Origin of the sequence: Okeania sp. SIO2C2, from assembly GCF_010692625.1 — a bacterium.
Taxonomy (GTDB): Bacteria; Cyanobacteriota; Cyanobacteriia; order Cyanobacteriales; family Microcoleaceae; genus Okeania; species Okeania hirsuta.
The window spans coordinates 1-57,671 of sequence record NZ_JAAHGM010000035.1 but is presented as its reverse complement, the minus strand read 5'-3'; the positions used below and the strand labels follow the sequence as shown (position 1 = coordinate 57,671).

Below are 57,671 nucleotides of genomic sequence, written 5' to 3'. Positions count from 1 at the left end.
GGGCTATTTTTTATCCGTTCAAGTAGCAAAGGATTTACAAAATTATATGGGTCGTCTCAGTAAAGGAGAGATGGACCTGCTAAGTGGGGAGTAGGGGAGTAGGGAGTAGGGACAAAGAATTGATGAATAAGAGTAGGATAATTGATTTTATTAGGACTTACCCACCTCAACATATTTCTGTCCGAAGCGACCGATAGGGTTTGCGGAGCATTCCGGAACGGAAAACAATCTCAAGTCCTAGTTTTTCGTACCTCATGGGTAAGTCCTGTTTATTTTTGATTTTTGGAGATGTCTAATGTCGTAATAGTCCAGGTAATACCGTTTCAAGGAAGTTAGAGCATCTCTAGACATCTGCAGAAAAGAGGGAACAGGGAACAGGGAACAGGGAACAGGGAAGAATAATTGATAATTTATGGATAAGAATTGATTTTATTTTTAATTTTTGGAGATGTCTTCTGGATAAGAGCGTGATAAAAAAACTTTCTCTTTCTTCTTCTTTCTTCCCTCCTGACTCCTGACTCCTGACTCCTAACTCCTAAGTAATTAAAATTAATATCATACACTAATTCAGTAACGCCAGATAATGAATATATTTTCCAAAAATTCTGTACTTGTGCCCATAGATTTTTCCGATGAATCTGTTGAGGCGATCGATGTAGCTCTAGAATTTGTTCGAGATCCTTCTTATTTATGGATTCTTCATGTATTACCTTGTCTTAATCCTGCTGAACCAGGAGTAAGGTGGCATACTGTAGATGACCAGAGTCGCAAACAGCACACCGAAAAGGTATTTCACGAACGGATTCAAGGTGCTAAATATGAAGGTATTAATTTTCGTGTGGCCATCGGAACTCCTAGCTCAGAAATTTTGGACTATGCTCAGGAAAAAAAAGCAGAGTTGATTGTCATTCCCTCCCAAGGAAATAGTGGTCTTGGTCGATTTTTACTAGGATCGGTTGCTGAACGAATTGTCAGGTATTCTCATTGTCCTGTTTTAGTTCTACGAAATTGATATACTCTCTGGTAGTCAGACAAGGAGATTCTTCTGAAAGCAGGATTCTTGGTTTGCGCTCCGCAAGGGTACGCCAAGATTTAGTCCACTTATAGCAAGGAATGAGTTAGTTAGGACATAGACTAACAATGAACCTTAGACAGGGAAATATTTTTCTCACTATTGCCTGTTACCTGCCATAACATAAAATTGGCTGCTTAAGAGCAAGGCTTTAGACATAATTTTTCGGTAAATTAAAAACCAGATTTTACCTTCAATGAGAAAAATCTGCTTTCTTTAAATTTTAATTTATTATTTATTAACTTTAATTAAGAGGACTAACCTAAATGATTAGTCAGGAGATTACAATAATTATATAGAGTTATCTTTATCAAATAGGGGAGTAGGAAATATGTTAAGAACTCCTACATTTCATGTCAATCAATACCAAACACTATTCCAACATCTCAAGCAAATTATTCTCTATTGGCTGAAATCTTTTTGGAAATTTAGTCTATTTTATGGTAAATATACTGCCTCTCCACCTTGGCAAAAAACTATGAATATTAGCTGATGAAAATTCACTATAGTTTTCAAGGTCAGTTTATTGGCTAGATAGCTAGGTGTTTAGAGCGGTTAAATACCTCGATCACTTTCGATTTTTGGAGTAAACATCAACTCTCCCTTCTAGGAGCTTTCTAGGAGGAGGCTTTATACTCAAATTATCAATCAGCCAGATTATCAATAACCTTAATCATTTTCAGAGCTTTATATTAGGTTCCAAGCTTTCTGTTAAGATTCTATTGGTTAGTATTACAGTTTCTGGGTAAAACAACTAAATACTTTTGATATATGAGATTGGGTATTTTAGGGATACTTATATTTAGATGAACAGGAGCAATTGGTTTGGAGTATTGCTCCTGGAATTAACTATTAATCTTGAAATGCTTTGAGGTTAAAAGCTCTGATGTTTTATTATTTGAGTAACCGTTCTACTAAACTTACCCAAACTTACCCAAAAGCATATGAGCAGCTGTGGAGTTAGCTCCCTGTTTCCATGAGAACCACTGACCGCAGTCTGTAACCTTATTCTTTCCATAGACTTAAAATCGGCGATAACTCCACCTACTCATTTTTTACCCTCATCACCATTAGCAATGAAGCTAAATTTTATTTTTAATAGAAACCTAAAGCTGCTCTAGTGTGACGTCCAACAATTCCATCTGGCCTTAAGCCATGATCGCGTTGGAATGCTTTAACTGCATATTTAGTCTTAGGCCCAAAATAGCCAGTTGCACGATGATGATGAAAATAGCCCATCATTCCTAATTGGTGTTGCAACTTGGATACTTTATGTCCACGACTACCATAGCTCAAATAATATCCACGATGACGGCGATGTCCCTTATAAGAAGCATGACGATACTTGGGACGATAATAACCTTTGCCATAATGGCGAGCGTGACCATAACCACTGCAAGGGTTCTTATAGTGACATGCAGCAGCAGAATTAGCAGTCGCGCTAATAGCACCTAGAATAGTAGCAGCTGATAGAAGACTCATCATACCTAATGTAGAGAACTTTTTCCAGTTCACTCCTTCAAAGGTAGGCTCAACTATAGAACTTTCTTCGGCAGTAGCTAGATGGGAATATGCTAGTGTTTCCATAACTCCTCTGATGAGTAATGTTTTACAACTTTTTTTTATAAGTGTCTTACCCACTTGCCTTATAGCGTTTTGGGTTTCTTTTGCAGTGCGACACTCAAAAAAAGGAAATTTAATTTTGGTAGAGCCTTAATTTAGGCTGTTAACAACCAAGGAAATCTGATGATTTCCCTGGTTGCATTACTAAGCTACCATGTTAGGTAGATTATTTATGCAGAATATTCAAAAAAATTTAAAAGTCCACAATTTTCAGATAATTGTGGACCCTTAGGCGATTAAAAACTTAGTAGCAACCACCACCGTAGCCACCATAGCCACCACCGTAACTACTACCGTAGCCACCATAACCACCAGAACGACCATAGCGACTGTAGCCACCATAGCTACCATAGGAACGGCTGTAGGAACGACTCACAACTTTCTTATAATAATGGCCAGAGCTACGACCATAGCTACCATAACCACCAGAACTACCGTAGGCACCATAGCCACCATAACGACCATAGCTACCACCACCGTAATAAGCGGAGGCAGAATCAGCAGTTACATTCATTCCTACAGCTAAAGTAGCAGCAGATAATAAACCCATTGCTCCAACACTAGATAGCTTTTTGAAATCTACACAAGCAGTAAACTCTTTGTTAGTAGAGTCTTCTTCGTTGAAAGCTAAATGGGAAAATGCTAATATTTCCATGAATTCCTCTGTTTGTTTAGTTAAATTAAATGAAATCCCGCATAACAGTTACATCTTGATAAGCCTCTGAAGCTAGGCCATACATAGGACGTAAAAGTTATTTTTGGGGTTTGCTAGATACACTAACCTGGGTATGCCAAAACCCTTGCAAGAAGATTTACGTTGGCATATCTAGAATATCACAAAAAATACATTATTCAAGTCAAATTATCAAAAAACTTAGCTGGCCTCTACACATAACAGAATAAATGGACTTATATGCTAGACCAAATTTGGCCTCAGACTTGACTTAAAATGGTTCTATCATGACTAAACAACTAAAAGCAAGTTTTTTTATAATTAATATAGAAATCTCATATTTTGAAAAACAGTATTAAGTTTGATTTCTTGAAACCTAGATCCAATTATTGGAAGCTCTTACCCTATATCTATGAACATTGGCCTACCATTGTAAAAGCATTAGCTTGTACATTGGCTTTTACAATTTTCTGGCCGATTTTAGCATGGCTATTGGGTGAAATGGCAGGTCATATTGGTAGGGGAGATGTAGGGGCGATCGCTCAACTAGCAGGTCTTGCAGCTATTATTTTCCTGATCAAAGGAACTGTACAGTATGGTCAAGATACTTTCATGGCAAAAGCTGCTTTTACTATTGCCCTAGACTTGCGGAAGGAAGTTTATTCTCACTTACAAAGACTCAATATTAGTTACTTTGAAAAGTCAAAAACAGGAGACCTTTCTTATCGACTTACAGAGGATATTGACCGTACTGGAGAGGTTGTCAATAAATTTTTTCACCAATTTGTTCCTTGTATTTTACAGTTGATAGTTGTGTTGGGTTACATGATTTATCTCAACTGGCAATTAACTGTTGTAACTCTAGTAGTTGCACCGTTAATGGCGTTATTAATAGGTTGGTTCGGAGAATTATTACTTTCTTTTTCCCATCAAAGTCAAAATCGGACTTCTAATTTATCAGCTTTAATAACAGAGGTATTTAGTGGTATTAGAATAGTACAAGCATTTGCTGCTGAGGAATATCAAATTGCTATATTTTCTGTGGAAGCTGAACAAAATCGACAAGCAAAATATATGGCAGAAAAAGTTAAAGCACTCCAGTTTGTAGTAGTGGGTTTTTTAGAGGCAATGAGTGTGGCTTTTTTGTTTTTTTTGGGGGCGTGGCAAATATCTGAAGGAAACTTGTCTGGAGAAGGTTTTATTAGTTATTTAACAGGTGTGGCGTTGTTAATCGATCCGATTTCTTTAACAACGAGTAATTATAGTGAGTTTAAACAAGGAGAAGCATCCTGTGACCGGATTTTTGAACTTTTAAATATTCAACCTCAAGTTACAGAAAAATTAGATGCTATTGCTCTTCCTCCGGTACTGGGAAAGGTAGAATATCAAAATGTATGTTTTTCTTATCAGTCAGAAAAAAAGGTTTTAAAGAATCTAAATTTGTTAGTAAATTCAGGAGAAATAATTGCTTTGGTAGGAGCTTCTGGAGCAGGTAAAACTACACTGGCAAATTTGTTACCTAGATTTTATGATGTTCAGTCAGGGGAAATATTAATTGATGATATAAATATCAAGGATGTTACTCTTACAAGTCTTAGAAGACAAATTGGAATTGTGCCTCAAGAAGTAATTTTATTTTCAGGAACTATCTCACAAAATATTGCTTTTGGTCAGTTAGATTATAATATTGATGCAGTAAAAAAGGCGGCTAAAGTTGCTAATGCTCATCAGTTTATTACTAAGCTTTCAAAAGGTTATCAAACTTGGGTAGGAGAAAGGGGTGTTAATTTATCTGGAGGGCAAAGACAAAGAATAGCGATCGCTCGTGCAATACTAGAAAATCCGAAGATATTAATATTAGATGAAGCTACTTCTTCTCTTGACTCTGAATCTGAATTTTTAGTACAAGAAGCGTTAGAAAGATTGATGCAAGGAAGAACGGTATTTATTATTGCTCATAGACTAGCTACTGTACGTCGTGCTAATCGGATTTTGGTTATGGAAAATGGTGAAATCTTAGAATCAGGAACTCACACAGAATTATTAGAAAAAGGTACGCTTTACGCTCGTTTTTATCAGCAACAGTTTAGTTAATATCTTGTAAGTATTTAGTCGTCAGTCAGTTTCCTTAATCGTAACTTTGCTATTAGTCAAAGTACATCTAGAAACCTTAGATATTTTGGTAGTCCTGTAAATGTAGCGATCTAGGGTAGAGGTGGCGAATAGTGAACAGGGAATAGGGAATAGAAAGTACCTAAATTATTCTTTTCAAAAAGATAGTCTTCCCTTGAATACTTGACTTTTTTGAGGATATTACTATTTATACACCACTACCGATATTCTCAGTAAATGTTTTTTCTTATTCACAAAAAAAAGTTGTATATTTGCTTAAACTTTCCGTTGCCTAACTAACCTAACTCAAACCATTTTTTTTTACCGAAAAATTCAGGTATAAAGCCTCTCCATTCATGGAGAAAAAAACGGTCGTTAGCGTAGCTTCCCGAAGGGTGGGATGGCGTTAGCGTTAGCGTTTGCGCAGCATGACCATAGGAAAGCTCCTCTGTAAGAGGTAGCGGCTCTGTCAAGAGCGGATCTCCTCGCCATATCCATGAGACCAAGAGAAGAAAAAAATCCTTTGATCCAATCCTCTTATATCATGTCCGGTTGAACAGTTATAAATAAATAACGACGGAGGAGGACCGAGTCAGTCCTCAGGAGTCAGGAGGGAAGAAAGAAGAAAGAAGAAGAAGGAAGAAGAAGAACTGGAGTTGAAGGAGAAAGTTTTTTATCACTAATTAGCCGGACATGATATTCTTTATAAGAAGAAATAATTCTAAATTCTAAATTATTAATTCTAAATTCTTGAACACTTCCATCAGTTTGCAGAGAGAATAAAAAGCAAGCATTTTTACAAACAGTTTTGATTGACAAATAAAAACTTTTCCTAACAAAGATTCGCCTTTCCAAAAATTCTATACTTCAGCAAGGGGATAAAAAAATACTCCCTTATTTTAATAAATGTAAACCAATAAACTTCTTTGGTGGCAGTTTTAATCTACTTGCGTTAAATTTAGGTTATAGGGTAGGAGTAAGTATTAGGTCGATGCCTTTTACTTTCAAGTTTAAAGTTAAAAAGCGTTTCGGTCCGGAATGCTCCGCAAACAGATACCTAATTGCGTAAATTTTTAGGATGATAGCTGATAGCTGATAGCTAGTTAAAGCTAATAATACTTAATACTTAGCAATATACTAAGTAATCTGAGTATGTCAATTTATGCAGGAAAAATATATGGGTTTATACCCTTCAATTAATAGGGAAAAATCAAGGAAATAGAGAAATCATAATTACTGTACCAAGGGATAAAAAATCTGGGGAAGCTCTACCAAAAAATATCAGATTAAAATTAGAAGTATCTCAGAAGGAGAAAAATACTATGATGGAAATTATACCTCTAGCAAATCAGAACATCATTGGTCTTAGTATTGATGGCAAAATTGAAATAAGTGACATTGAAAAAATCAAAAATTTAGTTGAGGAAAGATTAAAATCTCAACCTAAATTACGAGTTTATGTTGAAGTTAAAAGTTTTCAAGGAATATCTGTGGAAGCTTTATGGGAAGATTTAAAATTTGCTCTGGGACATCTGAAATATTTTGATAAAAAAGCAGTTGTATGTGACGCAGCTTGGGTAAATAAATTGACTATTGCTGGTAATAAAATTTTTAGCAATATGACTCATATAGAGGTAAAATGTTTTTCTTGGTCAGAAAAAGAACAGGCTTTAGAATGGATAATAACTGACACTCCACAGACTAAAGTCGCGTAGATTATGTTTCCCTTCGTGACATGAAAAACGTCAAAGTTGGGAAGCAAAAATTGTTAAGATAGGGGGATAAATTCACCTGTCTTAATTTTTCATCAGTTTACTGAAAAATTATGCCAAATTTCTTATGCTAAATCTTGTCAAAGTCAGGGTAAGCATTCAGCACTCAGCTATCAGCTATTAATTTATTACTTTTTGAGCAGGAATTAGTATTGATAGATTTAAGGATAATTAAAAGTATTGTAAAAAAACTGACCTTGACGAGGGAAAGTGTATATTCATTATTTATGAAACATCTAAAAGCTGAGTGCTAATAGCTGAATGGTTACAAGTTAGGAATAGAGTGATTGTCAAACAAAAAAATTAGACTAAAATCTGAGTCAGGTATTTAGTAATTTAAATCCTTCTTGAGAGACAGAATATTAAGGGTTAAAAATTTCCCTAGCTTATAGCGCTTTTCACTTTAATTAAATAAATAACTTCTGCTCTCTAATTTCTACCTCTCTCCTTTAAGGAAGAGTATCTTTGGTCTATCTAAATGAAAACTTCTAGAATTCATAATTCTATTTATTCACAGCGAATATAAAAATTAAGGAAACTCTGATAGAGCGACTATATAATTTTAATTAATCTAATTGTAAAAAGACTTACGCAAAATGAATATTTTTACACTATACATTTCCGGAAACTAAATTTTTGCCTAGTAAATTTAAACATTTGAGATTAATTTTCGGAGAGGTCTAGTAGATATAGTACAATCTTGGCAATACTAACGATATATTTTAATAATTACCTCTTCAGTAATAGAAGGATTAGCTAAAAGAAATTTTTTCTTTTTTTCCATGAATCAAGAAGATTTATAGCTTAATTTTTAGGCAAATAAAAAAACTAAAACTTAAAATAAAATACTTGAATGAGGAGAATAAATATCTAAAATTAAAATTAGCTGATTGTGAATCAAAAACTACCTCAAAAAAACGTCACCTGTTGAATTTATTATTTTGAATATGTCTCTTAAAACTGCTGAATCACTAAATTATTCATTTCTCTTAGTTGTGTATATGGTTTGTGCCGATCAGCAAATTCATAACAAGGAATTAAAATATCTTACTGTATTAGAACAACAATGGGAAATTAAACAAGATACTCTTGAAGAAAAGGAGAACATTATTACAAAAAACGAAAATTGTCTATCTTTAAATTATGTAGCTGATAGAGTTCCATCCAGTGAGCAAATGAAGGTAATGGAGCAAATGCTAATAATGGCAGGTATTGATGGTTTTTTTGCTCCTTCAGAATTAGAAATGGTCAAAAAAGTGGCTAAAATTTGGTATTGGAATCTTGATGATAATGGGTTAGAAAAATTAAAGAAACGAGCAGAAAAATCTGTTTCTGAATTCTTTGAATATCAAAATAATAACAATAATAATAGACAGAAAGTGTCTAGAGGTTCTAATTTATCTAAAGAAGTATCATCTGTCGTCCCTGGTTTGTTTAAGGGAAGGGTCGATAGAGAGACTGAATCAAATTTTGTCACAAAAGGAATAGTTAAAAAATGGGAAAATGAACTATTGACAAAACTACTTATTATGATTGGAATTGTATTAAACTAATAGATACTCCCGGACTTTGGACTGGCTATAAAGAACATGATGAGATAACAGAAACAGCTATTGAAAAATCAGATTTATTGGTTTTTTGTATCACAACTGAATTGTTTGATGAATTAACAATAGCTAAATTTAAGGAGTATGCCTATGAAAAACATTATCAATGGAAAATAATTTTAGTTGTGAACAAAATGTCGAGAGAGGTGGGAACATATTCTGAAAAAAAAGAGAACTATAGTCAAAGCCTAAATAAAGCACTTTCTCCCCACAGTCTTAGTGAGTTTCCTGTTTGTTTTATTGATGCTAAAGATTATTGTAAAGGTATTGAAAAAAATAATGAAAATAGGAAAAATAGTAGTAACTTTGATACTTTTAAAAAAGTCGTCAATAATTTTATTGAACGTCGGGGGTCTTTAGCTCATTACGATACACCTGTACGGATTACAATTGAATCTTTAAACCAAGCTAAAACTAATTTGGAGGAACAAAAAAATACTATAGAAACTTTAGCAGAAGCTCTAAAAGAAGAATATAATCGTGCAGAAAAAGAAGTAGAAAAAGAACAAGCAAAACTTGAAAGTGTCAAAGATAAAATAATTCAAGAACAGTCTGCAAAAATTATGGAACAAGGTGAAATGTTACTTGAAGTTTTAACAAATAAGCCTAGTTTGTTAGAGTTCTCAAGAGAACAAAGTAATCTAAAAGTAAGGCAGTATTATGCAGAAACTCAGGCTAAAATTAAGGATGCTTCTCTTAAATCATTTTCTTCATTAAATGATAATCTTAATGAATTGGAAAAGAATCAGTTGTCGCAAGATATTCAAAAATATATACAAGCAAATCAGAATAAAATACCATCTGAGTTAAAGTCTATTCTCAACGGACTGAGACCTTTTGTTATGATAGAAGGTGCAGAAAGTTTAGGTTCTCAAATTCAAAAATGGGTTACTAATGAAAATACAAGAGAGAAACAAGCAAATGCTGCTAGTAAATTAGAAGAAGCTCAAAAAAATTATGATAATTGTCAAAAAATATATCAAGAATATCAAGAAAGACTAATTACTGATGATGCTAATATTGCTTCTCTCGATCTGACAAAAGTTCAATTGGAACAAGAAGTTGAAAAAGCTCAAGAAGAAGTTAAAAAAGCTCAAGAAGAAGTGACAGCTTCTAAATCTTTATTCCTATCAAAAGAGCAAGTTGAAGGGAGTAAGTTACATCAACTCATTGAAAATCTTGATGAGCGAAGTCAGCGTATTGAGGCAGCTCAAATAATTGGAAACTTTGCAGAATTTTTTGGTGGATTATTAATAGGATTTTTTATATTCAATGGATTGGTAAAAAACGTCGAATAAATGAATCAAGAAAATAAAAAAATTGAAAATAAGAGAAGGATTATCGAATTATTTAACAGTATCCAAAAAGATTTAGAATTAGCTATAAATAAACAATTTCAACAGATTAAAGATCAAATTTTTGTTCAGAAAAAAAATCAAGTTAAGGAAAAACGGAAGAAACAAGAAGAACAGCTTAATAAGTGGAATAATAAACTCAACGAGCTTAATAAAATCGAACAAAATTTAACTCAAATTATTAAAGACATAGAAAAAGTAATGGAAACCGACTTAAACGTGACTTAATAGAAAATTACCCGATAATATCTGGTGGGAATGTTCAATTAAATTAGAGAAATATACATCAAGATGGTTGTAAGCATTTCCTCCGGAATGCTGCACAAACAGCGGTCAGCTATTAGCTATCAGCTATTGATTATAGGAGAAGATAAAAGCAATTGATAAATTTGGATAGAGTTAAAACTTACTGTCAAATTACGCAACTTTTAAGCTTATAAGGAATTATTAATTATTTGCTGTTTGCGTAGCATCCCGCAGGGAAGTGCTCACTGCTAAGAGCTGAATGCTTACAGATTGTTCTACTTCACTCAGGGTCATTTCATTCTAGATTTTAGCAATTAATTTATGTCAGCATTCAGCACTAATTTCTAATATAAAAGCAATAAATTAATAGCTGATAGCTGATAGCTGACAGCTGAATGCTTACACATCAAGATGTTGCTCCAATCGCCCACAATACTATAGGCAAAGTTAAAAAAGATAAGAGCGTTGATACTACTACAATCTTAGAAGTTCTTGTCGCATCCCCACCAAATTCATTAACTATTAAAAAAGAAGTTAAAGCACTTGGCATCGCACTTTGTAAGACTAATACTTGTAAATCAAGCATTTCTAAATTCAGAATTTTACCAACTAAATAAGCAACAGATGCTCCTCCTAACAAACGGATTAAACTAGCACTTAAGTCATAAGTACCTGGTTGAAAACGATTCTTAGATATTTGTATTCCCATCAATAATAAAGCAACTGGAATTGCAGCTTCTCTCAAAAGATGTAAACCATCATCAAGTTTTAGAGGTAATTCAATATTAAATGAGTTAAGAATTACACCTAAAATCATGCCCCAAATTATCGGTACTTTAAAAGTAAAAATAATACCAGACCGAAACCCTCCCCCTTTAAGGATAGCAGGCATTGTACTCATCACAATTATATTCCATGATATTAAATAAATTACTGCTCTTTCTAACCCCGCTTCTCCTAATGCAAATAAAGTTACAGGTAACCCCATATTTCCAGAATTAGGTAAAGCTGTAGTCGCCAATAAACTTTTTTGTAGAGACTCCGAAAAACCTAATCTTCTTCCTATTCCCCAAGATATTAAACAGAGTAAAAGATAGGTTAATCCAAAGGCTATAAATATTCCTATTGCTGACTCAATACTAAGAGTAGTCCGATACATTATATCGGTTAATAATGCCGGAAATAAAACATACAAAGCCAGTTTGGAAAGTGTCGGTTCATCAATGGAAAAATTTTTGCCAAATATAAAACCAATTAAAACTATACACCCTACTGGAAAAACAGCAGATACAACCGAAAAGAAAAGCTCAATCATAGTATAATACTAATTTATAACAATCAGGAATGAGATGAGAGAAAAAACTGTATGGGTTTGGTCTCTAAAATCCCTTCTTTGCTCTGGTTTGGAGACCAAACCTCGTTAGATAAAATATTACAATTCAAAAACTCTAAATAAACTCTGAAACTCTTACTAATTTACTATTGCCTCTAAACCTATTTCCAAGCATTGGCAAGATTTTTGAAACGAATAAAAGAGGATTTATATATTGATTTACTATAGGAATAAATCACAAATTAAGATGTAACTTACTTTTGTGAATTTCGTATAAATAAATCATTTTACAAAGTTATTTTCCAGATATTTCTTCGTTCTGAATTTCTCTCGCTACTTTTTGCGCTTCACTAAAAACTCTCATTAAGTTTCCACCCCAAATTTTTTGAATATCCTCTTCAGTATATCCCCGTGCTACTAATTCTTTTGTAATATTTGGCATTTCTGAAACATCATTCATTCCTCTAACTCCACCACCGCCATCTAAATCTGAACCAATGCCAACATGATTGATACCCATAACTTTTACCATATAATCTATATGGTCTACTACATCAGCAACAGTGGGTTTATTTTTAGGATATTTCTGATTAATTTGGTGATATTTTTCTTGGAATGCTTCTATTTCTGCTTGGTTTAGTTTTCCCTTTCTAAAGGCAGTTATTTCTTTTTTAATTGTTTTCATTGCTTTTTTTCTTTCTGCTGTCTGGGGTAGTTTTTTTACATAGGTATCAAAAATACAAACTTGTACTACCCCACCATTATCTTTAACAGCTTTTAACATTTCATCACTCATATTTCGAGGATGATTTTCTAGTGACCTAGCACTAGAATGAGATGCGATGACTGGTGCTTTTGTTAACTTAATTACATCCCAAAATGTATCATCATGGACGTGAGAAATATCGACCATGATACCCAAACTATTCATTTCTTTGACAACTTTTTCTCCCAGGTCACTTAACCCATTCCATTCTTGTTTTTTATCAGTAGAAGAATCTGCTAGTTCGTTGTTTCTGGAATGAGTGATTGTTATATATCTAATACCTTGGTCGTAGAAAAATTTAACATTACTAATATCTTTACCAATTGGATAGCCATTTTCCATTCCTATAAATATTGCCATTTTTCCCATTTTATCCAACCGTTCAGCATCCTCTGGATTTAAGGCAATTTCAACTTTTTCCGAATTTTCTTCTGCCATCTTTTTTGTTATTTCAATCATTTTGATTGCTTCAGCTTTTGCCTGATCGTGTCCTTGCTGGTTTCGCTCTTTTTGAAAAGTAAATATTGACATAAATACAGCATCTAACCCACCTTCTTCCATCCGCACAATATCCCATTGACCACTGTCTAATTCTCCTGGTTGATGTCTGATATTGGGTTGAAAATCAGGATATCTAAATTGACGATAAGGCCAATCAATATGACCATCAATTGTTAAAACTTTTTCATGTATTTCTTCAGGAGTTAATGCTTTTTGTTGCTGCTCTTGAGTTACTTCAGGAGATGGTGGTAATTTTTTGTTAGAGACTCTACATCCATTGACTGTTAAAGAAAGTAAAACTATTGACAATGATAAGACTTGATTTTTTGATAAATTCATCTAGATTACACCTCAAAATTAGCATCACAAAAAGGTAGACTTCAATAATTAATAATTAATAATTACAGTGGATTCCATCTTGGTGAGGTACACCGATAACGGTCAATATACCTGCACTGTAGGTATTTTATCGCTAATATCTGTACTTCAGATTAATGGAAAATCAAAATATAGCACAGTTGTTGGTAATTAGTATTAGAGACTGGGGAAAAATCCTAAAATATAAAGTAGTTTTCATGCTCAAGCAAAATGATTGATAAATAGTATAAGAAGAAAGAATTAAAAGAATTCCGTTGGGGTCAAATCCCTAACCGAATGTAAGTCACTTTAATTTGTGGGAAATTTTAACTCTTGCTCCCCATAAAACTGCTTAAGAAAGAGGCACTTTTACTCTAAAAATTTAGTCAAATTTTTTTCCTTTTCCCCCTTCCTTATAGTTAAATAAAAAAGTAAGCATTTCCTGCGGAATTCTGCGCAAACAACTTTTAGTTATTAGACATTAGCTTATTGCCAGATAAATATGAATCAATATTGCGAGACTGAGGGATAATTAAAAATATTAGTAAAAGCAGATTAGTTTAACCTACTCTATTTACCGAAAAAATTATACCTTTTTTAAGGAAAAAGAAAAATTTTCAAGAATTATATGGCTAACACCTATTAATTTTTCATTTTTATTACTCATTGCTAATAGCGGTCAGCTTTTAGCTGTTTCATAAATAATGAATATACACTTTCTAGGTCAAAGTCAGTTTTTTCCAATACTTTTAATTTTCCTTAAATATATTAATACTAATTCCTGCTGATCAGGCAATAAATTAATAGCTAATAGCTGATAGCTCACCTCTAACGTAAGAATTCAAGTGGGAGATTGAGAAAATTATCAAAATATTTACTATCTAGAGTTAGAGAGAAGTTTCAAAGTATTTATCGACTATTCTGAATCTAAGCTCCCTATTCTTAAACAGAGTTGTTAATTAGGGCTTGCTGATTAAATATAAAAGCATTGACAGATAAAGGTTTTAGCCTTAATAGGGGCGAAAAAAAGTGCAAATTTTTAAGCTTGAGCGACCAAAAAGCTAGGATTTTGGGCAGAATAATTGGAGAAAAATCAAGGGATAAAATATCAGACTACCTACTCTAAATTCCCTGTGACTCCTGAAGACTGACTCAGTCCTCCTATCTCTACCAAAAGACTTTTTGAGCAAACTCTAATTATAAAGATTCTGTTACTGTAATTTTCTCAAGTTTTATCTTTTCAGCTTTATAATAATAGCTAGATTAATATATTTTCTTGAACTGCCAGAGTCAAGGTAGTACTTTAAAAGCTTTATATTAATAAATTGAGATACTTATCTGGAAGACAAAAAGGAAAAGTAGACAACGAAGAAAATTTAATGGTTTATTCCTCAACTTTAAATTTTCACAGCAATAGTAACTCCAACAACTCTCAAACAACAAAAAATATGAATTTTGGTAAATGGTTAGGCTTTTTTAGTTTGCTTATTTCCCTATATATCCTTTGGGAAATTAGACAACTTGTACTATTAATATTTGCTGCAATAGTTTTAGCAACTGCCTTGAATAGATTAGTACAGAAATTTTATAGATGGGGAATTAAAAGAAACTTAGCTGTAATTGCTACTTTAAGTTTAGCCACATTAATTATGCTTCTATTTTTGTTGCTAGTTGTACCGCCTTTTATTACCCAGTTTGAAAAATTAGTTGCCTTGATACCTGATGTATTTACAGAAGTTCGCTCTCAACTTGTGCAGTTATATCGACAAAGACCCGATTTATTTCCAGCACCACCCACTGCTACTGATATGCTAGTACAAACACAAACATTCGGTACTCAGTTATTTAGCAACTTTTTTAAGATTTTTTCTAATACTTTTATAGTATTCTTGCAGGTACTTTTCGTATTTGTATTAACAATAATGTTTTTAGTTAATACTCAAGCTTATCGAAGAGTAGGATTACTTTTATTTCCTTCTTTTTATCGGCGACGTGCAGATGAAATTCTATCAAAGTGCGAGGTAGCTTTAGGCAATTGGTTTGGTGGAATAGTAATTAACTCTCTTTTTGTGGCGACCTGCAGTGGTATTGGTTTATTAATATTACAAATTGATTTAGTTCTGACTCATGCTTTACTGGCAGGTTTACTCAATTTTATTCCTAATATTGGTCCGACTATGAGTGTAGTTTTTCCCATAATGATTGCTCTTTTAGATGCTCCTTGGAAAATAGCTGCGGTAGGAATTTTATATATTATTATTCAGAATCTTGAAAGTTACTGGTTAAGTCCAACTGTTATGGCAAAACAAGTCTCACTTTTACCTGCTGTTACTCTAGCATCTCAAATTTTCTTCACTACATTTTTTGGAATTTTAGGTCTAATTTTAGCTTTACCTTTAACAGTAGTAGCTAAAACTTGGATAGAGGAAACATTATTTAAAGATATTTTAGACCCTTGGCAAAATTCTTTATCCGCTGAGACAATTTCCACAGTTGATAATTAATATTTTTCTACTACATTTATTGCTCTTAAATAATTCAAGATATCGACTTTTTTAATCTTACCGAAAAATCGTGGTCTAAAGCTTCCCCTTTTAAGGGGATAAAAAAAGAAAATTCCGTATTTTCTTGCCTCCTTATTGCAGAGGTACTGATAACTGATAACTGATAACTGAAATAACTTATCCTAAGCATTTAGCTATTAGCAGTTAGCTCTGATATTTTTAACGAATGAAGCAAGCATTCGCTTAAGCTCTACTACATTTTCAACCAGAGAATTTAAGCACAAGAACGACGAGTTTTAGTTGTTAATTAAAGGTAATGAAGCTGATAGCTGACCGCTGTTTGTGCAGCATTCCGCAGGAAATGCTTACTACTCATCTTCTGGTTTTAGAGATCGTACAGTTTCTTGAATTGACCCTATAACAAATCCCATAATTGCACCTACTGTTGCATAAGTACGAGGTGCTTTTGCACTGCTATAACCTTTATCTACTTTCGTAAAATTACAACATTGATAACGACTTTTACTCATCTCGGCAGCAGCTAATCCAATTACTGAACCTATCAAAGCCATCATCAAGCCAGAAAATATTACTAGCTTTAAATTAATTGTTTTTTCTTCCATTACTAATTAACCTCCATAATTTTAATTTAAATTGTTGATATATTATATAGTGTTTTTATTTGATATATAATATCATGTCCGGATAATTAGCGATCGAAAACTTTCTCCTTTTCCTACTGTTTCTTCTTCTTTCTTCCCTCGTGACTGCCTGACTCGTGACTCCTGACTCCTCCCTCGTTTATTTATAAGTATTCAACCGGACATGATATAGATATAGATTGAGGTTTTTGCTTTTTTTCTAAGAAAAAACTTGCTGAATTTAGTACATTAATATCCTTATTTTTGCTACTTTTAATGCTATTTTCCCTCCTTTACTATTCCCTCCATACCTTTTTCATAGTACTTGGTTTCAACATCCCAGATAAAGACGGCATATCATAGTATTTTTATTTGATACTAAATCCGGCGATCGACAGAAGCAATATTTATGAAGGTAAGGAAAAAGGATTAGAGAGGAAGGGCGAAAAACGTGATGCATGATAACCAGATTTGGTATGAGATGTAAATCTATATTGAAGTTTTTTATCAGAAAAAAATTGCTGAATTTAGTACCTTATATCCTTGTGTTTTCTACTATTTAATGCTGTTTTCCCCCCTTGACCAAAAAATAAGGTCTTAAGTCCCCCCTTTTTAGAACATAAAAAAAAGAATTCCGTATTTTCTTGCCTCCCTATTACAGGAGGTACTGATAACTGAAGTGACTATTCCCTACTCCCTTTTTCATCACACTTGTTCTACACATTCCATATAAAAACGCTATACTTTTTTTCTAGCATAATTTCGACTATTTTCAAATATTAAAAGTCAAAAAATTCATCAAAATTCAATCAATGTTACAGGCATTAAGGCGAGCTAAAAAGTATACTGCTAGTTTAGCTCCATAAGGAGAGTCCCACCAAGCAACAGGAAAACAACCTTTAGGTGCTTCTAGGCTAAAGTTTAGTTTTTCATAAGGTACTGATTTATTATTTGATAACAATCCAAGTTTTTCACAGGTCATATTCAAAACTTTCATATCTATTTGAGAAATATCATAAGTTCCTCCCATATTTTCATAAATTTTCTTTTGTATACTAAAGCCAAAATGACCTTTACTATAATTAGTCCAAAGCTCGTCGATTAAATTTATTACACTACATGGAAATTTGATAACATCGTCAGGAGTCAGTTTTTCTTTATCAGTTTGACCAGATATTTCTAACATGACTTTTGCAGTTTCTTGGTCTGCTTCTTTCCATTTTCCTGCGGATAGTAAATCTCTCAATTTGCCATAGCGGTAAATATCAGAAATTAACATTAGTGCTTGGTCTAATTTTTCTTCTAGTCGAGCCACTCTTTCTGATAATTCTAACTCCCTTGAATTTTGTTGTGATGAGAAAGATTCATCAGAGGAAATAGTAGATGTATTTATCTCTTTATATTCTATTTCGTTAGACATAATTACTCCAAAAATTTTGCTCTAAACTATTTTTTTAGTATGTAGTAGTTCCTGGTTAGGGAAAAGTGGTAATAGTTTCTGACTTTATGATTTACAGTGTTGAGTTTCTGACAAATTCTGTACAGATTTTTATAGTTGATTCTGCTCTAGAATTGATTTACTAATTACTTCACTAATAACTAAATTGCCTTCAGGACTTAAATGAATATGGTCTCGATATAAACTATCTGGTTCTGAGATAGATTTAAAGATAGGTCGTAAATCTAGATATAAAATATTCTCTGCCTGAGTAAATTTTTCTAAACGTTTACGAGTTTTAATTTCATAATCGCGGGGTCCAGGTTCACCTACTTCCCGTAGTAAAGGAGTCATTGCTAGAATGAATTTCGCATTGTTTTGATTAGCCAATTCATAAATTTTTTTAATTGCTACTAAATTAAAACCAACCCGGTCGCCTTCTTCTTTAATTTCAGGAACTTTTGGAGCCTTAAAAAAATAACGATTTATCAATTCTGCAATAGCTGAAGGAGGTTTTTTATCTGGATAATTCCGGTCTACTCCTACCACTGATGAACTAGGTGCTTTGGCAAATAAATCATCGGTATTAATTAGTAATATTACTATTTGAGAATTAAACAAACCGAACTTTTCTAAATAAGCCAATTCATTTCTCGGACCCCAAGAATTAGCTGAAGCATTAAGAACTTCAACAATTTTATCTTTACCTAATTTTTCACTTAAAGAATTCTCTATAATTGCGGAAACTGTGTTATTTTGGTCAGTCCACCAATTACCATTAGCTACAGAATCTCCTACGAGAAATATTCTCAATGTATTATTTTCTTTTGACTCTTCTATTGGTTTTGACCGCATAGAATACTGATTGATTTTGATGCGATTTCCAAAGCGACTAACATTTTGATTTGGTGTTAAGAGATAACCAATTTGATTATCTGCAATATAAGTTAGAGGATTACCAAAACCCACTATAACTCGGAGTCCTATTTCCAAGATCCCCAATAACCCAAGTATAAGTGCTGAAATTATAAGTAGAATTTTCACTAATCTAAATTAAATTAATTAATCAATTTGATTTTCAATGATTTAGTCTGTAGTCTTGAGGCTAATAAATATTTTTTTTAAAGAGCTAATTTATCAAGTGAGTTTAAACCTATTTCTAGTAAGGTTTGTAGAAAATTATGCCTTTGGAGGCATATTATAGTGCAAAATCCTTACACTGTAAAGCATTTATCCTCTTAATATTTACCAGATAAATCAGAGCTGATAAATTACATACATTATTATTTACTAATTATAAATATTTTAACTCAATAAATAATGAATAAAATCAAGTAAAAATTGCTGAAATTCCTGCTAAAAAAATATCCTATAAGTTCCAAAATCCACAAAAATTACAACTAAAATTAAATTTATTATGGATATAGAAATCACCGAATCAGATGTGAGAATTTAGATATTCCTTAAAAGGATACAATATAGCATTTATCTTATTCTTATGTATTCATTTTTTTCTTCTTCTCTGCTCCCATAACCGGTGTTCCCTGTTCCCTAAAAGTATTCAATATCTCACCACTTAAATCATATTGCTATATCTATCTTTCCCATATTGAATAAATTATAGCTCACAATGCCTCATCAAAATAACCCTCAAATCTAAGCATTTAATTTATTAATACTCTCATAGCTAAATCACAGATTATAGCGGGAGTCATCTTAGCAATTTTTGACTGTTGATAGTATTTAATAATATTTAAAGTATAAACATCATTAATACTAAAAAATCATACATAAAAATCAAATTTTTATGGTACTTATGCAAAAAAACTATATTGCCAGATTATTCATAATGTTAACAACTGAAAAATTCGTAAATTCTCTTTAAGTTAGTAAGTGGACATAAATAAACGCTAAAACAAAGAATCTGAAAATGAAGCGAGAAGGCACATTTTTATCTGATTTTCACCCTAACCCCCAGCCCCTAAAACCTATCCTCTAAGTTCTGTAAAATTAGCCTACCAAACCACCCTACAAATACTTATACATACCTTCCAGAGATACCATTGCAGATAAAGCTTTAAAATGATGATGACCAAAAATTGACAATATAGTAGCAGAGTCTAGATAATAGATATATCCTAGGCCATAATTTCTCATGTAAATTCTGTTATGTTATTGCCAAATAACCGTGGTTTCAGGTAAACCCGTGGACTTAAAGCAAATATTTAAAACCAGACATCCAATCATTGGGGTAGTACATTTACAGCCTCTGCCAACCTCACCCCGTTGGGGAGGCGACCTCCAAGCTATTATTAGTAGAGCAGAAAGAGAAGCCACAGCCCTTGCATCAGGTGGTGTAGATGGCATTATCGTAGAAAACTTTTTTGATGCTCCTTTTGTCAAAGACCAAGTTGACCCGGCCGTAGTTAGTGCCATGACATTATTAGTACAAAAGATTATGAACTTGGTTTCCCTACCAATTGGAATCAACGTTTTGCGTAATGATGGCCAAAGTGCGATGGCGATCGCCTCCTGTGTGCAGGCCCAATTTATTCGTGTTAATGTCCTAACCGGAGTTATGTCTACGGATCAAGGGTTAATTGAAGGAAAAGCACATCAACTTTTACGCTATCGTCGAGAATTGGGTAGTGATGTCAAAATCTTTGCAGATGTTCTAGTCAAACACGCCCAACCATTGGGTGAACCCAATTTAACTACAGTTGTCCAAGAAACAATTGAACGTGGTCTAGCTGATGGAATAATTCTCTCCGGTTGGACTACTGGAAGTCCCCCTACCTTGGAAGATTTAAAATTAGCTAGTGCAGCAGCATCAGATACACCTATATTTATCGGCAGTGGCGCTAACTGGAACAATATTTCTACCTTGATGCCAGCTGTAGATGGTGTTATTGTATCTAGCTCGCTGAAGCGACATGGTCAAATAGACCAACCGATAGATCCTATTCGCGTGAGTCAGTTTGTGGAAGCTACTCAGCGAAGTTTATCGAATCAGAGACAAGATAATGAAAATTGGCAAAAAGAAACTAAAAATTGGCCTTCTCCTCTAAAAAATTAGGAATCAAAAATATAAATGTAAATTATGGTTCACCGAAACTCTAACCTATGGATTAAAGCAGTGGTCAAGTGAAGTTATGGTGGCGATCGCCACCATAAGTGTACTAAAGAGTCTATGGCACTATAGTCAAATTATCAGTCATCTGTTACAAATTATCAGTTAAAAGTTAATATTTTTAACTTTGTGCCTTTGTGTGGGTGACAAGAGAAGGAGCGACAACATTAGCCACATCATATACTTGATGATTTATTAAATATGTACCACAATAGTTGGCCTTAATGATCATGATTCAGAAGTCTTAATTAGTCTCTATACTGAAATATTTGGTATGCTCAACCTATGGAGTTTTTTGACCTATATTTATATTTATATTTAATGATGATAAAGATTTACCTTTTGCCGTGAATCTAGACACTAATAAAATGTTCCGACTTAATGTAGTTAAGACGTAGATATTAATGTTGGGATTAGCAATTAAAATTGTGGTTTATAGAAATTATCTAATCTGGATAGCTACTATTAAAATTAGTGAAGTTATATATTTTTAATGTATCGCTTCTACATTCTTTTTAGGTAATCTATTCATCTGAATATTATCTAATTAGTTAAGCTGTAGATCTATTTTTTTTCTATAAATAGAATTACTATTGGTATAGTAGCTTTAATTATAACATGAGGAATTTATATTAATACCAATTCTATTTAAGGCTGCACATAATTATGAATTTATTAATTTTTCATTATTTATTTGTAGTTAACTGTGATTCAACTTTTATTCTATAGTAACTTTTTATTAATTTGGTATTAAACAGGGCAATGGTTTGAGTAACTCTAGTTACATAGACACTCATAAAAGTTAAGTATAATGTCAATTCATATAAAATTTATAAAACTATTTTGAAAGTAATAAATATGAAGTTGCAGATATAAAATTAGCTCGTCCTCACTTAAAAGAAGAATGGCAGAGATCTACAGAATTTCTACAGTCAGTTATTAATGCAATTCCTGACCCTATATTTGTCAAGGATAAATATCATCGTCGCATTGTTTTGAATGAAGCTTATGGTAAATTTCTCGGTTATTCTGTAGACGATCTACTCATCAAAACAGATTACGAATTATTTGCTCAAAATGAAGCTAATATATTTTGGTAACAAGATGAGTTAGTATTTCAAACTAATCAACAGCAAGAAAATGAAGAATATTTGACAGATTACCGTGGAATTACTCACATAGTTGCTACGAAAAGAACTCTTCATCAAGATGCCACAGGAAATCTATTTTTAGTAGGAGTAATTAGGGCTTGCTGATTAAATCTAAAAGCATTGACATATAAAGACTAAAGAATTTTTGGAGTCGAATTGCAGTGCAAATTTTTCACCTCTTTATGCTCATGCATGGAGCGTATTTTAGGCGCATAGTTGGGCAGAAAAATCATTCTTACAAAACGCCCGCTCCTACCTCCTATAAATTCCAATTTCTCCTGTCTCCTGTCTCCTGTCTCCTGTCTCCTGTCTCCTGTCTCCTGTCTCCTACCCCTACCCTACCACTCATACTTTTTCAGCAAACCCTAATTAGAGATATTACCGAATGAAAAAAAATGGAGGAAAACCTGAAGGAAACAGCAACAAGACTAAAGATTGATAATGATCAACTAAAGCTTTTAGGAGATTCTTTACATCATCAAGCTAATCACGATCCCCTCAGAGGATTACCTAATCGTAAGCAATTTTATGAGGGTTTAAGTCAAGCTATTGAGTGGGCAAATGTGAATGAATAAATGGTTGGTCTACTATTTCTAGACCTCAACGGATTTAAAGCTGTTAATGATACCCTGGGTCATAATATAGGAGACTTATTATTAAAATTAGTAGCACAAAGATTGTCAGGGTGCTTAAGAGGAAGTGATACAGTTTCCCGACTTGGAGGTGATGAGTTTACTGTGATTTTACCAGGTATTCCAGGACAAATAGGAGCTTCCAGAGTGGCTGACAAAATTCGCAACACAATTAATCAAACTTTTAAATTAGAAGACCATATTGTACCAGTGGGAACCAGTATTGGTATTAATTACTATAGCTCTAATCAGACTTACACAGATGTTGATACCTATTTTTTAAAATCATCTATATCTTGCAAAATATACACCAGACAATAATGGTACATCTGGAGACAGTAAAAAAGGTGGAGGGGCGTTCTAAGAGCTTATTTGTAAACCTAGCTAAAATCCTTATGTAATCTAACTATCAGGGATTTAGGTATATTGGGCTATAAATCCCAAAACCCTTGTATTCCAAGGAATTCAGCCTCTTAATATTTACTTGATAAATCAGCTCTAATATTACCTCTTTTTCATTTAAATACTAAATAGCTATCTATAGGGTTAATCTACTATGTTTATTTCTGGTCGTGATTAAAACTTTAGGGTTAATTAAGTTTAATAATTCATGTCGTAATTTTTTCAATTTATCTCTAAAACGCATCGATAATATCAGTTAGTCTGAAAACAATAAATTTAAGAACTAATCGCTGAGGTTAATAAGTATATCAGGCATTTTATCAAAACTAATATTAGTTTACCGAATAATTAATAATTTCAGCTTTGAAGTCTATCCTTTTAAAGGATAAGGAGAAAAGTCATTGATATTTCTTTTTAAGAAGAGATAACTGTTAATTGTTAATTATTAATTGTTGAATGTGAAAACTAAACTCTAGAAACTTGAAGCAATTGACATACTCCTGATGTTACCCATAGCTCAACTCCTTGGGGTTCTTCAATTAGCATTTGGAATCGCTGTTTGTATAGCAGATGATCAGCGAACCCTGTGTTTTTATTATAAGCATGATTATCTATCCTATCTACTTCAGTAATGATTGTGCTGTATAATTTTAGGACATTATGTATCACCTTCAACTTAATAAGAAGCTTAAATTAGATATAAATTCACCTAATTTAAACTTCTTTTATTTCGCAACACCGACACAAGTAGAATAAATACGGTTTTAACCCGTAGAGTTTCTAATACTTAACTTCAACAATCAATTGGTAATTTCCAATATTTAATCAAGTACTCAAGTATTACATAGCAACATTGAAAATTGACTAATGTTTGAGAGTTTAGTCTATGCTAATCTTAGTCGTATGAACCAGTATTCAATCTGAAGTCACCTTCATTATATACATCAGCAGTTTGAGTCACTGTAAAATTTTCAAGGTTAGCTTCTAAAAGCTTTTTCTGTCTTTCAGTTAGATCGGGAATTTCTAGTACATCCTCTACTTTTTTGTAAGGAGCATTATCTACTATCTTCGCAGCTATAGTTGGGAACATTCCCCGGTATTTCCGAAAGCTTCGTAAAGGACTATTGTTAAGGTCGAGCTTCTCTCCAATCTCTCCTAATTTTCTGTCTGCCTTGTTAACCCTTCCAGATTCTACTGCTAGAATTGACGTTGAAGGCCATACAGTTAAACTTAAGTTACCTGCATAAGCTTGATGGTATGGCATTAATCCTACACAACCTAGACATAACCCTAATATTGCTAGCAGTAAGCCTATTTGTTTCATTATTCTATTTCTCCTCATCTTTATTGATATACACAGTTTTTTAAGTACCTAACGGTAAAAATTAAACTGTTTAAATTTCTACAGTTTACTTAATTGTTAGTGGGTTAATCAAGTAACGACTGCATGATACAGTTTACTATTCTCCAGACTCAGAAAGTCTATGAAAATAATTTTTCTACTTGTCGGTTTCCACTGCTTAAACGTCTCGCAAATTATCTCTTCCTTCCTCTAATCCTATAGAAACTTTGGGAGATATATTTTTGTCCAACAAGACAAATTTAGTCATAGACTATTAAGCCATATTCACTATACCCTATCAGGTTCTACGGCTTAAACTAACCTTTTTTTTGACACTCCCGCCGTTAAATCAAAGATGATAACGGGGTATTCTTGTTTTGCTGACGCAACGCTACGCGTTTAATGTCGCGGAGCGAAACACAGATTCTCGGACTAGGTAACAAATCAAACAAGTTGAGTGGTACTCCCGCTACTACCATCTCCACAAACTTTCTTGCTCCGTCTTTACGCATCAGAAACCGTTGACTCGCAGGCGGTGCGCTTTTCTTTGACAGTGCACCCTACAGTTATTAACCCTCTATTTTCAATTACTTTTGCAGCAGCTAAATCACCATTGTTATAGAAGGTTGAGTGTACCATACAGCTACTTTTGCTTTTTCCCTCAGTTATCTTATCATGCTGTATTGAAGTTAATTCCAAGCCTTTTGATGTTAACGATCAGCTGATATGTCCCATCGTCAGAAGTCTCATGGGATATTAAACTATAGCAATGTGCGCTGGCATATTTACAAATCACAGGAGGTGTCCAATAGCTAAAAGTCTTATATTATCAGCCTTTTATTCCCCCTTCCGGAGCTGTTGCTTTCCGGAGCTGTTGCCTGCGCACAGCGCTATACAAAGTTTTTTCTTGAGTTTATACACTTGGCACATCTACAATCTAAGCTTTTGCTTGACAGATCGTAACTATATGGATTGAAAAACCATGTAGTTATGATCTGTAAAAAGTTATAGTTGATTTGATCTAAAACAAATTTTGATTTTTTGCAGAGAACAATTTTTTGCCCAAAAAAGTATTGAGATTATTAAAAGTACCACCATAAGTAATAGTTGAACTATCATAGCCTTTCAGATTTACTTGATACTGCTTAAATATTTGATGCACATTTTCTAAATCGCAAATATACTGATAAGTACCTTCTCCCAAAGCAATATCCATACCAATTTCTTTAGTAGATGATTCTAGGCGAAATGCTGCATTTACAGTATCTCCCAAAGCAGTATAGTCCGAGCGTTCACTACTACCAGCATTACTCACCATTGCATAACCTGTATTTATTCCTGCTCCTACTCTTAAAGGAAACGGTAAAGGGTAGATTTTACTTAGTTCTCTTGTTACTTCATATAAATCTTTGAGAGCTTGAAAAATACGAATCATTTCTGCACTACTAACTCCCTCAGCTCCATGAAACCAAACAGCCATAATCGCATCACCAATATATTTATCCACCCAACTTCCATTCTTCCTGATAATATCCCCTGCCTGCCGAAACCAACTACCAATAACTTCAGACAATACTCTCTCGTCCAGTTTTCTAGTCAGTACTGTAAAATCTCGGATATCCATTACCATCACTGATATTAGGCGACGAACATGCAAGGTAGCTGTAAAATCTTGAGAATCACCATCTATACCCGACTGTTTGTCCAGACCTAGTAATGGACAATTAAATTCTAGTTCTGTTTGACCAAATACTAAGCGATCAGAATCCTTTAAAATTACAGGAATACTCACACGACGACTATTTACAAAAGAACCATTACGACTGCCTAAGTCAATCAGATAAAAATCTCCTTTGTCCATCTGTTGTATCATGGCATGGTTGCGGGATATCCATCTATCAGTCAGGACAAAAGTGTTATCTCTACCTCTACCAATAGTCCAACAATTATTTCCTACTAGAGGTAGGTAGCGATCGCCTGCTTCGGTACGAAGGATCATATGAGGAGGTTGCAAAGTCACGACAGTGGCACTCATGGTAACACAAGCTCTAAACTTGTGTGAATTCTCTTTTGGTCAGCATTAATATATCACTAATCAACTGATTGCCCCTAAAATAGCATAGGTTTCTAGAGGATTATTACCAATTTCTTCTTCTATTGCACCCCCTCTGACTATATTACTTAGTATTAGGCTAAACAAGCAGCTAATAGAAATAGACTGTCCACTAAAATTGTACTTAATACTGCTGCTCCAAAGGTCCAAAAGTATAACTTGTTTGATTGCAAAGGTACAAGACCAAAAAGCAATAGAATTCCCACCAAAACAAATATCCAAATTATTCCCCAGGAAGTACATACTTGAGTTAAAGCATCTTGGAATACTTCTAAGGCCATATCTGGTTCAACTATCATTAATCGTCGCCAATAAGGAATAAGACCAGTTATGTAGAAGTATCCATCTGTAACTGCTGTACCTAGTAGAGAACCAAGGTAAAAACAGTTACCTATCATTTCTCTTTTGTGCGCCAAACACCATAAAGCAAAAGGTACACATATCGCCTCAACTGGTAAATGGAGGAGTGGTTCCTGTCGTAGCCAACCCCAGTATATTGAGCCTGTGAACCAACTCCAAGTAAATCCTAATAATAAATCGCCCCAGATATGGGTATGTCTATCTTTTAGTAGTTTTAAACTTAGCCATAACCAAAACCCTGTCATCGCCAAACTTAACCAAGGTAGTTGACGTACCATTGGAGCTTGAAAAAAGACTGGCACTGACACTAGAAATATGGCAGCACAAAACACAGCCCATTTTTGGCTGATTCTAATTTTTTCAGCAACGCCGAAAAATAAATTTGTCCCCAATTTTTCTGGGTAAAGCATTGTGACTCTAGCAAACAAAGTATTATTCAACAAGATATTTTTAATATTTTTTACTTAAGTTTATCTAATTTAACATATCACATTTATTATCCCCTCCAGGGGCATCTTTGATAATAATAGGTATTTTATCCCCTCCTAGGGGATTTTTTAGGAAGAGTTAATAATAAACAAAAATCCTATGAAATAAAGAGTTTTCACTCCTCAAAACTCAAAAAAGTGGTGATACTTCTGATGCTATAATCGATTAATAGTTCTACTTAAAACCCTACTTAATGAAATTCTTATTTGCTGTTATTGTCAGCGCCCTAATTTTTATATCTTTAGACGACAAAGTAGGCCAATCATTGCCTTTGGACCCAGTTTCCACCTCTGAGCAGCTATCACAAATGAATATTTTTCAAGCAGTTATTCTAGGGATGGTACAAGGGTTAACAGAATTTTTACCCATTAGTAGTACGGCTCACCTCAAAATTGTTCCTGTTGCCCTGGGTTGGGGAGACCCTGGTGTGGCTTTTACTGCCGTTATTCAATTAGGTAGTATTGTTTCGGTTGTCTGGTATTTCTGGAATGACTTGACAAAAATCACGACAGGTGCATACAAATCTCTAGTCACATCAGATTACCAGTCCCCTGATTTCAAAATGGCATTGGGCATTGCTCTGGGAACCTTGCCAATAGTAATTTTCGGGTTATTGATCAAAATATTTATTCCAGATTTTGATAACTCTCCGTTGCGCAGCACAGTAGCGATCGCTATTGCTTCAATAGTTATGGCTTTATTATTAGGAATAGCAGAGAGAATTGGCAGCCGAAAACGTAATTTTGAACAACTAGATATTAAAGATGGCATACTGATGGGATTAGCTCAAGCATTAGCATTAGTCCCCGGAGTATCTCGTTCTGGCTCAACTATTACAGGTGGCCTATTTATGGGGTTAGAAAGGGCTACAGCAGCTAAATTTTCTTTTTTATTGGGTCTTCCAGCGATTACTTTAGCAGGTTTGGTTGAACTTAAGACTTTATTGGATGAGGGTTTTGGAGGTGTGGGTTTAGCACCTACTATTGCTGGGATTATATCTGCAATAATTTTTTCTTATATAGCAATCGCTTGGTTGATTAGATACTTACAAACTCAAGATACATGGATATTTGTTTGGTATAGATTAGCTTTTGGGGTATTAATTTTAGTGGCGATCGCTGGTGGTGTAATTTGAAGAAGGAAGAAGGAAGAAGGAAGAAGGAAGAGGAAAGGACTGAAGTTTGGAAATAATGGATAGGGACAATGTAACAGTTGCTGAATAGAAGTTATCAATTCTTTCCCTCTACTCCCTCTTTTGCAGGAGATTTCTGCTTTGACATCCTCCCGACGTTGCGCTTACAAGGGCACAGCGGGATTCCTAAACCTCGCAACTCAGGACTTTCTGCTTCGTAGCACCTGCTGAGGAGGCCAAACCTCTTTCTGGTCTTACGGTCGCTCCACAGACTGAAACTGCTAGCCCAGCAGCCTAATTTTATTTAGCGTAGCATACCCTTGTAAGAACCGCAACATTGATTGCCATTCATCCCGACGCTCCCGACGAGGAGAGCGCGGGTATAAATGCCAAAATTTAGATAAAATTTAAACCCATCCAAGAATTTCTTAGATGGGAATTAAAGCTACAAAAAACAAAAAAAACTTAACTAGCTATCAGCTATTAGCCTAAAATTTGTGCATAGAATTAAGTATCTGTTTGCGGAGCATTCCGGAACGGAAAAGCTTGGGTCAAAGCTCCTCAACTGAGCAAGTCGTTCAATTTTAGGAGGGGTTTAACCCCTTCTAAAAAGCTGACCGCTGATTGCTGAACTGCTAAACGCTTTTTAAGACATGGCCTGAATGATATAGTCAAAGTAAGGAGCAGCTTCCTGAACATCTTCATCATCAAGTAAAGCAAGAGAAGCTTCCTTCAAACAACGGATTGACTCTACCATTCCAGGAACTGGTACACCCAATGAGTTGTACATTTCCCGAACACCAATCAAACCAATACTTTCAATTGGATCTTTATCACCAGCTAGTACCCCATAAGTAATCAAACGCAAGTACCAACCATAATCCCGGAGGCACAAGGCACGCTCCCGTTGACCAAAAGCATTACCACCAGGGGCAATAAAATCTGGACGCCTGCGCCACAACTCTTGACTAGCTTTGTCTACAATTCTTTTCTCATTTTCAGAAAGCACGCTAGCAATACGCACGCGCTGCTCGCCTGTTTTTAAAAAAGTATTTATGGCTTGAAGTTCCCCACTACTGGGATAACGTAATTCATCGTCTGCTTTGAGAATAACTTGGCTAACTACACTCATAATTATCAAAAAATTTCAGAATTATATTTCATTTTAGCTATTGACGACCTTTCTCAGTCATCAAATTCGAGGCATTTAATTTGAGAGATTTATATCATGTTCGCTTGAATACTTACACTTTGGAGTCAGGAAGGCAGCTATGCTGAAGGCAGCTATGCTGAAGGGAAGAAAAGGTTAAAAGGGATCAAGTTTTTTGATCAGGACTTACGCAAAAAAGGAAATTATACACCATTTGTAGGGGCGAACGGCCGTTTGCTTCCCATACTCCGCAGGTGCCCCTACTAGATGTGGTGCTTGGTGCGTAAGTCCTGTTTATAACTGATTATCGAAACATGAGATTATATCATGTTCGGTTGAATACTTACACTTTGGAGTCAGGAAGGCAGCTATGCTGAAGGCAGCTATGCTGAAGGGAAGAAAAGGTTAAAAGGGATCAAGTTTTTTTATAACTGATTATCCGAACATGATATTATTGATATTTTTGAATAATTAGGAGTCAGGAGTCAGATGAAATTCGGTACGAGTGTACATAAAATATAGCGTTGAAAATTTCTCTGAAATCTACTTGAATAGGATGAGCAAACCCTCTGGGTTCAAGTATGAGAGGCTTGAGTATTTCCCACTCTGAATCACTTAGGTCACTTGGGTATGGTTGACGTTGAGGATTTGCGATCGCAGAACATGGCGTTAGCTCTATCGCAGGTAGACGGTTTATTAGTTCAAAATATGGCGTTGGTAATTTGAGGTATGATATCATGTCCACATAAGAGCGCTATAGAACTCCGTGACCTTTACGCTGCCCGAAAAACTTTCTCCTTCTATTCCTCTTTACTTCTTCTTTCTTCCCCTCCTGGGAGGGGTTAGGGGTGGGTTGACTCCTGACTCCTGACTCCTGACTCCTAAGTAATTAAGATTAGTATCATACACTAATTTACCAACGCCCAAAATATAGCTCAAAAACTAACAGTAACACCATCAGGACTTACACATAACTATCGTTAACGTCCCTAAAAATGGTGTATAACAGCGCTTTTCACTCTTGATGAACCACATCTTCACACATCAAACTTTGTAGGGACGTTCCATGGAACGTCCCTACTGTGGTCTACCCAAATGAAAACCGCTGTAAAGCGATCGCCATCGACTCACTACATACAATAGCCATTTTGTCAACCCCTTTAATTGATGACACGCCGTAATAAAAATTACTTCAATTATTAAAAAATAATTAAAGTAATAAAATCTCATAGAAGATTTTATATATTCATGCTAAAGAAGCTAAATTTTTCCTCACTCATAGCTGAAGGTAAAAAGTTTCCAAACTATCGATTTTTTTGAGATGAGTAACCAAACAATTTTTGATAATTTCCTCAAATCCTATGAGGACAAAACCTACAAACATCCCACCCTGGTGCGACACAAAGGTACGGTGATTGCCTTTGCTATGGACAATGAACAACGTATCTATTACACAGTCCTTGACCTCAGTGACAGTGATGAAAACAAAGGACCAATAGATGTAGAATACTGGTCAAAAAATCCGAGCAAACTACATTTTTCTCATGAAATAGGCCAAGTTGGTTATGGGTTGGTAGGGGCAACTAGAATGCCCACAGTTAAGAAAGGAACACAAACTGAAGACAAGCCAGAAAATTTAAACCTTGACGAAATTGACGACTTCCTCTCAACCACAGCCAGACTAACAGAAGATGCGCCTTTCCAGGTACTTTCTGACGACCAATATATCTACGTCTTTCGTCAGTCTATTGCTGGTAATGACCCAAATATAGTCTATAAACTCACCAGACTCCAAGGTGGTGGCTCATCTGGAGATACCACCAGAGATAACTCCGAATTTGTTCTCTCTGGAGGCAATAAAGTCCCCCTAGTCAACAATACTCTACTATTAGACCGCTTCGTTCTTGCAGGTACTCAACTACAACCCAAGATGGAAGTGCGTTATAAGCGCAGTCGCAACAAAACTCAACCAGCTAATAGTAAAGATAGTCTGGGAGCAAAAGATATAGAAGGCAAAGCATTCTATGAGCCTACCCAAGAACTAGACTTTGTGCAGCAGCTTCAGGGAGGACGTTTCCAAGTTCTGTTGTTACCTACCCAGGTAGCTAATATTCAGCGCTGGCAGGTCTTTACTTATAACAGTGCTACTAGCAAGATTGACTCTTTTAATATTGAGCGGGCGACTGATGGTCTGTTTAATACTAAAGGGACTATTTATTATACTAGCCCTGACGCAGAATATCAGAATGCCATTTTCCAACGTCGTCCTGGAGTAGACTCTTTTACCAATGAAGAGTTAGTACCAATTCTTAATACCAAGGGTGCAGCAGAATCAGCACTGAGTTTTGATGGTACTGATAATTATGTGGATTTAGGGAATCCCTCGGAATTACAGATTACAGGCAGTCAGACTATTGAAATGTGGGTCAAACCCTTGTCTTTAGCTAACAGGCAAAGTCTGTTTTGTAAAGCCTATAACGGTGAAGGGGCAATTACCTTAGAGGTAGATGGTAAACTATCCTATTATTATGGTACTGGTGGTAATAATCCTAGTGAGGCCAGTATGGATACCGATACTTTCCAAGGCATCTTGAGTGATTTTGGACTGCTGCGAGATGAATGGTCTCATATTGCTATTGTTAGGAATTTCCAGAGCAGGACATTAACGTGGTACATTGACGGTGCTTTTGCAGGGGAAGAAATTATTACTAAGGATGCTGCTACGGCAGGTAGTGAGAATGTTTTTCTAGCTAAAGGTTATGCCGATAATTTTAATGGTTGTATAGATGAAGTCCGAATTTGGAATCGTGCCCGTAGTGGTGATGAAATTAATGAGGATAGGCATCATCGTTTGGTAGGAAGGGAAATAGGATTAGTTGGTTATTGGCGATTTGATGAAAATACTGATACTACAGTTTATGACCAAACTGATAATGCTAACAACGGTACCATAAATGGTGCAACTTGGCAAGAGTCAGATGCACTTATTGGCAATCATCCAGGAGTGAGTCGGGATAGTTTTTCATTTGATGGACGTACTATTGAATCTGGATTAACGGTGGTACAGTATTTCCAGCAAGAAGATGCTCAAATCGGTAACGACCAAGAAAGTAAGCCGATGAAAACTAATGCTCGTGTGATGTTGGCAGTGGCTACAGGTGGAACCGATCCTAATGGAGCAACCACTACTAAGAAGTATATTGCTGCATTAGATTTTGCTGTTTCTCGTGAAGGAAGACTAGCGCAGATACCGGATAATTTATCTTTGAATTGGCTCAATAGAACAGATATTGACGGTGATTCTATCGAGACCTCTTTTTCAGCAGTTGGGAGTTTGGAAACGGAAATTAGTCAACTGAAACGAGAGATTCAAGGACTTACGGAAGAGCTTCAATCCCTAGAAGAAATAACTCAGGGGTTGGAAGAATTAAATCAAGAAAAACAGCAGAATGAATCTACTTTAAAGTCTTTGGAAGAAAAAAGGGATAACGGTTTGGATTATGTGACGAGTAATTCTTATTTCAGTATTCCTATTTCTATCAGTCTTTCTATCAAGATCCTGAAGAATACGCTCAGCGACTTAAATATAAGAATCACTGAATTGGAAACTCAAAAAGCTTCCTTCGATAGTAAAACAGCAGAGCTAACTCAAAAACAAGCTAGCCTGATTACCAAGCAAGAAGAACTTGAACGCAAAAAAGAAACATTATACGGTCAAGTATCATTACCAATGGCTCTGTTACATACGGACTCTGATGGCTTGACTTCTTCTGGAGCATTACTAGCGTTCGCCGATACTAACCATACCCCCCAACTATTTGATAGTGCGATGGGTAAACTAGCTCTTTATTTCCAAGGAACTAATACCCAGTTCTTTACTGCTTACTACGATACCAAAACAGCCCGCGCTCAAAAAATCATTGATTTAGGTGGTAAAAAAGTTCGCTTTATTGCTCGTTCTGTTGGTGCCGAGTCAAACGCTGCCACTATTACGATTAGTGATGGCAATAGTGATGATACCTGTGAAGTTACTATTGCTAACTCGGAAACCGGGATTACTGAAACCTGGCCAGAACTGCCACGAGACCCGCGTATGTTTAGTAAAGTTCTCAACGGACAAGCACAACCTCTCTATTTAGCACAAGTAGGAGCGACATCTGGTCAAGTTACCGAACTTACCCTCACAGAAACAACAAACCGGGAGCTAGCTGCAGGTGCAAAATTAAGAATTGGTGAGACCACAGTTACTACGAGTGCAGCAGTTCCAGTCAAATCCAGTAGTATTCCTGTCAACAGTGCATCTCTAGATGTAGAAGAAGAGACTCCAGTTTATTTGGTTTTATACGATTATCCCAGTAATGAAAGTAGTTCTCTAACTTCTGCGGCATTAGAGTTTAATGGTTCAACTGATTATGTGGAAATTGGACATTTCAATCCTGGAAACACATTTACAGTTGAATTATGGATTAAATCTGAGACTACTTATTATTCAGATTGCTTTCTTGGGAAAAATACTAACAGTGGAGACAAGTTATTCTTATTAGGTTATTGGTTAAGCCATTTCTGCATCGCTCTAGATATTAACCAGTATTATGTTATTCAAAACAGTCAAAGAATTATCGGAGAATGGTATCATCTAGCAGCAGTGATCAAGGAAAATCAGGGAAGTTCCGAAGTAAAAATCTATGAGAATGGTATATTAATCGATGAGACTACTTTAGCCAAACTTCTTGGAAATATTGACGGTAAACCTTGGAGTTTAGGACAAGAATGGGATGGTTCAACAACGCAATCTGATTTCTTCTCAGGTCAAATGGATGAAGTTCGCATCTGGAACTATGCTCGCACCGAAGCTGAAATCAATGCCGACAAGGATCGCCGAATTACAGGTAAAGAATCAGGATTAGTAGGATACTGGCATTTTGATGGACTTACAGCTAGAGACTATAGTGGTAATGGCAATGACGGCACTATATATGGTAATCCTCAAAATGTTGAATCTCCTCCTCTAAAAAGCAGTAGCAGTTCACAAAAAGTATATGGCTCGCGACAATTCCTGGTTTATTCTGAGGCAAACGCAGGCACAATTCCCAATGGCGCAGTCACAAGTTTGGGCGAGGCACCTTCCTGTCGTTGGGTAGCTGATGCTCCTGGTTTGGCTTTAGACTTTGATGGGCAAAGTCAATATATAGCTATAGGTGAGGATGAAATACCTCAGATGGATGCTACTGCTAACCTAACTTTGGAGGCATGGGTTAAACCCAAGGTGGTCAGCACTGCAGCTCGAATAATAGTTTATAATGACAGCTCCAAGAATAGTAAATATACTCTGGGGTTACTAGAGCAAGAGTTGATGTCGGCACTAGAGTTAGATGGGGATTATATTCAGCTATCACCTGAAAGTATCCCTTCTGGAAAAGAGATAACTTTTAGTTTATGGGCTTATGGAGATAGTACACTACCTGTTTCAACTTGTCTTATTGAAGCCTATAACGAGCAAGATGAGCGAATTTTTAATGTCCACTTACCTTGGTCTGATAAGAATATCTACTTTGATTGTGGAGGAGACCGAATAAACAGGCATGCAGAGAGACAAAATACAGATCCAGCAGATTTCGTCGAGGCTGAATACAAAGATAAATGGTCGCACTGGGCTTTTACCAAAAATGCTGATACTGGAGAGATGAAAATTTACTACAATGGTAAACTTTGGCATTGGAACGACGATAATAGCAAAACAAGTATATTACCAACAGTTAAAACTGTTAAATTAGGAAGCTATGTTAATGGTGGCGTGTATTATTATGGCAAAATTGACGAAGTTCGGATCTGGAACTATGCTCGTAGTGAAGAACAAATCCAAGCCGATATGAATCGCCGACTCAGTGGTAACGAATCTGGATTAGTAGGTTACTGGCACTTTGAAGGAGGAACAGCCAAGGACTATAGCGGTAATGGCAATGATGGAACGATACATGGTAATCCTACCAATGTTGCTTCTGCTATCAGTACCTACAAAGTATTTGCCGGAGTTGGCGATCGCTACCTCAATACTAAAGGACTATTTTTTATTAATAATTGGAATCATTTGGCTGCCAGTTACAACCAATCTTATGCCCTGAATTTCATGGGTAACGACTATCTCAATTGTGGCAAAAACCGGGCACTTAATCTCTGTGAAGACTTAACCATAGAAACAGTAGTACAGGTGAGTGACAGCAACTTATGCAGTATTCTCAGTAAAGGTCAGATCGGTTTTGGGTTAGAAAAAGAAAGTGTACCCTATGCTTTGCAAGTAGAAGCAGGTAAACTGACTTTCTCCTTTGAAGACAGTCAAGGCAGGATTCATAAATTAACGTCTCCTGCTAACAAAATTCAGACTAATGTAGTTCACAAAATTGCTGTTACTCGTCAAAAAGTTACTCAAGCTACTGACAGTGGAGCAGACCCGGATACCTGGGGAACTGGAGGTATAGCAGACATAACACCAGAAAATATTGATAGTAAGGATGGTGATATTGACAAAGCAATGAAAGCTGATTACGTTGCTTCCAAAAAACGAGGTAAAAACCTCAAGCAAGGTTTGAGAGAGCAGGATACTGCAACTACCTCCCAAGAACCAACATTCATCACTGGTCAAGGAACTGCTCAGTGGCTAGAACTGAAAATGTATATTGACGGTTTGCTGGTATGCAGTCAAGTAATTGAACCTGCTGTTAATCCTGAAGGTAATAATCAGCCCCTAGAAATTGGCAGAACAGGTGGGAGTTATTTTCTAGGTAAAATTTCCGAAGTCAAGCTTTGGAGTCGGGCACTAGAAAAAGGTGAAATTAATCAAAATATTACCGGACAGGAAGAAGGTTTAGTTGCTTGGTGGCAGTTAGAAGAAAACGAAGGCAATCTAGCTAATGATTTCAAAGGAGGCAACCACGCTCAAATTAAAGGTGCAACTTGGTGTAAAAATCCAGATGTGGAAGCTTCCGAGTTTCTCCTTTATAGTAATGGTGTTGTCCTAGGAACAGAATCATTAGATGCTAATGATTCAATGGTGTACCCGATTAGTTCTAAATTCACCCTTGGTGGTCGCAAAGCTGGTGGCGGTCCTTCAGATTACAATCAATGCTTTAATGGCATTATGGAAGAAGTCCGAATTTGGAAAGTCGTACGCACCCAAGAGCAAATTCTCGACAATGTATTTACTCGCCTCAAAGGAGAAAAGCAAGACTTAATCGCTTATTACACCTTTGATGAAATTTTTGATAATGAGTTGAAAGACAGCAGCTTGATGGGAAATAATCTGATCCTACGAGCAGATGCTAACAAACCTACATCTGTTTTTTCTGATGCTCCGATTGGTGACGATATCCCTCAAGTGCGTTCAGCCTTAGCAGCAGTTCAAACTGTATTCAATGCTCAGATAGATAGTAGTCCTACTGTTACCGAATACGGCGATATGCAGTATGATAGCCAGCAGAATCTAACTGGAGTCTTCAAACGCTGCTACACTTACATTAAAGATGGTAAATGGCGATTAATTACTGGTTACAAAATCGGTAATTTGATTACTGAATGGGTCTCTCAGGTACAGTTCGATCCTCAGATTATTGGTTACATCGAAGGGGCACCACCTATCCCCAGTGAAAATATGACCGTTGGTCCTATATCTCTCGGAGACACTGACACTTACAAACAAGCTAGCACAGTAGAATTAATTGAAGCAGAAGACGTCAATTATAATTTCTCCAGTTCCAAAGAAAATGGTTTTGACTCTTCTTTTGAAGCAGCAATGTCTACAGGTGTAGAGTTAGACCTACGGACTCTACTTGCTCCCCTTGGTTTTGGTGTTTCCTTCAAAGCCCAAGTAAAATTCAAGGTCTTAGGTAGTGGCAAGTTTCAATCTTCCGGAGGTTGGACTGATGAAAGCAGAATCACTAGCGGGCGAACTGTAACCAGAAATATGCGGGCAACTGCAGTAGGTTATTGGGAAGATAAAAATAATATGCTTAATCCCCGCTTGGGGCAACGGTATGTTCCTAATAATCAGGGATTTGCCTTGGTGCAATCAGAAACAGCAGACGTTTTTGCGTTACGTTTAGCTCATAATAAAGCTCTGATTTCCTATCGTTTTCAACCCAACCCTGATATTCCCAAGGATTGGAATATTATCTCGTTCCCCATCAACCCCCGTTATACTAAACAGGGAACCCTAGATGGTAAAGTTGGTTATCAACCCAATGGCAGCGTTCAAACTGACCCCGATTATCCCCAGGCTACTCAGTATGGAGAATATAGCTACTTTAAACCTATAGAAACCTATGCCCTGAAACGACAAATAGAGAGGGAAGCAGCAGAGTTGAAAAATTATTATGATAACTACGATGCTTCACCCCTATCCAATAGTATTCTCAAAAATGTAATGAGTACCAATGCTGGACTTTTAGCCAGTGCTGCTGGTGCTATTCCTATTGGAGGAATAGGTTTAGGTGCTGCTACCACCTTTGGTAGTCTTGCTGATGCTCTGACTAAAGACCAAAGTTTACCAGAAAAATTTGCTACTCGCAATATTGCTAATACTTATGTCTGGACAGCAGATGGAGGATTCTATGCTGAAACCACAAATACTATGGATGTGAGGCAGGAATCAAGTAGTGGTTCCTATTCTTTTAATACCAATTTTGGTGGCGGTATTTCTTTGAATGTATCTGCTGCTGGCTCTTTTGGATTTGATTTGAATGGTAGTACGGGCGGTCATCTGAATATGACTCAATCTAAAAGTGCGGAAACTTCTCAATCTTTTCGACTTGAAGTTCAGGTTAATCCCCAGAACAACTTGTACAAGTATGAAGTTCCTGAAGACCAAAAAGATTGGGAGTCAACTTATGTAGATTATTTGCTTCAGTATGATACTGAGGGTAATCCGATTAAAGTTCCTGGCAAGGTTGATGCCTATCGGTTTATGACATTTTACCTAGAACCGAAAGCAGAAAACTTTGAAGACTTTTATGGTAAAGTAGTAGACCCGATCTGGATTGAGCAAAGTAACGACCCTAATGCTCAAGCTCTACGGGAAGCCAGGCAAACTGAGAAAAAACCAGCCTGCTGGCGGATTCTGCACCGAGTCACTTTTGTCAGTCGTCTGCTACAAGATTTTAATGATGATGCTGCCTCTCAGTTAGCTAAGGATGCAAGAGCATTGAATATTGAAAGCAACTGGCAACTGATTAAAACATTAGAGCCTTTTGTCAAGAATAAAACAGATAATTTTGTGCAGCTTGCCGATGCAGTACAGGATGCTTTGGCAGAGCATTTACCAGAGTTGCAGCCTCACTCACTAGAAATTATTGCATACATGATGCAATACTACGGTTTATCAGAGGATGCCTAGTAATACCGTTTCACGGAAGTTAAAAGTCAAAAGTCAAAAGTCAAAAGTAAGATTTTAAGGCCATAGCATTGCTGTGTTCTTACAGCAGATTCCAAGCATATGAAGTACAGATATTAAAAATTAAATTTTCCCAGTGTGGGCTGGAATGTCTGCGATATTTGTACTTCGCCAAGTTGGAATCTGCTGTATCAAAATATCAACCAGTTGAATGGTCGTTCGCAGTGACAATAGGAAGAAATCTCCTAAAACCCTGAGATTGCTTCCTTCCACTCCGTTCCAGTAGTAATGACTTGGATATAGTAATTATCCGGATTTTATATAATCAGGACTTACGCAAAACAACCTGTTTCTTTCATTGCTCACGAGTTGCATTTGCGGAGCAGTCCGTCAGGAAAGCAATCTCAAACGTCGAAATTGCATTCCTCATGCGTAAGTCCTGATATGATAATTTCAATTTAATTAGGAGATTAAGAATCATGCCTGACACTAACGCTGCCAACAATACAATTATTTCCCTGGAAAATTTTCTAGACAAAATGTCAGAGAGATACAAGCAGGATTTTATTGCTAAAGTTAAAGAATACTCATATGGAGGAATAAACCAAACTGGAGCTGACGAATACTTTCGGACTTTTGTTACAGCTCTATACAATAATCGAATTGAAGGTATTGGAACTTATGGTAAATACTTTGAAGGAGATGAACGTAACAAGTCTCGAGACCGCAGAAAAGGAAGACAAGACTTAGTTAATGCCTTTCTCCAGGAAGTATCTAATTTTATTCAAGAATTTAGTTCATTAGCTGCTAGGGGTTCAACTCTCTTGTGGAGTAACTATGCCATTGGTCGATTTGCTGCTGATGACAGTGATATTATCAAAAGTGCTGGAGTTACCGATGAAAATGCTCAAACTCTCAATCAAACACAACTTGGTAAACTTTTGGATAACTTGAAAATTACCGGTCTATTAGATGAGGAAGATACTGCAATAGGTTATATATGGGACAATCAATATAATGTTTGGGCTAGTATGTCTAAAGAATTTGCTTCTAAGGCTGAGGGTGAAGTCCATGTCTTTGTCCCGAAAAATATTGCTGCATACACAGTTTTCTGGAATGTAGAATTACCTGAACTGCGCAAGCGGATGCAACCTTTGGAAAATGATCCTAAGGTTGATAAAATTACTATTCATCACCCGACAGATGAAGCGCTTAAAGAAATTAAGGAGATCGACAACAAGAAATTGCTATCGGAAGAAAAACTCAAGGCAGCCACTAATGATGATGAGAAGGAAAGGCTTAAAGAAGAAATTAAGCAGTGGGATAAAGAAAAGAAGAAAGTTATGCTGAAGACTGACGATAATGGTAGACCTATTAGTTGGCAAAATTTAGACTTTTCAGAAGCTACTTTAGAGGTACCAGACTTTTCTAATAAACAAAAGGGACTATTCAATGAAAGGGAACTGTTCAAGAGACTGTTTCAGGATTCCAATCCTTTATTGTTGGCAAAAATGGACAACTACGTCAGAAATAATAAAACTCGTGGTGCAATCACCATTAGTAAGCTTACTGAGATTGCTCGAGGCTGGAGAGATAAGACCAGCGGAAATGTTGAGCTATATCGGAAAATTGCGGATAAGTATGGTCACATTATATCTGTTCCCTTTGAAACTACCCAGAAGATAGCTAAAGGTCAAGCAACAGATAGTGAAATTAAACAATACGGTGACAAGTTAGTAAAAGCTTTTCAAAACGACCTCAGGACAAGGGAAACACAATCTTATAACGATAGTGATATAGAAATTGTTACTCGTTTGCTTCATCAGAATTATACTCGCTTGCAAAACGCTTCGAGTGTGGAAATGTCTACGAAGGTTATCTCTAAAACCGAAATTGCCAATCTGGTCAAAACAGAGCCGGGAGCCATGACAGTGGGTGGTTTCAGTCACTTTAATGAGTATTCGCGAAATTTATCTGCCAAAGATGCGATTGAACAATTTGGACTAAATTACCAATACCAAGATAGTTCTGGAGAAACGGTTAAACCTTACTTAATGTCTGTAGATGGTCGAGATCGCACACTGCCATTTGTTTACTATTTTACTACACCAGTGACAAATGAGATTAAAAAGCAAGCTAGGATACCTCTTGACCCGACAGTGAAAGCAAGGCTAGAGGCGATCGCCAATGATCCTAACAGAAGCAACGATGATGAACTCAAAAAAATGGCAAAAGAACTTACTACTCCTGGAGTTTATCATGAACTGACACCTAATACTGATAAGAATCAACCCAGATATGGTACTCAAAGTGATGGTAACCAATCCTATGCAGGTATGCTACGTACAACTTATTCTACAGCAGACTCTCAACTCTCTCCAGGAACAATGATTCGAGCCAAAGGGCCTAACGGCGAGGATTTTAAAATTGCTGATTGGGATGGTTTGACATGGACTGTATCTCCTCAAAGTACAAATGATTTACCAGATTGGCTCAAAGGTCAGGGAAGACCAGAAGATCGACTCAACGTTGAGACAGAGTTAAAACAATGGAAGTTCTTAAGTGACGATAGAATCACACCACCCACTAATATTCCAGGGCCAGTAAGAGCTTTTATGGAACATCATTTCCAAACGGGGTTAGATGATATTACTATTCAAAAAGTTGGCATTCTAGATAATGATGCTTCAACGAGTACATTAATTAAGTTTAAGCCTGGAGAGTATAATGATACGACACAAGAAGGGTTAAGGAAAATTGCGAATAAGTTAGGTGAAGCACTCAAGCTTCAATATCCCAATAGTGACAGTCAAGTGAGTATTTCTGAAGCCGTAACTAAGATCAATAATGAGTTACCTCAGAATTCTGCATCTATTAAGAATGATTTGATCAAACTACGGCGACCACCACAAGTTAGCTTTGCTGACCTTATTGCAGCTCGGAAAACTCCGTCTAGGTACATTACAGGAAGAACTCCCTCTATGTCGGGTACAAGAAGACCTAGCTCAAGACGATAATCACACAATTAACGTGGCTATGAAATTTAAGCCTAAGTAGGGCTTGCTGAAAAAGTCGCCCTGATGAGGGTAGGAGTCTCCTCCTGAGGAGTCTCCTCCTCATAAGTAATTGGCATTACAGAGGAGGTAGGAGGAGAGCGCGGGTATAAATGCCAATATTAGATAAATTTTGTAAACAAAAGAAATGAGTGAATATCAATAATCAAAACCTAGCTAAACTACCTTGTTCACAAGGTCAACTTGTAGAAATAACTATCACAGACTTAACAGATAGCGGTGATGGAGTGGGTCGCTACGGTCAAAAAGTCATATTTGTGCCTGATACAGTTCCGGGCGATCGCCTACTTACTCGTCTAACAGCAGTCAAACCAAAGTATGCTTATGGGAAATTACACCAACTTCTAGAAACGTCCAAATATCGTATAAAACCCTATTGTATAGTTGCAGATAAATGCGGTGGTTGTCAATGGCAGCATATTAGTTATGAATATCAGCTCCAAGCGAAACAAAATCAAGTTATTCAAGCTTTAAAGAGAATAGGAGGGCTAACATTATCAGCAGTAGATACAACTCTAGCATCTCCAGCGGCTTTTGGATATCGGAACAAAGCTACATATCCTTTAAGTATTTCTACTACAGGTCAAGTTAAAGCTGGCTATTATCAAAAAGGTAGTCATAAAGTAATTAATCTGAATCAATGTCCTATTCAAGACGAACGTTTGAACCCTTTTCTCAAAGAAGTAAAACAGGATATTACTAGGCAAGGCTGGAAAATATATGATGAACAGACACATACAGGTATCTTACGCCATTTATCTTTGAGGATAGGTAACAATACAGGGGAAATATTGTTGACTTTGGTTATAAATGGAGAGGAGGGAAAAACAAAAGAGTTATTACCAGGTATTGAAGTTCAAGCACAAAAATGGCTGGAAGATTATTCTCGGTTAGTGGGTGTTTGTGTGAACTACAACTCCAAGGCAACAAATACTATTTTTGGTCAACAGACTGTTTGTGTTGCTGGTCGGTTGTATCTGTACGAAGAGTTTAGTGGTTTAAAATTTCAATTGACCCCCGATACTTTTTTTCAGGTAAATACAAAGACTGCGGAAAAATTAATAGAGGTAGTAATTAAAGAGTTGGCTTTGAACGGACCGGAGATTATTGTTGATGCTTATTGTGGCATCGGTACTTTCGCTTTACCTATAGCAAAATATTTGCAGCAAGTGGGTGTTCCTGGTCGCGACTCTATGGAAATAGCGGGTGAGGAGTTGTTACAGGGGACTAGGAAGAGTATGGTCATTGGTATAGAAGTTCAAGCGATGGCTATAAAACAGGCTCAGTTGAATGCTGAAACTAATCACTTGACAAATGTAAGTTTTTATGCTGGAAAAGTTGAAGATTTACTACCTGAGTTGGAGGTAAAGCCTGATGTGGTTTTGTTAGACCCGCCAAGAAAAGGTTGCGATCGCTCTGTTTTAGAAACTCTTTTAGAAATTCTACCTGAACGTATAGTCTATATTAGTTGTAAACCTGCTACTTTGGCTCGCGATCTGAAATTTCTATGTTCTACAGGTAAGTATGAGTTGAGTAAAGTACAACCTGCAGACTTTTTTCCTCAAACTGCTCATGTCGAATGTGCTGCATTTTTATTGACATCCTCCCCGGCCTAAAGACGCGGGGATTCCTACCGAGCCGTAACTCCTCTGCGGGTTGACGTTTTGCTGGCGCAAAGCTCCGCTAACACTGGCTGCTGCTACTTTGGCAGTAGTCTTACACTTGCCTCCACGTCCGTTTAAAGTCTCGGACTGCCCGCCCGCGACTAATATATTTATTGCTGCATTTCCGTCTCTATCATGCTTTGCACCGCAGTTGAGACACTCCCATTCTCGCACCTGAAGGTCTAGCTTCCCACCTTTGAATCCACAGCTAGAGCAAGTTTGAGATGTGGGTTCCCAACGACTAATTACTCTCAAATCACGACCATATTTTTCTGCTTTTCCTTCTAAAAAAGTCCTGAATGTTCTCCAGCCTAAATCTGAAATTGCTCTAGATAATTTACGGTCTCTTGGTGCGCATTCCGCAAGCGAGCTGGCGTCGTCGCGGGGTCGCACCGCTTTTTCACCATACCAGAAACGTTTAAATCTTCTAAAACAACTGTTTGGTTTTCACGAATTATTTTAGTGGATAATTTATGCAGAAAATCAGTTCTTGTATCTTTCAGTTTGCCATGGAATTTAGCCACTCTAATCCTGGCTTTTTCATACCTTTTAGAGCCTTTAGTTTTATGAGATAATGACTTACTTAACTTTCTTAACTTCTTAATTCGTTTTTTGAGGGGTTTAGGAGCATCAACTTTTGTACCATCGCTAAATGTAGCAAAGGTAGAAATTCCTAAATCTATACCTACTGAATTATCAGTTTCAGGTAAGATTTCCGGTTGTATTTCTACTACAAAACTCAGAAAATATCTATTGGCTGAATCTTTAATTACTGTTACTGATGATGGAGCAGCAGATAGTTCCCTTGACCACACAATTTTCAGTTTTCCTATTTTGGCTAAATAAACTTTGTGTTGACCAATTTTAAACCCTCCCTTTGTCAACCTAGCAGTTTGCGCGTGACTTTTTACTTTTAAATTTAGGAGGTTGAATAGCTCTACCTTTTCTCTGACCTTTAGTCGATTTGAAAAAGTTTTGATAACCCTGGTTTAAATCATTTAAAGATTGCTGCAATGGTATAGCAGAAACTTCTGATAACCATTCTCTGTCTTCAGTGTTTTTCGATTGAGTGATCAACTGTTTTTGTAGCTCGGAGTTAGTGGGTTTCTTCTCTCCTAATTGATACTTTTCTTGGCAGCAAGCTAGACTATCATTCCAAACCACACGGACCGAACCAAATAGCTTGGCTAATCGGTATTTTTGTCCCGGTTTTGGATAGATACGATACTTAAATCTAGCTTTCATAACCTGACTTTTAAACTAACAACATGATAACATATTTACTGAAGAAAAACCAATTTAAAAGTCGCCCTAAAAGGGGGAGGCTTTAAACCCAATTTTCTGGTAAAGACTTCTTGCAGAAGTCAGGGAATAGTGAGTAGGGAATAGGGAGTAGGAAGATGAAATTGTTGATTTTATATCTTAAATTGATTTAACTAAAACTTTTGCAAGAGGTCTAGGGACGCCCTTATGCAACATCCGTACAGAGTAGGGAGTAGGGTTCAAAGAAATAAGATATCTTGGTTTAATGCTGATCATCGGCAACAGGAGAAAAAGAGTGTAGCTATAGAATTTTTTATAAAACTGAGATAGTCTCTATCAACTTTAATAATTAAAACCTGATTTGCAATCTTATTATGTAACGATTCAGCTATTAGCTGTCAGCTCTTCCCTGCAGGATGCTACGCAAACAGCAATAAGACTCAGCTTTTGTAGTAAGCTCTAATTTGGCGTTAATTAATAAAACTGTTATTTAAAACCAAAAACAATAGCTGATAGCTGAAGTCCGCAGTTCCGACCATAGGAGGCTGGCTGACGGCTGGATGCTTACCTTATTATATAGCAATGAGCGCTGGTATATTTACAAATTGTAGTAGGGGCAAAAGAGCTAGAAGTCTTATCTGATTCCTACGGAATGCTTGCGCAAACGGCAATTTATTCCCCCTGTTCCCTGTTCCCTGTTCCCTGTTCCCTGTTCCCTGCGCACAGCGCTATATCAAACCCGTTTAATTCGGTATAAAAAAATATTCCATCTTCACCCAGAGCGGAAAGAATTCTGAGTTCTCTTCCCTTCTGAATTCTGGATTCTGTTTGCGTTTGCGTAGCATCCCGTAGGGAAGCATTCCCTAGGAAATTCTGAATTCTGATTCACTATCTTATTACACCGATGCTACCGGATTTGATATTACACCACATAACTATAATAATCTCAACTAAACTATATAAAAATAATTAACTACCCTAGATTATTCATTTAAGTTCTAGTAAATCTATAAAAATAATTGAATACGATCCGGAAAGCTGCTCTCTAGAATGGGAAAATAGAATGTAATTAGGCTCACAATAGAGGCACAAAAACATTAAAAATGATTAACTTTCAACCACAGCCAATTAAAGCAAAATTAAGTAAATATCAGTTCATGACACCATACTTTCCTATCTATATAGTTTTAGATAAAAATCTATCATATTCTCAGAATTTTGCTGCTTGGTTAGAAGCTAAAATTACCATTCCTGATTTAACTATCTCTAACTCTAATAATGAAACTTTGTTATTTTTGTTAGAAGCGTTGCAAGTAACTTGGGAAAGTGAAGGCAATCCTGAAAAAATTTACCCTCTAGTTGTAGAAAATATTGATTTATTAGAACCTCATTTAATATATATTTTACGCAAGTGGACAAAGCAAGTTTTTCCTCACATTTGTCAAAATAGAGCTACTAAAATTGCTAGTGCATTAGTAAATTTTAGTAGGATTATTTGGGCACTACCAGATGGAGATTCTGATGTTAATTTAGAAATTGCTTTAGCTTGCTGTGAGTTAGCTTTGGAAGTATTTAATTTTGATGATTTTCCCTATGAATGGGCAATAGTTAATCACAATCTAGCTGTAATTTATCAGACTCGCTGCTATGGAAATTATACCCATAATTTAATTAAATCTTTGGAACATTATTTACAGGCAAAATTAGTATTTCCAGAGCAAAGTTTACCTCAACAATAGGCAGTAGGAAAATTATAAATTATAAATCAAAAGTCAAAAGTTATAAGTTATAAGTTATACCAAATTGATAAATATTAGCTACAAATATCTAGGGTATTTCTTAGGAGTCAACCCACCCCTCGCCCCTCCCCCGACCGTGGAGGGGAAGTCAGGAGTCAGGAGTCATAATGAATGTCTTTAATACCATTGTTTAGGGCGTAAACTATCTTTTTACTCAAAGGGACATTTCCTATAAAGTCTTTTTATATCAAATCAGGTTAATTGCACATAGAATTCGGTTATATAATATCTGTTTATAATTTATTAAATTACTTCAACAGTACTTACGCAGAACTACCTTATGTAGTAGGTGCGAATGCCATTTCCCCCTACATATGGTGTCTGATTTGATATGCGTGAGTAATATCATGTCCGGTTAAACAGTGATAAATAAATAACTAGGGAGGAGTCAGGAGTCAGGAGTCAGGAGGAAAGAGGAAAGAGGGAAGAAAGAAGAACAACTGGAGTTGAAGGAGAAAGTTTTTTTATCACTAATTATCCGGACATGATATAAGTCCTGTTCAAGCCTTTCATTTCCCCTACTCCCCTACTCCCCTACTCCCCTCCTGGGAGGGGCTAGGGGTTGGTCCCCTACTCCCAACTATATAAACCGGATTTGATATTATCGCTCTTACTATTCGTAACATTCTTTTTTCACGCTTGGTATTATAAGTTATAAGTCAAAAGTAAGATAGTGAATTGGTATAAGGTACATCCATAGCGGGCAAGATTCCCGGACTTGCATTCATTTAATTGTTAATATCTGTACTTCCAAGAAAAGAAAACTGAGAAAAACTTAACTCATTAATTTTATTCCAATTAAAAACTTGGTCTCTAAATTTTTTCCACTGTTGATAAACCTCCTTAAAACTCCCATCTTTACTAGCATTTTCCTCATAAATATCAAAAGTAGCTTTCTGAGCAGCCTTCATGATTTCTGGACTAAAAACCCTCAATTGAACACCTTTTTCAATCAATCTTGGCAACGCTTCACCATTCAAAAAATCATATTGAGCTAACATATTCAAATTAGCTTCATAAGCAGCAGTCTGAAAAATTTCCTGATATTCCTTTGGTAACTTGTTCCAAGCATCCAAATTAACCAATACATCTAAAGTTCCACTTGGTTCCCACCAACCAGGATAATAATAGTATTTTGCTGCCTTATATAAACCCAACTTATCATCATCGTAAGGCCCAGTAAATTCAGCAGCATCAATCACACCTCTTTCCAAAGCCAGATAAACCTCCCCACCAGGTAACATCTGCACATTTACTCCCAATTTATTCATCACATCCCCTCCCAAACCAGAAACGCGCATCTTTAAGCCATTAAGATCGGCTACAGTATTAATTTCTTTCCTAAACCAACCACCCATTTGCGCACCCGTATTACCACCAGGGAAGTTAATAATGTTAAAATCAGCATAAAATTTTTGTATAGCTTCTAGACCACCTCCATGATATAGCCACGCATTCTGCTGTTGGGCAGTCAAACCAAATGGAACAGAAGTTGCAAAAACCATAGCAGGACTTTTGCCTTTATAGTAAGAAGTAACAGTATGACCACATTGTATGGTGCCTTGTTGTACAGCATCTAAAACTTCCAATCCTCCAACTATTTCACCAGCTTGATAGGGAGTAATAGTAAATCTGCCATTAGTCAAAGCTGCTATGCGATCGCAAATCCGCTGCGCTCCACCAAACAAAGTATCGAGAGATTTCGGCCAACTCGTTGCCATTCTCCATTTTATCTGTTGGGGTTGGGTTTGACTCAATGCAGGTAAAGCAACTGCACTGCTGGCAGCAGCAGTAGTGTAACTAATTAGGTTTCGACGTTTCATTTTTTTTTATGTGTTATTAGGGAATAGGGAATAGTGGGAAAAACATTTCCGTTGTACGAATTCTAAATTCTGAATTCTAAATTCACTTGGAAAAGTCGTCATTGCGACGAGAGGAAGCAATCTCGTGACACCCCTGAGATTGTTTCCTTCCACTCCGTTCCAGTCGCAATGACTTGGGTAGGGAACAGGGAATAGGGAATAGGGTGGGAAAAACATTTCCGTTGTGCGAATTCTAAATTCTCAATTCACTTGGAAAATTCGTCATTGCGACGAGAGGAAGCAATCTCGTGGCATCCCTGAGATTGCTATCCGTTCCGGAATGCTCCGCAAACCTTCCACTCCGTTCCAGTCGCAATGACTTGGGTAGGGAATAGGGAACAGGGAACAGGGAATAGTGGGAAAACATTTCCTTTGTGCGAATTCTAAATTCTCAATTTACTTTGGATTATTAAACGAAAACTGAGAAAAACTTAACTCATTAATTTTATTCCAATTAAAAACTTGCTCTCTAAATTTTTTCCACTGTTGATAAACCTCCTTAAAACTACCATCTTTACTAGAATTTTCCTCATAAACCTCAAGAGCAGCTTTCTGAGCAGCTTCCATAATTTCTGAACTAAAAGCCTTGAACTGAACACCCTTTTCAATCAATCTTGGCAACGCTTCACTATTCAAAACATCATATTGAGCTAACATATTCAAATTAGTTTCATAAGCAGCAGTCTGAAAAATTTCCTGATATTCTGTTGATAACTTATTCCAAGCATCCAAATTAATCAATACATCTACAGTCGCACCTGGTTCCCACCAACCAGGATAATAATAATATTTTGCAGCCCTATAAAAACCTAACTTCTCATCATCATAAGGCCCTGTCCATTTAGTAGCATCAATAGCTCCTCTTTCTAAAGCTAAATAAATTTCCCCACCGGGTAACACTTGCACATTTACTCCCAACTTGTTCATTACATCCCCTCCTAAACCAGGAATACGCATCCTTAAACCATTGAGGTCAGCCAAAGTATTAATTTCCTGCTTAAACCAACCACCCATTTGTACCCCTGAGTTACCCGCAGGGAAGTTAATAATGTTAAAATCAGCATAAACTTTTTGCATCGCTTCGAGACCCCCACCATGATATAGCCAGGCATTCTGTTGTTGGGCAGTCAAACCAAATGGAAGAGTAGTTGCAAATACAAGGGTAGGATTTTTGCCTTTGTAGTAAGAACTAGCAGTATGACCACATTCTACAGTACCTTGTTGTACAGCATCCAGAACTTCTAAACCTCCGACTATTTCACCCGCTTGATAGGGGGTAATAGTAAATCTGCCATTAGTCATGGCTGCCACGCGATCGCAAATCCTCTGCACTCCACCAAACACACTATCAAGAGATTTTGGCCAACTCGTGGTCATTCTCCATTTTATCTGTTGTGGTTCAGTTTGACTCAACGCAGGTAAAGCAACTGCACTTGTACCAGCAGCAGTAGCAGAACTAATTAGGTTTCGACGTTTCATTATTTATGTGTTATTAGGGAACAGGGAAAAGGGAATAGGGAACAGTGGGAAAAATACTTCCGTTGTACGAAATTCTCAATTCTCAATTCACTTTGGCAAGTCGTCATTGCGACGAGAGGAAGCAATCTCAGGGGTGTCACGAGATTGCTTCCTTCCACTCCGTTCCAGTCGCTGCGGACTTGGGTAGGGAATAGGAAATAGGCGACAGGGAAAAGTGGGAAAAACATTTCCGTTGTGCGAATTCTAAATTCTCAATTTACTTTGGATTATTAAACGAAAACTGAGAAAAACTTAACTCATTAACTTTATTCCAATTAAAAATCTGCTCTTGAAATTTTTTCCACTGTTGATAAACTTCTTTAAAACTCCCATTTTTACTAGCATTTTCCTCATAAATCTCAAAAGCTGCTTTCTGAGCCGCTTCCATAATTTCTGGGCTAAAAGCTCTTAGCTGAACACCTTTTTTAATCAATCTTGGCAACGCTTCACCATTCAAAACATCATATTGAGCTAACATATTCAAATTAGTTTCATCAGCAGCAGTCTGAAAAATTTCCTGATATTCCTTTGGTAACTTGTTCCAAGCATCCAAATTAACCAAGAAATCTAGAGTTGGACCTGGTTCCCACCAGCCAGGATAATAATAGTATTTTGCTGCTTTATATAAACCCAACTTTTCATCATCATAAGGTCCGTTAAATTCAGCCGCATCAATAGCTCCTCGCTCCAAAGCCAGATAAACTTCCCCACCAGGTAACACCTGAACATTTACTCCCAACTTGCTCATCACATCACCCCCCAAACCAGGAATACGCATCTTTAAACCATTAAGATCGGCTACAGTATTAATTTCTCGCTTAAACCAACCACCCATTTGCGCTCCAGTATTACCAGCAGGAAAGTTGATGATATTAAACTGAGCATAAACATTTTGGATAGCTTCTAGACCCCCACCATGATATAGCCAAGCATTTTGTTGTTGGGCAGTCAAGCCAAAAGGAACAGAAGTAGCAAACACTAGAGCAGGATTTTTGCCTTTATAGTAATAACTAGAAGTATGACCACACTCTACAGTTCCCTGTTGCACAGCATCCAAAACTTCCAACCCTCCCACTATTTCACCAGCTTGATAGGGAGTAATAGTAAATCTGCCATTGGTCAGAGCTGCTACGCGATCGCAAACTTTCTGCACTCCACCAAACAAAGTATCTAGAGATTTCGGCCAACTCGTGGTCATTCTCCATTTTATCTGTTGGGGTTCGGTTTGACTCAATGCAGGTAAAGCAACTGCACTGGTAGTAGCAGCAGTAGCATAACTAATTAGGTTTCGACGTTTCATTATTTATTTATGTGTTATTTATTTATAGGAACCACCAGAGCAGTTAGGACATTCTCGCTCTTCTCAAATTTAGTCACAGCAACCTCTCCCTCTTCCCCCTCTCCCCCCTCTCCCCTCTCTTCAGATTCAGCTTGGGGAATTATTGAAGGCAAACTGAGCAAAACTCAATTCATTAATAGCATTCCATTGATAAATCTGTTCTCGGAACTTTTTCCACTGTTCGTAGACTTCTTTAAAAGTTGCATCTTGACTAGCTTTCTCTTCGTAAAATTCAAAAGTTGCTTTCTGTGCTGCTTGTAAAATTTCTTGACTATAGGGGCGTAATTCAGTACCACCTGCTATCAATTCTGCCAATGCTGCTCCGTTTAAAGCATCATATTGGGCGAGCATACTTATATTTGCTTGATATGCAGCAGTCTTAAAAGTTTCCTGATATTCTTTTGGCAACTTATTCCAAGCATCTAAATTAACCAATACATCTAAAGTCGAACCAGGTTCCCACCAACTAGGATAATAATAATATTTTGCAGCCTGATGTAAGCCTAATTTTTGGTCATCATAAGGACCTACCCACTCCGCAGCATCAAGAGCACCTCTCTCCAAAGCTAGATAAATTTCACCACCAGGCAATACTTGAGCATTTACACCTAATTTTTTCATTACCTCCCCACCAAAACCAGGGATGCGCATGGTTAAACCATTTAGATCGTTAACTGTGTTTATTTCTCGTCTAAACCAACCTCCCATCTGCACCCCAGTATTACCAGCAGGGAAACTAATAATATTAAAGTCGGAGTAAAGCTTGTGCATTATTTCTAATCCCCCACCATGATAATACCAAGCATTCTGTTGTTGGGCAGTTAAACCAAAGGGGACAGTTGTGCCAAAGGCGAGAGCTGAATTTTTGCCAACGTAATAGAAACTAGCACTATGGCCACATTGTACCGTACCTTGTTGGACAGCATCTAAAACTTCCAACCCTCCGACTATTTCACCAGCTTGATAAGGAGTAATGGTAAATCTGCCATTAGTCATAGCTGCGACGCGATCGCAGACTGTTTGTGCCCCACCAAAAATTGTATCTAGGGAGCGAGGCCAACTTGTGGTCATTCTCCATTTGATAGAGGGTAAGCTATCGTCGGTAGAGGTAGTTTCAGTGGTGGTTTGACTACAAGCTGCCAAAGTTGCGACACTTGTAGCAGTTGCAATGTGGTTGATAAGTTTTCTTCGTTTCATTGTTTTATATTATTGGTGTTTTAAGTTTTTCTACTTAGTATAAGGTTTCAAGGTTTAATATCCTTATCAAAGGGAGTAGAAACAGAAGCTGAAATCTTACCCAAGTATATAGTAAAATAGGCAAAAATCTCTCAAACTATAAAGTCTAGCGCTATATTCACTGCCATCTCAAAAATCTTATTTATCAAAATAATTGGGTCGCGCCACCCCGCCTTGATTGGCAAAATGTTTTTACAGGGTTGCTCTAATCCCTGTTACCAAAAAAACTTCTGTACGTCGCCAATCCGACGGCTCCCCTATCTGACTTCTGACTCCTGAGTTCGTTAAATTTCACCAAAGGCGATCAACGTGAAGCCACAATCATCAGGTTTGTCAGGTGATGAAGTCACAGCAACGAAGTGATATGGCATAATCTCAACAATGGCAACTGACATATTAAATGTCTTCCATTCAGGTCCTTGAATGGTACAAACTGGGGCTGGTTCTTTAACAAAAGGACGCTCGAACTCTATTAAATAGGTTCCTTGCCAAATTCTGCGGGAACGGAACCCTTCACCAAACATAATGTTACCGTCTAGATGAACAGCACCATAGATGTGTTGGATTTCTTTTCCCACTGAATCTTTGATAATTGTCATTATTGACTCCTGCTAGATTTAAAGTAACTTAAAGAATAGTTTAGATTAATTTGTTTTGCGATATAGTACCAAATTTGGTTATCAAAAGATACTGTCTTATACCAAATTGATAAATCTTTGCTACAAATAGTTAGGATATTTCTTAGGAGTCAGGAGTCAGGAGTCAGAATTATAGCAGTTTTCACAAAGGTAGACTACAAAACTTCTGCCCTCAGCATAGCTGCCTTCTGCCTTTAAGCCAAAATCTCTGTACTCTATGTTAATGAAAACTGCTATAATAGCTTCAATACCATTTTTCAGGTCATAAATCATTCTTTTTGTCAAAGGACATATCCTGCATTTGTCTTTTTATTCGTCTTACTATTCGTAACATTCTTTTTTCACGCTTGGTATTAAATTATTTTTTACAGGAGTTACGCAAAAGATGGAACTATACATCTGTAGGGGTTAACGGCCGTTAATCCCTACTATATATGGTGGTTATGCGTAAGTCCTGTTCTAATTCTTCTACGTTAGTCAACCTCTAAATTGGATTAACGGCTACAGATGTTCCCCAAGCCTAAAAAGCCCTCAAACTAAAAGTCTGGGGCTAAATTTTAATATTACAGAGCTTTAAATACAGCAATTATTCACTGTTATCTGAAAAAGCTCGCCATAATTTTTCAAATATTTCATTCCCTCGTGGTAAAATGCTTGCACCCATTGATGTATCCTTGATAGGGAGGAGAGAATATGAAAGTTTTAGATATGACCAAAAGCAATAAACGTGAAAGCACAATCTTCAGGTCTATCCATTGATGAAGTCACGGGAACGAAGTAACGTGAATCAGCCTCAACAATAGCGACAGACTTGTCAAATGTATGCCATTCATTTCCATAAATTGTACAAATTGCTGCTGGGGTGTCTGCAAAAGGCTGGTCAAATTCTATTATATAGGTTCCTTGCCAAATTTTTCTGACTTGGAAGCCTTCACCAGAGAGGATCTTAGCGTCTTGACTAATAACACCATAGACGTGCTGGGTTGCTTTTCCCGCTGAATCTTTGAAAATTGCCATTACTGACTCCTGTTAGATTTACAGTACCGTTTGAAATCAACTGTAGAAAATTAAAACAGCTTATTTTTTATTGCTGAGGATATCAGCAATGTTTAAACGGCTTAATGTACTATATGTCCGACTTTTATAAGATTTGAGTCAACAGTTATCAACCTAATAGAATAGGGTAGGTTAATTAATATGCTGTTAACATTTTTGGCGAGGGTTAAAACTATTGTTTAGACATCACCAAAAACAATAAATGTGAAAGCACAATCCATAGGCATTTTAGGGCTTGAAGTAGTGCAGATAAAGCCACCTTCCCAAATCTCAATAACGGCAACTGATTTGTCAAATGTCTTCCACTCATATCCATTAATGGTACAAACTGGTGCTGGTATTTTGGCAAACGGCTGCGCAAATTCTATTACATAGGTTCCTTCCTTAATTTTCCGGCTCTTAAAACCTTCCCCGAACCGTATTTCACCGCTTTCCCAGACGCCACCGTAGATGTGTTGGTGCTTTTCAATGATTGCCATAACTTGCTCCTGTGTCAGTTAATTTACATTCTTAAAATTATCATCAGCAGGGTAAAAACACTTGAGCCTTGTGATTAAAGTTTACAATCAGAGAATTATTCCTATTAATGCTATAATCAGAGTCTAAATTTGATAATTTGTATTTAAAATTACATCTTTTTATTTTTTTAAGAATTGACTTTAAATGACTTACTTACAGGAACCTAGAAACTCAATTTTTTCCTAAATATCTATCGTTAAAACCACAATTTCTCCTAGTAGCAACTGGGTTTATTTGGGTAATTCTGTAAAATAAATAGACATCTGGTAAAAATCAAAAATAAAATCAATTATTATCCATAAATTATCAATTACTCCCCTCCACCGGAGGGGTTAGGGGTGGGTTCCCTGTTCCCTGTTCCCTGTTCCCTGTTTTGGAGGAGATGTTTAATTTATTCTATTTCAAAGATGTCACAAATAGTTTCCAACTTTAAATGTGAAATAATTTCCTGAAATTACTGTATAGTCAAAGTCTTGTAGCTCTATAAAATCCTGCTTTTGACTTTTGACTTTTGACTTTTGACTTCCGTGAAACGGTATAGTAATTCACACTAGACTTTTGATTTGGTCAAGACTGTTGTAAAATCATGAGATTAGTCAATTGAATTTTACAAAATCTCATTGAGAATGGAACAAAATCATAAATCAACAGTAATAATCACAGGTGCATCGTCAGGGGTGGGTTTACACGCTGCCAAAGCTTTAGCAAAAACAGGTCAATGGTATGTAGTGATGGCTTGTCGAGACCTCTCGAAAGCAGAAAAAGTTGCCCAAGAAGTAGGAATGGCAAAAGATAGCTACACTGTGATGCACCTAGATTTGGCTAGTCTAGATAGTGTACGACGGTTTGTTAATACTTTCAGAGAAAGCGGTAGGTCTCTAGAAGCTTTGGTATGTAACGCTGCGGTATATTTGCCTCTATTAAAAGAACCGATGCGTAGTGCAGATGGGTATGAATTGAGTGTGGCGACAAATCATCTTGGACATTTTCTCCTATGTAACATTATGTTAGAGGATTTGAAACAGTCTCCTGCTGCGGATAAAAGATTGGTGATTTTGGGAACTGTGACAGCTAATCCGAAAGAGTTGGGAGGAAAGATTCCAATTCCAGCACCTCCAGATTTGGGAAATCTTCAGGGTTTTGAAGCAGGTTTCAAAGCTCCTATTTCTATGATTAATGGCAAAAAGTTTAAGTCTGGAAAGGCTTATAAAGATAGTAAACTCTGTAATGTATTGACGATGCGGGAGTTACATCGGCGTTATCACGAGTCAACAGGGATTGTATTTAGTTCTCTGTATCCTGGATGTGTGGCAGATACGCCTCTATTCCGAAATCATTATCCTTTATTCCAGAAAATTTTCCCGCTATTCCAGAAAAATATTACTGGGGGATATGTTTCTCAAGATTTGGCAGGAGAAAGGGTTGCTGCTTTAGTTAAAGATTCTGAGTATAAGGAGTCTGGAATGTATTGGAGTTGGGGAAATCGACAGAAGAAAGATCGTCAGTCTTTTGTGCAAGAAGTTTCTGATGAGGCGAGTGATGATGATAAAGCGATTAAGCTTTGGGAATTAAGTTCAAAGTTGGTAGGGTTGAGTTAGTTTTTTAATTGAAATAGTGAGAATTCCCGCGCTTTCTTAATAAGGGAGCGTAGGGATTTTTGTTAATTATAAATTAGCTAAATCTGTAAGCGACTGAGGTTTTTACGAGTTTCGAGAACAGCAAAGTTGAGAGATACGGTGAGCTTTGGCAAGTAAATTTATTAGTATTTCGCCTGACTTTATCCTCATCATTGGGTCAAAACAGATACTGTATTTAATTTAAGACCAAATCTGGTTGATTAAGGAGATATTCAAAAAATTCAAAATCTTTGTCTAATAGAGATTTGGATATTTAGGTAATTACCCTACAATAACTGGATTTGGTATAACTTATCGTTAAAATTGATGAAAAATTGTTGATAAATATAGATTTAGATTACAGAGTAATGAAAAATTACACTTTGTCTGTGTTTTATTATCTGTTCAAAATCTTACTTATCAAAACGTCCCTACAAAGGTTTTGGTGCGCGATGTGGTTAATCCATTTGAAAAGCTCTGTAGAGTATGTTATGTAGAGTATTGACTTAATCAAAGAATAACGATATTATAAGTTATAAAGCGTACTATTAAACAGACTCTGTTTGCTGCGCATACAAAACACACATAACATGAAATCCATTAGAACCAAGCTCAAACTTAATAATAAGCAGAAAACTCTGATGGCTCAACACGCAGGCTACTCACGTTGGTGTTATGTGCGACTCGTTGGCTAGCAAAGACTGCCCAAAAGCAGATGTAACAAGCCTTCCAGGTCATACATGAAAGTAAAAACTTCGACCTGAGAAAACTCTTATGACCTTGTAGGTGAAATTCCTACCGCCT

Annotated in this window: 45 protein-coding genes (1 of these 45 running past the window's edge); 20 read left to right on the top strand and 25 right to left on the bottom strand. The window is 36.4% G+C overall.

Features of this window, described 5'->3' with window-relative positions; all coding sequences use genetic code 11:
• Positions 1-94, top strand: the 3' end of a protein-coding gene (locus F6K18_RS23690) for an alanine/glycine:cation symporter family protein (protein ID WP_287524719.1). Its footprint begins 1,421 nt before the window's first position; the window shows 94 of its 1,515 coding nt (coding positions 1,422-1,515); its start codon lies beyond the left edge, outside the window; it ends in the stop codon at positions 92-94.
• 316 nt (positions 95-410) lie between these two features.
• Here F6K18_RS23690 and F6K18_RS23685 read toward each other — a convergent pair whose 3' ends face one another.
• Positions 411-563: a hypothetical protein gene (locus tag F6K18_RS23685; RefSeq protein WP_287524718.1), complete on the bottom strand. Its 153-nt coding sequence runs from the start codon at positions 561-563 to the stop codon at positions 411-413.
• 20 nt (positions 564-583) lie between these two features.
• On the opposite strand from F6K18_RS23685, the gene F6K18_RS23680 reads away from it, so the two are divergent.
• Complete coding sequence (locus F6K18_RS23680) at positions 584-1,012, top strand: universal stress protein (protein WP_287524716.1); 429 nt, start codon at positions 584-586, stop codon at positions 1,010-1,012.
• A gap of 391 nt (positions 1,013-1,403) precedes the next feature.
• Positions 1,404-1,565, top strand: a complete 162-nt coding sequence (locus F6K18_RS23675; RefSeq protein ID WP_161564424.1) for a hypothetical protein — start codon at positions 1,404-1,406, stop codon at positions 1,563-1,565.
• Between the two features lie 602 nt (positions 1,566-2,167).
• On the opposite strand, the gene F6K18_RS23670 is transcribed toward F6K18_RS23675, so the two are convergent.
• Both F6K18_RS23670 and F6K18_RS23665 read right to left on the bottom strand, forming a co-directional pair.
• Complete coding sequence (locus tag F6K18_RS23670; RefSeq protein ID WP_287524714.1) at positions 2,168-2,659, bottom strand: peptidoglycan-binding domain-containing protein; 492 nt, start codon at positions 2,657-2,659, stop codon at positions 2,168-2,170.
• 280 nt (positions 2,660-2,939) lie between these two features.
• Entirely contained in the window at positions 2,940-3,350 is a 411-nt protein-coding gene (locus F6K18_RS23665) for a hypothetical protein (RefSeq protein ID WP_287524701.1), read from the bottom strand.
• 387 nt (positions 3,351-3,737) lie between these two features.
• Here F6K18_RS23665 and F6K18_RS23660 point away from each other — a divergent pair, with 387 nt between their 5' ends.
• Positions 3,738-5,462, top strand: coding sequence for an ABC transporter ATP-binding protein (locus tag F6K18_RS23660; protein WP_287524753.1), 1,725 nt, complete (start codon positions 3,738-3,740; stop codon positions 5,460-5,462).
• 624 nt (positions 5,463-6,086) lie between these two features.
• Here F6K18_RS23660 and F6K18_RS23655 read toward each other — a convergent pair.
• Positions 6,087-6,299: a hypothetical protein gene (locus F6K18_RS23655; protein WP_287524700.1), complete on the bottom strand. Its 213-nt coding sequence runs from the start codon at positions 6,297-6,299 to the stop codon at positions 6,087-6,089.
• A 503-nt stretch (positions 6,300-6,802) separates the two neighbouring features.
• Between F6K18_RS23655 and F6K18_RS23650 the strand changes: the two genes are divergently transcribed.
• The 4 genes from F6K18_RS23650 (at position 6,803) to F6K18_RS23635 (ending at position 10,442) form a co-directional block, all read left to right on the top strand.
• On the top strand, positions 6,803-7,195 hold the full coding sequence (locus F6K18_RS23650) for an STAS/SEC14 domain-containing protein (RefSeq protein ID WP_287524698.1): 393 nt from the start codon (positions 6,803-6,805) through the stop codon (positions 7,193-7,195).
• A 1,004-nt stretch (positions 7,196-8,199) separates the two neighbouring features.
• Positions 8,200-8,805 carry a hypothetical protein gene (locus F6K18_RS23645; protein WP_287524696.1) on the top strand — a complete coding sequence of 202 codons (606 nt, stop codon included), beginning with the start codon at positions 8,200-8,202 and terminating at the stop codon, positions 8,803-8,805.
• Positions 8,806-8,906: 101 nt separating this feature from the next.
• Entirely contained in the window at positions 8,907-10,157 is a 1,251-nt protein-coding gene (locus tag F6K18_RS23640; RefSeq protein ID WP_287524695.1) for a hypothetical protein, read from the top strand.
• On the top strand, positions 10,158-10,442 hold the full coding sequence (locus tag F6K18_RS23635; protein WP_287524693.1) for a hypothetical protein: 285 nt from the start codon (positions 10,158-10,160) through the stop codon (positions 10,440-10,442). It abuts the gene before it with no gap.
• A gap of 424 nt (positions 10,443-10,866) precedes the next feature.
• On the opposite strand, the gene F6K18_RS23630 is transcribed toward F6K18_RS23635, so the two are convergent.
• On the bottom strand, positions 10,867-11,775 hold the full coding sequence (locus tag F6K18_RS23630; RefSeq protein WP_287524692.1) for an AEC family transporter: 909 nt from the start codon (positions 11,773-11,775) through the stop codon (positions 10,867-10,869).
• Between the two features lie 313 nt (positions 11,776-12,088).
• Positions 12,089-13,399 (bottom strand): dipeptidase, encoded by a 1,311-nt coding sequence (locus F6K18_RS23625; RefSeq protein WP_287524690.1) that lies wholly within the window; start codon positions 13,397-13,399, stop codon positions 12,089-12,091.
• A 1,343-nt stretch (positions 13,400-14,742) separates the two neighbouring features.
• Between F6K18_RS23625 and F6K18_RS23620 the strand changes: the two genes are divergently transcribed.
• Entirely contained in the window at positions 14,743-15,921 is a 1,179-nt protein-coding gene (locus tag F6K18_RS23620) for an AI-2E family transporter (protein ID WP_287524688.1), read from the top strand.
• 368 nt (positions 15,922-16,289) lie between these two features.
• Here F6K18_RS23620 and F6K18_RS23615 read toward each other — a convergent pair whose 3' ends face one another.
• The 3 genes from F6K18_RS23615 to F6K18_RS23605 form a co-directional block, all read right to left on the bottom strand.
• Entirely contained in the window at positions 16,290-16,544 is a 255-nt protein-coding gene (locus F6K18_RS23615) for a hypothetical protein (RefSeq protein WP_287524686.1), read from the bottom strand.
• Positions 16,545-17,367: 823 nt separating this feature from the next.
• Positions 17,368-17,982, bottom strand: coding sequence for a GUN4 domain-containing protein (locus tag F6K18_RS23610; RefSeq protein WP_287524684.1), 615 nt, complete (start codon positions 17,980-17,982; stop codon positions 17,368-17,370).
• 129 nt (positions 17,983-18,111) lie between these two features.
• Positions 18,112-19,044 carry an SGNH/GDSL hydrolase family protein gene (locus F6K18_RS23605; protein ID WP_287524682.1) on the bottom strand — a complete coding sequence of 311 codons (933 nt, stop codon included), beginning with the start codon at positions 19,042-19,044 and terminating at the stop codon, positions 18,112-18,114.
• Between the two features lie 1,162 nt (positions 19,045-20,206).
• On the opposite strand from F6K18_RS23605, the gene btpA reads away from it, so the two are divergent.
• The 4 genes from btpA to F6K18_RS36800 all read left to right on the top strand — a co-directional run bounded on the left by btpA (position 20,207) and on the right by F6K18_RS36800 (position 23,234).
• The gene (gene btpA, locus F6K18_RS23600; RefSeq protein WP_124144229.1) at positions 20,207-21,076 is read left to right on the top strand and encodes a photosystem I biogenesis protein BtpA; all 870 of its coding nucleotides are present in this window, start codon (positions 20,207-20,209) and stop codon (positions 21,074-21,076) included.
• A 926-nt stretch (positions 21,077-22,002) separates the two neighbouring features.
• Entirely contained in the window at positions 22,003-22,230 is a 228-nt protein-coding gene (locus F6K18_RS36810) for a PAS domain-containing protein (RefSeq protein ID WP_353735149.1), read from the top strand.
• Positions 22,231-22,676: 446 nt separating this feature from the next.
• On the top strand, positions 22,677-22,856 hold the full coding sequence (locus F6K18_RS36805; protein ID WP_353735148.1) for a GGDEF domain-containing protein: 180 nt from the start codon (positions 22,677-22,679) through the stop codon (positions 22,854-22,856).
• Positions 22,857-23,234, top strand: a complete 378-nt coding sequence (locus tag F6K18_RS36800; protein WP_353735147.1) for a GGDEF domain-containing protein — start codon at positions 22,857-22,859, stop codon at positions 23,232-23,234.
• A 976-nt stretch (positions 23,235-24,210) separates the two neighbouring features.
• On the opposite strand, the gene psbU is transcribed toward F6K18_RS36800, so the two are convergent.
• The 5 genes from psbU to F6K18_RS23565 form a co-directional block, all read right to left on the bottom strand.
• Positions 24,211-24,639: a photosystem II complex extrinsic protein PsbU gene (gene psbU, locus F6K18_RS23585; RefSeq protein ID WP_287524680.1), complete on the bottom strand. Its 429-nt coding sequence runs from the start codon at positions 24,637-24,639 to the stop codon at positions 24,211-24,213.
• A 362-nt stretch (positions 24,640-25,001) separates the two neighbouring features.
• Positions 25,002-25,169 (bottom strand): hypothetical protein, encoded by a 168-nt coding sequence (locus tag F6K18_RS23580; RefSeq protein WP_287524677.1) that lies wholly within the window; start codon positions 25,167-25,169, stop codon positions 25,002-25,004.
• A complete protein-coding gene (locus tag F6K18_RS23575) occupies positions 25,162-25,296 on the bottom strand; it encodes a hypothetical protein (protein ID WP_287273382.1) in 135 nt (44 codons plus the stop codon). Before F6K18_RS23575 ends, F6K18_RS23580 begins: the two co-directional genes overlap by 8 nt.
• A 382-nt stretch (positions 25,297-25,678) precedes the next feature.
• Positions 25,679-26,692 carry an adenylate/guanylate cyclase domain-containing protein gene (locus F6K18_RS23570; protein ID WP_287524674.1) on the bottom strand — a complete coding sequence of 338 codons (1,014 nt, stop codon included), beginning with the start codon at positions 26,690-26,692 and terminating at the stop codon, positions 25,679-25,681.
• Positions 26,693-26,844: 152 nt separating this feature from the next.
• Positions 26,845-27,573 (bottom strand): DUF3120 domain-containing protein, encoded by a 729-nt coding sequence (locus tag F6K18_RS23565; RefSeq protein WP_353735146.1) that lies wholly within the window; start codon positions 27,571-27,573, stop codon positions 26,845-26,847.
• A 353-nt stretch (positions 27,574-27,926) separates the two neighbouring features.
• On the opposite strand from F6K18_RS23565, the gene F6K18_RS23560 reads away from it, so the two are divergent.
• On the top strand, positions 27,927-28,754 hold the full coding sequence (locus F6K18_RS23560) for an undecaprenyl-diphosphate phosphatase (RefSeq protein WP_287524671.1): 828 nt from the start codon (positions 27,927-27,929) through the stop codon (positions 28,752-28,754).
• Positions 28,755-29,397: 643 nt separating this feature from the next.
• On the opposite strand, the gene F6K18_RS23555 is transcribed toward F6K18_RS23560, so the two are convergent.
• Positions 29,398-29,883: an allophycocyanin subunit alpha-B gene (locus F6K18_RS23555; protein WP_124144190.1), complete on the bottom strand. Its 486-nt coding sequence runs from the start codon at positions 29,881-29,883 to the stop codon at positions 29,398-29,400.
• Positions 29,884-31,222: 1,339 nt separating this feature from the next.
• Here F6K18_RS23555 and F6K18_RS23550 point away from each other — a divergent pair.
• The 3 genes from F6K18_RS23550 (at position 31,223) to rlmD (ending at position 43,973) form a co-directional block, all read left to right on the top strand.
• Positions 31,223-39,286, top strand: a complete 8,064-nt coding sequence (locus tag F6K18_RS23550) for a LamG-like jellyroll fold domain-containing protein (RefSeq protein WP_287524668.1) — start codon at positions 31,223-31,225, stop codon at positions 39,284-39,286.
• A 476-nt stretch (positions 39,287-39,762) separates the two neighbouring features.
• Complete coding sequence (locus tag F6K18_RS23545) at positions 39,763-42,300, top strand: hypothetical protein (RefSeq protein ID WP_287524666.1); 2,538 nt, start codon at positions 39,763-39,765, stop codon at positions 42,298-42,300.
• 188 nt (positions 42,301-42,488) lie between these two features.
• A complete protein-coding gene (gene rlmD / locus F6K18_RS23540; protein ID WP_287524663.1) occupies positions 42,489-43,973 on the top strand; it encodes a 23S rRNA (uracil(1939)-C(5))-methyltransferase RlmD in 1,485 nt (494 codons plus the stop codon).
• Here rlmD and F6K18_RS23535 read toward each other — a convergent pair.
• Genes F6K18_RS23535 through F6K18_RS23525 form a run of 3 tightly spaced genes read right to left on the bottom strand, consistent with a single transcriptional unit; the run spans position 43,950 to position 45,266 of the window.
• A complete protein-coding gene (locus tag F6K18_RS23535) occupies positions 43,950-44,276 on the bottom strand; it encodes a zinc ribbon domain-containing protein (protein WP_287524661.1) in 327 nt (108 codons plus the stop codon). The two genes, rlmD and F6K18_RS23535, sit on opposite strands and share 24 nt — an antisense overlap.
• A 56-nt stretch (positions 44,277-44,332) precedes the next feature.
• Positions 44,333-44,905 (bottom strand): transposase, encoded by a 573-nt coding sequence (locus F6K18_RS23530; protein WP_287524659.1) that lies wholly within the window; start codon positions 44,903-44,905, stop codon positions 44,333-44,335.
• Between the two features lies 1 nt (position 44,906).
• Complete coding sequence (locus F6K18_RS23525) at positions 44,907-45,266, bottom strand: transposase (protein WP_287524657.1); 360 nt, start codon at positions 45,264-45,266, stop codon at positions 44,907-44,909.
• A gap of 1,121 nt (positions 45,267-46,387) precedes the next feature.
• On the opposite strand from F6K18_RS23525, the gene F6K18_RS23520 reads away from it, so the two are divergent.
• Positions 46,388-47,023 carry a hypothetical protein gene (locus F6K18_RS23520; RefSeq protein ID WP_287524655.1) on the top strand — a complete coding sequence of 212 codons (636 nt, stop codon included), beginning with the start codon at positions 46,388-46,390 and terminating at the stop codon, positions 47,021-47,023.
• 788 nt (positions 47,024-47,811) lie between these two features.
• Here the strand turns inward: F6K18_RS23520 and F6K18_RS23515 are convergent.
• The 7 genes from F6K18_RS23515 to F6K18_RS23485 form a co-directional block, all read right to left on the bottom strand.
• A complete protein-coding gene (locus F6K18_RS23515; RefSeq protein WP_287524653.1) occupies positions 47,812-48,906 on the bottom strand; it encodes a TRAP transporter substrate-binding protein in 1,095 nt (364 codons plus the stop codon).
• 435 nt (positions 48,907-49,341) lie between these two features.
• Positions 49,342-50,424, bottom strand: a complete 1,083-nt coding sequence (locus F6K18_RS23510) for a TRAP transporter substrate-binding protein (RefSeq protein ID WP_287524651.1) — start codon at positions 50,422-50,424, stop codon at positions 49,342-49,344.
• 256 nt (positions 50,425-50,680) lie between these two features.
• Entirely contained in the window at positions 50,681-51,763 is a 1,083-nt protein-coding gene (locus tag F6K18_RS23505; RefSeq protein WP_287524650.1) for a TRAP transporter substrate-binding protein, read from the bottom strand.
• A gap of 126 nt (positions 51,764-51,889) precedes the next feature.
• Complete coding sequence (locus F6K18_RS23500; protein WP_287524648.1) at positions 51,890-52,999, bottom strand: TRAP transporter substrate-binding protein; 1,110 nt, start codon at positions 52,997-52,999, stop codon at positions 51,890-51,892.
• A 323-nt stretch (positions 53,000-53,322) separates the two neighbouring features.
• Positions 53,323-53,637, bottom strand: a complete 315-nt coding sequence (locus F6K18_RS23495; protein ID WP_287524647.1) for a hypothetical protein — start codon at positions 53,635-53,637, stop codon at positions 53,323-53,325.
• Positions 53,638-54,378: 741 nt separating this feature from the next.
• Positions 54,379-54,693: a hypothetical protein gene (locus tag F6K18_RS23490; protein WP_287524644.1), complete on the bottom strand. Its 315-nt coding sequence runs from the start codon at positions 54,691-54,693 to the stop codon at positions 54,379-54,381.
• Between the two features lie 218 nt (positions 54,694-54,911).
• Complete coding sequence (locus tag F6K18_RS23485) at positions 54,912-55,211, bottom strand: hypothetical protein (RefSeq protein WP_287524641.1); 300 nt, start codon at positions 55,209-55,211, stop codon at positions 54,912-54,914.
• Positions 55,212-55,877: 666 nt separating this feature from the next.
• On the opposite strand from F6K18_RS23485, the gene F6K18_RS23480 reads away from it, so the two are divergent.
• Together F6K18_RS23480 and F6K18_RS23475 are read left to right on the top strand one after the other, a co-directional pair.
• Positions 55,878-56,849 carry a protochlorophyllide reductase gene (locus F6K18_RS23480; protein ID WP_287524639.1) on the top strand — a complete coding sequence of 324 codons (972 nt, stop codon included), beginning with the start codon at positions 55,878-55,880 and terminating at the stop codon, positions 56,847-56,849.
• Positions 56,850-57,457: 608 nt separating this feature from the next.
• Positions 57,458-57,562, top strand: coding sequence for a helix-turn-helix domain-containing protein (locus tag F6K18_RS23475; RefSeq protein WP_287524638.1), 105 nt, complete (start codon positions 57,458-57,460; stop codon positions 57,560-57,562).
• The last annotated feature ends 109 nt before the right edge of the window (positions 57,563-57,671 follow it).

Excerpts from the sequence above, each read along its gene's own strand:
- F6K18_RS23475 (WP_287524638.1), top strand. The coding sequence starts at position 57,458 with ATGAAATCCATTAGAACCAAGCTCAAACTTAATAATAAGCAGAAAACT.
- psbU (WP_287524680.1), bottom strand. The coding sequence starts at position 24,639 with ATGAAACAAATAGGCTTACTGCTAGCAATATTAGGGTTATGTCTAGGT.
- F6K18_RS23670 (WP_287524714.1), bottom strand. The coding sequence starts at position 2,659 with ATGGAAACACTAGCATATTCCCATCTAGCTACTGCCGAAGAAAGTTCT.
- F6K18_RS23580 (WP_287524677.1), bottom strand. The coding sequence starts at position 25,169 with ATGCGTAAAGACGGAGCAAGAAAGTTTGTGGAGATGGTAGTAGCGGGA.
- F6K18_RS23675 (WP_161564424.1), top strand. The coding sequence starts at position 1,404 with ATGTTAAGAACTCCTACATTTCATGTCAATCAATACCAAACACTATTC.
- F6K18_RS23550 (WP_287524668.1), top strand. The coding sequence starts at position 31,223 with ATGAGTAACCAAACAATTTTTGATAATTTCCTCAAATCCTATGAGGAC.
- F6K18_RS23610 (WP_287524684.1), bottom strand. The coding sequence starts at position 17,982 with ATGTCTAACGAAATAGAATATAAAGAGATAAATACATCTACTATTTCC.
- F6K18_RS23560 (WP_287524671.1), top strand. The coding sequence starts at position 27,927 with ATGAATATTTTTCAAGCAGTTATTCTAGGGATGGTACAAGGGTTAACA.
- F6K18_RS23490 (WP_287524644.1), bottom strand. The coding sequence starts at position 54,693 with ATGGCAATTTTCAAAGATTCAGCGGGAAAAGCAACCCAGCACGTCTAT.
- F6K18_RS36805 (WP_353735148.1), top strand. The coding sequence starts at position 22,677 with ATGGAGGAAAACCTGAAGGAAACAGCAACAAGACTAAAGATTGATAAT.
- F6K18_RS23505 (WP_287524650.1), bottom strand. The coding sequence starts at position 51,763 with ATGAAACGTCGAAACCTAATTAGTTATGCTACTGCTGCTACTACCAGT.
- F6K18_RS23570 (WP_287524674.1), bottom strand. The coding sequence starts at position 26,692 with ATGAGTGCCACTGTCGTGACTTTGCAACCTCCTCATATGATCCTTCGT.
- F6K18_RS23625 (WP_287524690.1), bottom strand. The coding sequence starts at position 13,399 with ATGAATTTATCAAAAAATCAAGTCTTATCATTGTCAATAGTTTTACTT.
- F6K18_RS23515 (WP_287524653.1), bottom strand. The coding sequence starts at position 48,906 with ATGAAACGTCGAAACCTAATTAGTTACACTACTGCTGCTGCCAGCAGT.
- F6K18_RS23480 (WP_287524639.1), top strand. The coding sequence starts at position 55,878 with ATGGAACAAAATCATAAATCAACAGTAATAATCACAGGTGCATCGTCA.
- F6K18_RS23680 (WP_287524716.1), top strand. The coding sequence starts at position 584 with ATGAATATATTTTCCAAAAATTCTGTACTTGTGCCCATAGATTTTTCC.
- F6K18_RS23510 (WP_287524651.1), bottom strand. The coding sequence starts at position 50,424 with ATGAAACGTCGAAACCTAATTAGTTCTGCTACTGCTGCTGGTACAAGT.
- F6K18_RS23575 (WP_287273382.1), bottom strand. The coding sequence starts at position 25,296 with ATGGTACACTCAACCTTCTATAACAATGGTGATTTAGCTGCTGCAAAA.
- F6K18_RS23650 (WP_287524698.1), top strand. The coding sequence starts at position 6,803 with ATGATGGAAATTATACCTCTAGCAAATCAGAACATCATTGGTCTTAGT.
- F6K18_RS23665 (WP_287524701.1), bottom strand. The coding sequence starts at position 3,350 with ATGGAAATATTAGCATTTTCCCATTTAGCTTTCAACGAAGAAGACTCT.
- F6K18_RS23500 (WP_287524648.1), bottom strand. The coding sequence starts at position 52,999 with ATGAAACGAAGAAAACTTATCAACCACATTGCAACTGCTACAAGTGTC.
- F6K18_RS23615 (WP_287524686.1), bottom strand. The coding sequence starts at position 16,544 with ATGGAAGAAAAAACAATTAATTTAAAGCTAGTAATATTTTCTGGCTTG.
- F6K18_RS23525 (WP_287524657.1), bottom strand. The coding sequence starts at position 45,266 with ATGAAAGCTAGATTTAAGTATCGTATCTATCCAAAACCGGGACAAAAA.
- F6K18_RS23630 (WP_287524692.1), bottom strand. The coding sequence starts at position 11,775 with ATGATTGAGCTTTTCTTTTCGGTTGTATCTGCTGTTTTTCCAGTAGGG.
- F6K18_RS23635 (WP_287524693.1), top strand. The coding sequence starts at position 10,158 with ATGAATCAAGAAAATAAAAAAATTGAAAATAAGAGAAGGATTATCGAA.
- F6K18_RS23485 (WP_287524641.1), bottom strand. The coding sequence starts at position 55,211 with ATGGCAATCATTGAAAAGCACCAACACATCTACGGTGGCGTCTGGGAA.
- F6K18_RS23495 (WP_287524647.1), bottom strand. The coding sequence starts at position 53,637 with ATGACAATTATCAAAGATTCAGTGGGAAAAGAAATCCAACACATCTAT.
- F6K18_RS23645 (WP_287524696.1), top strand. The coding sequence starts at position 8,200 with ATGTCTCTTAAAACTGCTGAATCACTAAATTATTCATTTCTCTTAGTT.
- F6K18_RS23545 (WP_287524666.1), top strand. The coding sequence starts at position 39,763 with ATGCCTGACACTAACGCTGCCAACAATACAATTATTTCCCTGGAAAAT.
- F6K18_RS23555 (WP_124144190.1), bottom strand. The coding sequence starts at position 29,883 with ATGAGTGTAGTTAGCCAAGTTATTCTCAAAGCAGACGATGAATTACGT.
- F6K18_RS23520 (WP_287524655.1), top strand. The coding sequence starts at position 46,388 with ATGATTAACTTTCAACCACAGCCAATTAAAGCAAAATTAAGTAAATAT.
- F6K18_RS36800 (WP_353735147.1), top strand. The coding sequence starts at position 22,857 with ATGGTTGGTCTACTATTTCTAGACCTCAACGGATTTAAAGCTGTTAAT.